This is a genomic window from Propionispora hippei DSM 15287 (assembly GCF_900141835.1).
GTDB classification, from domain to species: domain Bacteria; phylum Bacillota; class Negativicutes; order Propionisporales; family Propionisporaceae; genus Propionispora; species Propionispora hippei.
This window is the reverse complement of the sequence record NZ_FQZD01000015.1, coordinates 1-57,671: the sequence shown is the minus strand read 5'-3', so window position 1 is coordinate 57,671 and position 57,671 is coordinate 1. Positions and strand designations below refer to the sequence as shown.

The 57,671-nt window shown below is 53.4% G+C and carries 47 protein-coding genes and 1 riboswitch; of the genes, 15 read left to right on the top strand and 32 right to left on the bottom strand.

Features of this window, described 5'->3' with window-relative positions:
* Nucleotides 1–110 precede the first annotated feature (110 nt).
* The 4 genes from F3H20_RS10500 to F3H20_RS10485 form a co-directional block, all read right to left on the bottom strand.
* A complete protein-coding gene (locus tag F3H20_RS10500; RefSeq protein WP_149734880.1) occupies nt 111–1,106 on the bottom strand; it encodes an isocitrate/isopropylmalate dehydrogenase family protein in 996 nt (331 codons plus the stop codon).
* Complete coding sequence (locus F3H20_RS10495) at nt 1,099–3,039, bottom strand: aconitate hydratase (RefSeq protein WP_149734879.1); 1,941 nt, start codon at nt 3,037–3,039, stop codon at nt 1,099–1,101. Before F3H20_RS10495 ends, F3H20_RS10500 begins: the two co-directional genes overlap by 8 nt.
* Before the next feature lie 18 nt (nt 3,040–3,057).
* A complete protein-coding gene (locus F3H20_RS10490; protein ID WP_149734878.1) occupies nt 3,058–4,167 on the bottom strand; it encodes a citrate/2-methylcitrate synthase in 1,110 nt (369 codons plus the stop codon).
* Between the two features lie 244 nt (nt 4,168–4,411).
* On the bottom strand, nt 4,412–5,560 hold the full coding sequence (locus F3H20_RS10485; RefSeq protein ID WP_149734877.1) for an NAD(P)/FAD-dependent oxidoreductase: 1,149 nt from the start codon (nt 5,558–5,560) through the stop codon (nt 4,412–4,414).
* Between the two features lie 327 nt (nt 5,561–5,887).
* Between F3H20_RS10485 and F3H20_RS10480 the strand changes: the two genes are divergently transcribed.
* The 3 genes from F3H20_RS10480 to pflA all read left to right on the top strand — a co-directional run bounded on the left by F3H20_RS10480 (nt 5,888) and on the right by pflA (nt 9,999).
* Nucleotides 5,888–6,772 (top strand): hypothetical protein, encoded by an 885-nt coding sequence (locus tag F3H20_RS10480; protein WP_149734876.1) that lies wholly within the window; start codon nt 5,888–5,890, stop codon nt 6,770–6,772.
* 80 nt (nt 6,773–6,852) lie between these two features.
* A riboswitch (ZMP/ZTP riboswitch) is annotated at nt 6,853–6,938 on the top strand.
* A gap of 85 nt (nt 6,939–7,023) precedes the next feature.
* Nucleotides 7,024–9,252: a formate C-acetyltransferase gene (gene pflB, locus F3H20_RS10475; protein WP_149734875.1), complete on the top strand. Its 2,229-nt coding sequence runs from the start codon at nt 7,024–7,026 to the stop codon at nt 9,250–9,252.
* Nucleotides 9,253–9,276: 24 nt separating this feature from the next.
* Nucleotides 9,277–9,999: a pyruvate formate-lyase-activating protein gene (pflA, locus tag F3H20_RS10470; protein WP_149734874.1), complete on the top strand. Its 723-nt coding sequence runs from the start codon at nt 9,277–9,279 to the stop codon at nt 9,997–9,999.
* A 67-nt stretch (nt 10,000–10,066) separates the two neighbouring features.
* Here the strand turns inward: pflA and fliB are convergent, their stop codons facing one another.
* Nucleotides 10,067–11,047: a flagellin lysine-N-methylase gene (fliB, locus tag F3H20_RS10465; protein ID WP_149734873.1), complete on the bottom strand. Its 981-nt coding sequence runs from the start codon at nt 11,045–11,047 to the stop codon at nt 10,067–10,069.
* 184 nt (nt 11,048–11,231) lie between these two features.
* Here fliB and F3H20_RS10460 point away from each other — a divergent pair, with 184 nt between their 5' ends.
* From F3H20_RS10460 to F3H20_RS10450, 3 genes are all read left to right on the top strand, one after another.
* The gene (locus tag F3H20_RS10460; RefSeq protein WP_149734872.1) at nt 11,232–12,209 is read left to right on the top strand and encodes a MurR/RpiR family transcriptional regulator; all 978 of its coding nucleotides are present in this window, start codon (nt 11,232–11,234) and stop codon (nt 12,207–12,209) included.
* A gap of 63 nt (nt 12,210–12,272) precedes the next feature.
* Nucleotides 12,273–13,607: an MFS transporter gene (locus F3H20_RS10455; protein ID WP_149734871.1), complete on the top strand. Its 1,335-nt coding sequence runs from the start codon at nt 12,273–12,275 to the stop codon at nt 13,605–13,607.
* Nucleotides 13,582–14,883: a four-carbon acid sugar kinase family protein gene (locus tag F3H20_RS10450; RefSeq protein ID WP_149734870.1), complete on the top strand. Its 1,302-nt coding sequence runs from the start codon at nt 13,582–13,584 to the stop codon at nt 14,881–14,883. The genes F3H20_RS10455 and F3H20_RS10450 overlap by 26 nt, the downstream gene beginning before the upstream one ends.
* Here the strand turns inward: F3H20_RS10450 and F3H20_RS20165 are convergent.
* Nucleotides 14,880–15,107 carry a hypothetical protein gene (locus F3H20_RS20165; RefSeq protein ID WP_223191730.1) on the bottom strand — a complete coding sequence of 76 codons (228 nt, stop codon included), beginning with the start codon at nt 15,105–15,107 and terminating at the stop codon, nt 14,880–14,882. The two genes, F3H20_RS10450 and F3H20_RS20165, sit on opposite strands and share 4 nt — an antisense overlap.
* Between F3H20_RS20165 and F3H20_RS10445 the strand changes: the two genes are divergently transcribed.
* The 3 genes from F3H20_RS10445 (at nt 15,000) to F3H20_RS10435 (ending at nt 18,002) form a co-directional block, all read left to right on the top strand.
* Complete coding sequence (locus tag F3H20_RS10445; RefSeq protein ID WP_223191727.1) at nt 15,000–15,959, top strand: 4-hydroxythreonine-4-phosphate dehydrogenase PdxA; 960 nt, start codon at nt 15,000–15,002, stop codon at nt 15,957–15,959. The genes F3H20_RS20165 and F3H20_RS10445 overlap by 108 nt on opposite strands.
* Nucleotides 15,956–16,765 (top strand): triose-phosphate isomerase, encoded by an 810-nt coding sequence (tpiA, locus tag F3H20_RS10440; protein WP_149734868.1) that lies wholly within the window; start codon nt 15,956–15,958, stop codon nt 16,763–16,765. Before F3H20_RS10445 ends, tpiA begins: the two co-directional genes overlap by 4 nt.
* Nucleotides 16,766–17,066: 301 nt before the next feature.
* Entirely contained in the window at nt 17,067–18,002 is a 936-nt protein-coding gene (locus tag F3H20_RS10435; RefSeq protein WP_149734867.1) for a hypothetical protein, read from the top strand.
* On the opposite strand, the gene F3H20_RS10430 is transcribed toward F3H20_RS10435, so the two are convergent.
* The 5 genes from F3H20_RS10430 to F3H20_RS10410 all read right to left on the bottom strand — a co-directional run bounded on the left by F3H20_RS10430 (nt 17,986) and on the right by F3H20_RS10410 (nt 24,209).
* Nucleotides 17,986–19,230, bottom strand: a complete 1,245-nt coding sequence (locus F3H20_RS10430; RefSeq protein WP_149734866.1) for an MFS transporter — start codon at nt 19,228–19,230, stop codon at nt 17,986–17,988. The two genes, F3H20_RS10435 and F3H20_RS10430, sit on opposite strands and share 17 nt — an antisense overlap.
* A 192-nt stretch (nt 19,231–19,422) precedes the next feature.
* Nucleotides 19,423–19,680, bottom strand: a complete 258-nt coding sequence (locus F3H20_RS10425) for a (2Fe-2S)-binding protein (RefSeq protein WP_223191724.1) — start codon at nt 19,678–19,680, stop codon at nt 19,423–19,425.
* Nucleotides 19,681–19,716: 36 nt separating this feature from the next.
* Complete coding sequence (locus tag F3H20_RS10420) at nt 19,717–20,571, bottom strand: 2-oxoacid:ferredoxin oxidoreductase subunit beta (protein WP_149734865.1); 855 nt, start codon at nt 20,569–20,571, stop codon at nt 19,717–19,719.
* Nucleotides 20,571–22,334 carry a 2-oxoacid:acceptor oxidoreductase subunit alpha gene (locus F3H20_RS10415; protein ID WP_149734864.1) on the bottom strand — a complete coding sequence of 588 codons (1,764 nt, stop codon included), beginning with the start codon at nt 22,332–22,334 and terminating at the stop codon, nt 20,571–20,573. Before F3H20_RS10415 ends, F3H20_RS10420 begins: the two co-directional genes overlap by 1 nt.
* A 96-nt stretch (nt 22,335–22,430) precedes the next feature.
* Entirely contained in the window at nt 22,431–24,209 is a 1,779-nt protein-coding gene (locus F3H20_RS10410) for a putative bifunctional diguanylate cyclase/phosphodiesterase (RefSeq protein WP_149734863.1), read from the bottom strand.
* Between the two features lie 457 nt (nt 24,210–24,666).
* Here F3H20_RS10410 and F3H20_RS10405 point away from each other — a divergent pair, with 457 nt between their 5' ends.
* Both F3H20_RS10405 and F3H20_RS10400 read left to right on the top strand, forming a co-directional pair.
* Complete coding sequence (locus tag F3H20_RS10405) at nt 24,667–25,866, top strand: Nramp family divalent metal transporter (RefSeq protein WP_223191723.1); 1,200 nt, start codon at nt 24,667–24,669, stop codon at nt 25,864–25,866.
* A gap of 73 nt (nt 25,867–25,939) precedes the next feature.
* A complete protein-coding gene (locus F3H20_RS10400; RefSeq protein ID WP_149734862.1) occupies nt 25,940–28,105 on the top strand; it encodes a diguanylate cyclase in 2,166 nt (721 codons plus the stop codon).
* Between the two features lie 349 nt (nt 28,106–28,454).
* Here F3H20_RS10400 and F3H20_RS10395 read toward each other — a convergent pair whose 3' ends face one another.
* Nucleotides 28,455–30,329, bottom strand: coding sequence for an LTA synthase family protein (locus F3H20_RS10395; RefSeq protein ID WP_149734861.1), 1,875 nt, complete (start codon nt 30,327–30,329; stop codon nt 28,455–28,457).
* A 454-nt stretch (nt 30,330–30,783) separates the two neighbouring features.
* Here F3H20_RS10395 and F3H20_RS10390 point away from each other — a divergent pair, with 454 nt between their 5' ends.
* A complete protein-coding gene (locus tag F3H20_RS10390; RefSeq protein WP_149734860.1) occupies nt 30,784–31,422 on the top strand; it encodes a YigZ family protein in 639 nt (212 codons plus the stop codon).
* A gap of 7 nt (nt 31,423–31,429) precedes the next feature.
* Here F3H20_RS10390 and F3H20_RS10385 read toward each other — a convergent pair whose 3' ends face one another.
* Nucleotides 31,430–32,749 carry an MATE family efflux transporter gene (locus F3H20_RS10385; RefSeq protein ID WP_223191722.1) on the bottom strand — a complete coding sequence of 440 codons (1,320 nt, stop codon included), beginning with the start codon at nt 32,747–32,749 and terminating at the stop codon, nt 31,430–31,432.
* A 376-nt stretch (nt 32,750–33,125) separates the two neighbouring features.
* Between F3H20_RS10385 and F3H20_RS10380 the strand changes: the two genes are divergently transcribed.
* Nucleotides 33,126–33,629, top strand: coding sequence for an acyl-CoA thioesterase (locus tag F3H20_RS10380; RefSeq protein ID WP_149734859.1), 504 nt, complete (start codon nt 33,126–33,128; stop codon nt 33,627–33,629).
* Between the two features lie 114 nt (nt 33,630–33,743).
* On the opposite strand, the gene F3H20_RS10375 is transcribed toward F3H20_RS10380, so the two are convergent.
* Together F3H20_RS10375 and F3H20_RS10370 are read right to left on the bottom strand one after the other, a co-directional pair.
* Entirely contained in the window at nt 33,744–34,367 is a 624-nt protein-coding gene (locus F3H20_RS10375; RefSeq protein WP_149734858.1) for a TVP38/TMEM64 family protein, read from the bottom strand.
* 120 nt (nt 34,368–34,487) lie between these two features.
* Complete coding sequence (locus F3H20_RS10370) at nt 34,488–35,351, bottom strand: DMT family transporter (protein WP_149734857.1); 864 nt, start codon at nt 35,349–35,351, stop codon at nt 34,488–34,490.
* Nucleotides 35,352–35,688: 337 nt separating this feature from the next.
* Between F3H20_RS10370 and F3H20_RS10365 the strand changes: the two genes are divergently transcribed.
* Nucleotides 35,689–36,645 carry an HD-GYP domain-containing protein gene (locus F3H20_RS10365; RefSeq protein WP_149734856.1) on the top strand — a complete coding sequence of 319 codons (957 nt, stop codon included), beginning with the start codon at nt 35,689–35,691 and terminating at the stop codon, nt 36,643–36,645.
* Nucleotides 36,646–36,693: 48 nt separating this feature from the next.
* Here F3H20_RS10365 and F3H20_RS10360 read toward each other — a convergent pair whose 3' ends face one another.
* The 12 genes from F3H20_RS10360 to F3H20_RS10305 all read right to left on the bottom strand — a co-directional run bounded on the left by F3H20_RS10360 (nt 36,694) and on the right by F3H20_RS10305 (nt 48,854).
* A complete protein-coding gene (locus F3H20_RS10360; RefSeq protein ID WP_149734855.1) occupies nt 36,694–37,617 on the bottom strand; it encodes a DUF2156 domain-containing protein in 924 nt (307 codons plus the stop codon).
* 97 nt (nt 37,618–37,714) lie between these two features.
* Nucleotides 37,715–38,470 carry an ABC transporter permease gene (locus F3H20_RS10355; RefSeq protein ID WP_149734854.1) on the bottom strand — a complete coding sequence of 252 codons (756 nt, stop codon included), beginning with the start codon at nt 38,468–38,470 and terminating at the stop codon, nt 37,715–37,717.
* Complete coding sequence (locus F3H20_RS10350) at nt 38,467–39,396, bottom strand: ABC transporter ATP-binding protein (RefSeq protein WP_149734853.1); 930 nt, start codon at nt 39,394–39,396, stop codon at nt 38,467–38,469. The genes F3H20_RS10355 and F3H20_RS10350 overlap by 4 nt, the downstream gene beginning before the upstream one ends.
* 92 nt (nt 39,397–39,488) lie before the next feature.
* A complete protein-coding gene (mqnE, locus tag F3H20_RS10345; RefSeq protein ID WP_149734852.1) occupies nt 39,489–40,571 on the bottom strand; it encodes an aminofutalosine synthase MqnE in 1,083 nt (360 codons plus the stop codon).
* Nucleotides 40,572–40,907: 336 nt separating this feature from the next.
* Nucleotides 40,908–41,846, bottom strand: coding sequence for a ribose ABC transporter substrate-binding protein RbsB (gene rbsB, locus F3H20_RS10340; protein WP_149734851.1), 939 nt, complete (start codon nt 41,844–41,846; stop codon nt 40,908–40,910).
* A 94-nt stretch (nt 41,847–41,940) separates the two neighbouring features.
* Nucleotides 41,941–42,879, bottom strand: coding sequence for an ABC transporter permease (locus tag F3H20_RS10335; RefSeq protein ID WP_149734916.1), 939 nt, complete (start codon nt 42,877–42,879; stop codon nt 41,941–41,943).
* 13 nt (nt 42,880–42,892) lie between these two features.
* Entirely contained in the window at nt 42,893–44,383 is a 1,491-nt protein-coding gene (locus F3H20_RS10330; RefSeq protein ID WP_223191721.1) for a sugar ABC transporter ATP-binding protein, read from the bottom strand.
* 12 nt (nt 44,384–44,395) lie between these two features.
* Entirely contained in the window at nt 44,396–44,791 is a 396-nt protein-coding gene (gene rbsD / locus F3H20_RS10325; RefSeq protein WP_149734850.1) for a D-ribose pyranase, read from the bottom strand.
* On the bottom strand, nt 44,788–45,747 hold the full coding sequence (rbsK, locus tag F3H20_RS10320) for a ribokinase (protein WP_223191720.1): 960 nt from the start codon (nt 45,745–45,747) through the stop codon (nt 44,788–44,790). Before rbsK ends, rbsD begins: the two co-directional genes overlap by 4 nt.
* Before the next feature lie 20 nt (nt 45,748–45,767).
* Nucleotides 45,768–46,802 carry a LacI family DNA-binding transcriptional regulator gene (locus F3H20_RS10315; protein WP_223191719.1) on the bottom strand — a complete coding sequence of 345 codons (1,035 nt, stop codon included), beginning with the start codon at nt 46,800–46,802 and terminating at the stop codon, nt 45,768–45,770.
* 231 nt (nt 46,803–47,033) lie between these two features.
* A complete protein-coding gene (locus tag F3H20_RS10310) occupies nt 47,034–47,393 on the bottom strand; it encodes a P-II family nitrogen regulator (protein ID WP_149734848.1) in 360 nt (119 codons plus the stop codon).
* A 114-nt stretch (nt 47,394–47,507) separates the two neighbouring features.
* A complete protein-coding gene (locus F3H20_RS10305; protein WP_149734847.1) occupies nt 47,508–48,854 on the bottom strand; it encodes an aminotransferase-like domain-containing protein in 1,347 nt (448 codons plus the stop codon).
* Between the two features lie 120 nt (nt 48,855–48,974).
* On the opposite strand from F3H20_RS10305, the gene F3H20_RS10300 reads away from it, so the two are divergent.
* Nucleotides 48,975–50,303, top strand: coding sequence for a 6-phospho-beta-glucosidase (locus F3H20_RS10300; protein WP_149734846.1), 1,329 nt, complete (start codon nt 48,975–48,977; stop codon nt 50,301–50,303).
* A gap of 75 nt (nt 50,304–50,378) precedes the next feature.
* Here the strand turns inward: F3H20_RS10300 and F3H20_RS10295 are convergent, their stop codons facing one another.
* The 5 genes from F3H20_RS10295 to F3H20_RS10275 form a co-directional block, all read right to left on the bottom strand.
* Entirely contained in the window at nt 50,379–51,812 is a 1,434-nt protein-coding gene (locus F3H20_RS10295) for a glycoside hydrolase family 1 protein (protein ID WP_149734845.1), read from the bottom strand.
* Nucleotides 51,813–51,865: 53 nt separating this feature from the next.
* On the bottom strand, nt 51,866–52,174 hold the full coding sequence (locus F3H20_RS10290) for a PTS lactose/cellobiose transporter subunit IIA (protein WP_149734844.1): 309 nt from the start codon (nt 52,172–52,174) through the stop codon (nt 51,866–51,868).
* Nucleotides 52,175–52,203: 29 nt separating this feature from the next.
* On the bottom strand, nt 52,204–52,506 hold the full coding sequence (locus tag F3H20_RS10285) for a PTS sugar transporter subunit IIB (RefSeq protein WP_149734843.1): 303 nt from the start codon (nt 52,504–52,506) through the stop codon (nt 52,204–52,206).
* A 15-nt stretch (nt 52,507–52,521) separates the two neighbouring features.
* Nucleotides 52,522–53,802: a PTS sugar transporter subunit IIC gene (locus F3H20_RS10280; RefSeq protein ID WP_149734842.1), complete on the bottom strand. Its 1,281-nt coding sequence runs from the start codon at nt 53,800–53,802 to the stop codon at nt 52,522–52,524.
* Nucleotides 53,803–54,151: 349 nt separating this feature from the next.
* Nucleotides 54,152–56,863 (bottom strand): sigma-54-dependent transcriptional regulator, encoded by a 2,712-nt coding sequence (locus tag F3H20_RS10275; RefSeq protein WP_149734841.1) that lies wholly within the window; start codon nt 56,861–56,863, stop codon nt 54,152–54,154.
* Between the last annotated feature and the right edge of the window lie 808 nt (nt 56,864–57,671).

Here is a 57,671-nt window from a genome sequence, read left to right as displayed (position 1 = left end):
TACTATTTTTTCATCCTGCGGACCGCCTTTTTCCGTAACGGCCGAACAGGGAACAAACAAGGCTGTTACACCTTTTCTTAGTGAAACAGCCCCTCATTGGTTGCGCAATATTACAGTAATTTGATTATTGCTTCGGTCATTTCCACGGTGGATGCCGTCCCGCCGATATCGGGAGTCACCGTTTTGCCTTCGGCAATAACCCGCTCCACAGCGGCCCGAATCCGGCCGGCAATAGCCGTTTCGCCGATATGCTCCAGCAGCATCAGCCCGGAAAGCAGCATAGCCACCGGATTGACAATATTTTTGCCGGCAATGTCCGGCGCCGTGCCATGAACGGCTTCAAAAATGGCGCATTCCGTACCGATATTGGCCCCGGGCACTACGCCCAGTCCGCCGGCCAAGCCGGCGCACAGGTCGGAGATAATGTCGCCGTAGAGATTAGGCGCCAGCAGCACATCATAGCTTTGCGGGCGAATGACAAGCTGCATGCACATATTGTCTACAATGACCTCTTCGTAGGTGATTTGCGGATACCGGGCGGCCACTTCCCTGGCACACTCCAGGAACAGGCCGTCGGACAGTTTCATAATATTAGCTTTATGCACAGCCGTTACTTTCTTGCGGCTATGTTTTACCGCGTAGGCAAACGCCGCCTCGGCAATGCGCAGCGACGCCTTGCGGGTAATGATTTTAATTGATTCAGCGGCATCGGCTCCCACTTTGTGTTCCACACCGGCATAGAGATCTTCTGTATTTTCGCGGAAAATGACCAAATCGACCCCTTCATAGCGGCTGCCGATACCAGCCAGTGATTTTACCGGGCGTAAATTGCAGTACAGGTCGAAGGTCTGACGCAGCGTCACGTTAATGCTGCGGTAACCCTTGCCGATCTGAGTAGTCAACGGTCCCTTGAGAGCCAAACCGTTGGCGCGAATGCTGGCCAGCGTCGCTTCCGGCAGCGGTTCGCCCGCCTGATCGATACCGGCTTGTCCGGCCTGGCAGATATCCCAGACTACCGGCGCTTTAGCGGCAGCCAAAATTGACTGCACAGCCTGGGCAATTTCCGGTCCGACGCCGTCGCCGGGAATTAAAGTAACTTTACGCACGGCCCACACCTCCTGCCTGTCTGGTGTAGTTTAAGAGCCCGCCAGCCAGAATGATCTGCCGTTCCCGTTCGGTGGCTTCCCACTTGACCGGAATGTCCTTGCCTGTCGTTACATTGCGCACCGTCAGCACGGTAGCCGCACTCAACTGGTCACGAAGGTTTTCAATAACCAGTTCGTCATTCAGGCTGATTCCGGCATAGTCGGCACTGTCGGCAAACAAGAGCGGCACAATACCGAAGTTAACCAGGTTGGCCCGGTGAATACGGGCGAAGGACTGGACCAGTACCGCTTTGATGCCCAAATAGAGCGGAGCGAGAGCCGCATGCTCCCGGCTGGAGCCCTGACCGTAATTATTGCCGCCGACAATAATGCCGCCCTGAGCCTGTAACGCCCGTTCCGGAAAGGAAGAATCCACCCCGCTGAAGCAGTACTTGGCCAGATGGGGAATGTTGGAACGATAAGGCAGCAGGCTGGCATGGGAGGGCATAATATGGTCGGTCGTAATATTGTCGCCCACTTTCAGGAGCACCGGCGCCCGCAGTGATTCAGCCGGCGGCTGCGCTTTGGGGAAGGGCTTGATATTGGGTCCGCGGACCACTTCCACAGCCTGTCCGTCAGCCGGCGGAAAAACAAGCAGGTTGTCGTCGGAAATAAACTTATCCGGCATAACGGCAACAGGCGCTGCCCCAAAGGTGCGCGGATCGGTGATTGTACCGGTAAGGGCGCTCACCGCCGCCACTTCCGGGCTGACCAGATACACCTTGGCGTCAGGCGTACCGCTGCGGCCTTCAAAGTTGCGGTTAAAGGTCCGTAAGGATACCCCGCCTGATTTAGGCGACTGTCCCATACCGATGCAGGGACCACAGGCGCATTCCAGGATACGGGCGCCGGCGCGCAGCAATACGCTGAGAGCGCCGCTGTCGGCCAGCATCCCCAGCACCTGGCGGGAACCGGGGGCAATAACCAGGGACACGTCCGGGTGCACCTGCTTGCCTTCCAGTATTTTCGCCACTTTTATTAAATCCAGATAGGACGAGTTGGTACAGCTGCCAATAGCTACCTGATCGACCTTGCTGCCGGCCAGTTCGGCTACGGGGGCTACATTGTCCGGACTGTGCGGCTTGGCCACCAGCGGCTGCAGCTCGTCCAAATTGATAACCACAGTCTCGTCATATTCGGCCCCTTCGTCAGGCGCCAGCGCAGTCCAGTCGGCTTCGCGGCCCTGAGCCGCCAAAAAGGCGCGGGTCATTTCATCGCTGGCAAACAGCGAGGTGGTGGCCCCCAGTTCGGCCCCCATGTTAGTGATAGTGGCCCGTTCGGGCACCGTCAGACGGGCCGCGCCTTCACCGGTATATTCAAACACCCGGCCGGTGCCGCCTTTTACACTGAGCCGCCGTAAAAGCTCCAGGATGATATCCTTGCCGCTCACCCAGGGCTGCAGCTTGCCGGTCAGTTCCACCCGGCAGACCTTGGGCATTTTTAAGTAGTAGGCACCGCCGGCCATCGCTACCGCCACATCCAGCCCGCCGGCACCAATGGCCAGCATGCCGATGCCGCCGCCGGTCGGCGTATGACTGTCCGAACCTAAGAGTGTCCAGCCCGGCCGGCCGAAACGTTCCACATTCACCTGATGACAGATGCCGTTGCCCGGTTTGGAAAACACGATGCCATGCTTGGCGGCCACAGTCTGAATGAATAAATGATCGTCGGCGTTCTCATAGCCGGTCTGCAGTGTATTGTGATCAATATAGGCAACGGACAGCTTGGTTTTTACCCGGGGAATGTTCATGGCTTCCAGTTGCAGATAGGCCATCGTTCCGGTGGAATCCTGGGTCAGCGTCTGATCAATGCGGATGCCGATTTCCTCGCCGGCCACCATCTTGCCGCTTACCAGATGGCTGCCAATGATTTTGGCGGTCATCGTTTGCTTCATAATATATATCCCTCCAAATTACCGTTCTTCCATCGGCAGCCACTCTTGGTGCTTTTTACCGATATATTTCGCCCGCGGGCGGATAAGCTTATTATTGTCGTGCTGCTCCAAAATATGGGCCATCCAGCCGCTAGTCCGGCTAGTGGCAAAAATGAGCGTAAACAAATCTCTGGGTATACCGAGATAGGTATACACCGAGGCGGAATAAAAGTCGACATTGGGACGCAGCCCTTTGCTTTCATAAACGATCTGCTCAATTTTCTCCGACATGTCATACCAGCGCGTGTCACCGCTGTACTCGCCCAGTTCCTTAGCCAGCGCCTTAAGGTGCTTGGCCCGGGGATCGCCGTTTTTGTAGACCCGGTGTCCAAAGCCCATGATCCGCTCCTGGTTGGCGATTTTAGCCGCGATATACTCTTCCACCCGGCTGATATCACCGATTTCCTCCAGCATATTGGCCACCTGTTCATTGGCGTTGCCATGGAGCGCTCCTTTCAGCGTGCCGATGGCCGATACAATGCCGGAATAAATATCCGACATGGTGGACACCGTGACCCGCGAAGCGAAGGTCGAGGCATTCAGCTCATGCTCGGCATGCAGCACCAGACAGAGGTCCATCGCCTTAACGGCAATCGGCTCCGGTTTCTCTCCTTTTAACAGCCAGAGAAACATTTCCGCCAATGAGGAGAACTTGATGGCGTCCGGCTCAATCGGCTCCAGATCGGTGCGAATTCGCTCAATGGCCGCCACAATAGCCGCCATGCGCGCCATAATGCGGACAGCCTTGCGATGGTCGGCCGCAAAAGAGTGGTCCATGACCTCATCGTCAAAATGGGTAAGAAACGACACACAGGTGCGCAGTTTAGCCATGGCATTGCCCCATGGCGCATACAGCCGCAGCAAATCGTAGATCTTCGGCGGCAACACCGCACTTTCCGTCAAGTCCTGCTTTAACGCGATCAATTCCAGCCGATTTGGCAGACGGCCATACCATAGTAAGTAAATGATTTCTTCAAACGACGCTTTATAGGCCAAATCGTCAATCGTATAGCCGCGATAGCGTAATATGCCCTCTTCTATCGAGCATATCGACGTTTCACAGGCAACAACACCCGTCAATCCAGACATACAGCCAGCCCCTTTACTCTAACCTGCTCGTTTTACTTCTTTACACTTTTGTATACTTGTATACAAAATTACCCTCATTATATGTACTAAAAACTCCCCGGTATAAACAAATGTATATAATTTTTGATTATATGCCCTGTCGTTTAGATAATCAAGCCAAATATCTTATATAATATGCGAAAAAAGTCCCGGTCATGACCGGTGAGAGGCGCTAGGCGCTTTATACGGTCCCTGACGCCCCCTTTTATCCGTCAAGCAGCGGCGTCAGCATATCCCCTGTCAGGTCGGCGATACTCAGGCAGCAGGTAAGGCCGGGCGATTCAATACCGATCAGGTTGACAAACCCCGGCAAATCCCGCTCCGTCTCATGGCAAATGACAAAATCCCGCGGCGGACTGCCGCAGGCAACCAGCAGACGGCAACGCAGCGCCGCGATATCGGCAGACAAATCGTCTTCTTTCAGAAACGGCAGGTAACTGCCGACCACAGCTAAAAACTGCCGGGCATTGGCCGGACTGATCCGGTAGTCGGTCAGGCCGTTGGCGGCGTAATGGGCATCAGGCCCCAGTCGCAGCCGGCCGCCCATATCCTTGATGACCGGAATGCCGCTGCCCTTAAGCTCCCGGATGGAAGCGGGAAAGACCAGATGAGACACCAAGCCGGCCTTCTCATTGGCGACCGAAAAATATTCACCCTTGCAGCGGTAAATCCGGTAGCCCGCCTGGTCAACCGCAATGCCGGCCATAGCGGCGACGGCGTCGGCACCCAGACCGGCGGCATTGACGATACAGCGACAGCCTACCTCATCAGACCGGCCGACCGCATCGGTATAGGTCACACAGTAGCCGTCAGCCCCGCAGGTGATGGCGGTCACCGTCTGCTGATACACCGGCATGGCGCCGTATTTTCGCCCCACCTGCTCCAGGCGGGCCAGCAAGGTCCGGGTATCCACAATCCCGCTGGACGGCGAAAACAACGCGGCCTGGCAGGAAATATTCGGCTCCAGCCGGGCTACTGCCGCCGGCTCCAGTCTCGTTACATCGGCTATCCCATTGGCCAGCGCCTGCTCCTGCAATTGGTCCAGCTTAGCCGCCTCTTCATCATTACGGGCGATGACCAGCTTGCCCAGCCGTTGGTGAGGAACCTGCCAGGCGGTGCAAAAGTCATACAGTTTTTCCTTACCGGACACACACAGCCGGGCCTTGAAGCTGCCCGGCGGATAATACAGGCCCGAATGGATCACCTCGCTGGTACGAGCCGACATATCGAGGCCGAAAGTCCGGTTCTTCTCCAGCAGCAAAATACTTTTTTCCGGCCAGCGCTGTGCCAGACGGCAGGCCACCGCCAGGCCGACCACACCGGCCCCAACTACAATCACATCTACCTGGTCCATTTTTTTATCACCTGTTTTAGTATAATACCTTTTATTGTACCACGGATCGGGCTGTCATACCATCTAAGCCGGTTTATCCTGTTTTGACAAAAAATACCCGGCATGATCCCGTCTGATCGGCAAACACTATTAAGGAACCACTAATTTATTCACACTGCCATCCTGGCGGATCTTTTTCCGTCTGGCTACGTCAGCAAAACCTTGAAATAGGGACCGCTATTCCTGTGATTTTACTTCCTTGCCAGCCGAAAAAATCTCTCGTCAGTCTGGCAAGCTCATTAAATCAGCGGTTCCTTAAGAAAAATAAGCCGATAAAGGAGATTATTTATGAAGCGCATCATTCGTAAATTAGGTAATCAACGGTACAAAAAGCTGCTGGCTGCCGTCGCCGGTGCAGCGGTTATCTCTTCGGCCATGATGCCCGGCCTGCCGGCGGCACAGGCAAAGGCTTCCGACGACACACCCCGCCAGGAGCACAAAAGCGAACGTCACCGGGATGACGACCACGCCATCCGCTTAGGTGATCCGGTGCGAAAGGTAAAAGAAAACGCTGCCACCTTCGGCTTTAATGTCAGCCGTGACCAGTTCTCCCTGCTGTCTATTTCCCGTGACAGCGCTACCGTACAGGTACGCTCCGGCGGGCGGACCTATAAGGTGGATTTAAAGCGGGGCAGACATGACTGGATTATTACTACCATCCGTGGCATCGGCGACTCCAGCCATGCCGCCACCTATGTGCCAGCCAGCATGTTTCCTGGCTATACCCTGTCACCGTCAGCCAGCCAGCTTATTCTGTACCAAAACACCAACTTCGATAACTGGCAGTGGCTGGACAGCACCTATACGCCGGGAACAGCCTTCGGTGTCCTGCTGGTCAATCCCCGCCTGGCCGGCACTACGGCGGAGGTTCCGCCCGCTGTAACAGCCCAGGCGGACTCAGTGGATTTTAACCGTCAGTTTCTGCTGTACGGCAGCCTGCGGGGAGTGTCCGGCGACGGCTATGGAATCGCGCTGAGCAAGGTGGTCCAGACCGGCAACGACTTCACTGTAACTGTCCGGACTAAAAGCCCGCAGAGTGCCGGCACCGCCAGTCAAACTGACAGTTGGGTGCTGCTAGACCGTTCCTTCCTCAATTTCAGCGACCCTGTGGTCATCACCTTTGTCAATCCGGCAGGCGCGGTGCTCAGCACGCTCACCCTGACCGGCCGGTAACCGTCCACTGCAGCAGCACAGATCGACAAATTTTATATTGACTAGTGGACGCCGGCTACTTTATAATGAAATCAAACAGCAAAAAGGTGCGGAACTGGCGGATGATGTGGGTTACCACAGGGGACCGTATCTTGGAGAGAGAAAGCCGACCGCCTGGGCAAGATATCTGTATTTCTTGCACCAGGCGGTTTTATTATTCTTACAAAATGATCGCCTTTGTGCATGATCATTATCTAAAGGAGGGTTTACTTATGGAAGCTTGGCAACACTTTGTGGCGGGGGCCTGGAATGAAACGATTGATGTGCGTGATTTTATCCAGCGCAATTATAAGCCTTATTATGGCGACGACAGCTTTTTATCCGGCCCGACGGCCAAAACGGAAAAGGTCTGGGCTGAATGCCGCCGGTTATTGAAAGCCGAACACGACAATCAGGGTGTACTGGACGTGGACAGCACTGTCGTATCAGGCATTACGTCGCACCGGCCGGGCTATATTGACCGGGAGTCCGAGACAATCGTCGGCCTGCAGACTGACGCGCCGCTAAAGCGCAGCGTCATTGTCAACGGCGGCATCCGAATGGCCGAACAGGCTTGCGAAGCCTACGGCCACAAGCTGGACCCCGTCATCAGTGACATTTATCATAACCATGCCACCACCCATAATACAGCCGTATTTAATGTATATACTAAAGAAATGAAACAGGCCCGCAAGGTGGGCATTATCACCGGGCTGCCCGACGCCTACGGCCGCGGCCGGATCATCGGCGATTACCGGCGAATTGCCCTGTACGGTATTGACCGGCTGGTAGCTGCCAAACAGCAGGATCTGACACATCTGGCTTCTTATCCGATTCTGGAAGACATTATCAAGCTGCGGGAAGAAGTGTCCCTGCAAATCAACGCCTTAAAGGCCATCGCGGTTATGGCGGCAGAACATGGCTTCGACATCAGTCAGCCGGCTAAAACTGCCCGGGAAGCGGTGCAATGGCTTTATTTCGGCTATCTGGCCGGCATTAAAGAACAAAACGGCGCCGCCATGTCCTTAGGCCGGGTATCGACCTTCCTGGATATTTATATCGAACACGACCTGGCAAGCGGCGTGCTGACCGAAGCAGAGGCCCAGGAGCTGATCGATCAACTGGTCATCAAGCTGCGTCTGGCCCGCCACCTGCGCACCCCGGAATACAATGAGTTGTTCGCCGGCGACCCGCTGTGGGTAACGGAAGCGATCGGCGGCACCGGCCTGGACGGAAGAACGCTGGTTACGGCTACTTCCTATCGTATACTGCATACTTTATACAATTTGGGCCCCTCACCGGAACCCAATCTAACCGTGCTCTGGTCAACCAGCCTGCCGGAAAACTTCAAGAAATTCTGCGCCCAGGTATCGATTGATACCAGCGCCATTCAATATGAAAGTGACGATCTGATGCGTCCCGTCTATGGCGACGATTACGCCATCGCCTGCTGCGTATCGGCCATGCAGGTCGGCAAGCAGATGCAGTTCTTCGGCGCCCGGGCTAATCTGGCCAAAGCCCTGTTATTGGCTATCAACGGCGGCCGCGATGAAAAAACCGGCGAACAAGTCGGTCCGGTCCTTCCTATTGCGGACGGCGAATACCTGGATTACGAGACGGTGCGTCAAAACTATTCCACTGTGCTCACCTGGCTGGCCGGACTGTATGTCAACACCATGAACGTCATTCACTACATGCATGATAAGTATGCCTATGAAAGCGCCCAGATGGCCCTGCACGACACCCAGGTCGAGCGGCTGATGGCCTTTGGCGTAGCCGGACTGTCGGTAGCAGCCGATTCGCTGAGCGCCATCCGTTATGCCAAGGTGCGGCCGATCCGGGATGAACGGGGCATTGCCGTTGATTTTGCGGTAGAAGGCGAATTCCCTTGCTTCGGCAACGACGACGATCGGGTCGACAGCATCGCCAAGGAACTGCCTGCCGAGTTCTCCCGCCTGTTAAAGCAGCACCCCACCTATCGCAAGGCTACACATACCCTGTCCATCCTCACCATCACCTCCAACGTCATGTACGGCAAGAAGACCGGCGCCACCCCCGACGGACGTAAAGCCGGCCAGGCTTTCGCCCCCGGCGCCAACCCTATGCATGGACGGGAAAAACGCGGCGCCCTGGCCGCCATCAATTCGGCCGCCAAAATATCCTATGAAGACTGCCGTGACGGCATTTCCTACACCTTTTCCATCGTCCCGAAGGCGCTGGGTAAAACCCCGGCTGCCCGGGCTGCCAACCTGACGGCATTGTTGGATGCCCACGCGATGCACGGCGGCCACCACATCAACGTTAATGTGCTTAACCGCGAGCTGTTGGAGGACGCCATGGCTCATCCCGAGCAGTACCCGCAGCTCACCATCCGCGTGTCGGGCTATGCAGTTCATTTTGTCAAACTGAGCAAGGCCCATCAGCAGGAAGTTATCAGCCGCACCTTTTATCAGGCCGTATAATAAATACCTTACGGAGGCTATGCCATGCAAGGGTATTACCATTCCATTGAAACTTTCGGCACCGTCGACGGGCCGGGCATACGGTATGTGCTGTTTTTAAGCGGCTGCACCCTGGGCTGCTCTTTCTGCCACAACCCGGATACCTGGCAACGGGGCGAAAAAACTATCACTGTCGGCGAGGTGCTGGCCGATATCGACCGCTACCGGTCCTATTACCAATCGTCCGGCGGGGGTCTTACGGTCAGCGGCGGTGAACCGCTGCTGCAGCCCGGCTTTGTCGCCGCCTTGTTTAAGGCAGCTCAAGCCGCCGGCTTGCATACCCTGCTGGATACCTCCGGCCATTGTCCGCCGGAAAATCTGGCAGCCGTCCTCACCCACACCAATATGGTGCAGTTCGGCCTGAAAGCGGCCAGCCCACGGCTGCACCACCGGTTAACCGGCACTGACCACCGCTTCATTCTGGCTAATCTCCACTACACCTCGCTGCAGTCCAGCCGCCTGGTGGTCCGCTACGTGCTGATCCCCCGCCTGACCGATACTCCGGAGGAACTGGGCCTGCTGACCGGCATCATCACGGCGCTGCCCAACCAGCCAACAGTCGAGCTGCTGCCCTACCATACGATGGGCTGTGAAAAATGGGAACAACTTAACCGCCCTTATGCGCTGACTGGTATTCCGTCAGCCACCGACCAGGAGACAGAACGGGCTACCGGCTATTTGCAATCAAGAGGCCTTACCGTATTGTAATTTCCCAGCTTACAAACAAGGAGCAGAACGCGCTATAAGCGTGTTCTGCTCCCTTTTGTTTTTCTTCTTAAGGGCGGGCCAGCAGTTGGTACAGCGCCTGCCGGTTGTGACAGTAGCTGCTTTCTATGGCCATAACCTGTTCCCGCACCTCCGCCAGTTGGTCCGCCGCCGTGGCGCGCGTCCGTTCGAGTTTATCCTCTATTAGCCTGAGCAGTTTCAGGCTTTCCTGCCAGCCATACAAATAAAAGGGCTTCTTAAATACCAGATTGACCAGGAAGTGTTCACATAGCCGTTCTGCCGGGCCATAGTCAGTCCCGCTGCTGTCACCGGCGGCATCCATATAGTCGTAATTGCGGTACAGCAGCCGGGTAAGCTGCTCACCCAGCGCTTCGGCGCCTGCCAGGCGCTGCAGCGCCGTAACGGTATCAGCCAGCAGCCGCAGGCGATGGCTAAGCGGGGCACCGCGCCACTGCAAAATGTCCAGCAGGTGCTGCTCGATCTCGAAGTAATAATGAAGCGGATCGCTGGCCGGCCGCTGCTGCGGGTGCACGGTCAGCACCACGGCGTCGGGCGCGACGGTAAAGGGCGGGCTGTCGCGGCGCAGCACCTCCAGCCGGTCGGTCTGGCAGGCCAGCTCCACCACCCGGGAACAGCTAAAACTGAGCGTCAGTTCCAGCCCCCGGGCGGTGCTCATCGGATAACGGGGAAAGGTCTGGCATACGGTATCCAAAAAGCCATGACCGGCTTCACGCTGCAAACGGCAAAGATTTTCCCCGCCCAAAAACCAGCAGGCTCCACCATCCCGTTTGGCAATATAGGCGTACTCGCCGGCTTGCCTTGTTCCGGTCAGCGGCACAAAGGCCTGCTCAAATTCCGCCTGCCGCCCTGTTTGACAAAATAGCGTCCGGCTGCGGACATAGGTAGCTTCATCGACACTCACCAGCCAGTCGTTACGGCAGCAGCGGCCGCACATGCCACAGGCAAAGGATTGGCAAAGACTTGTATAGAGGTACAAACACATCACCTGTTTCCTAAGCGTTTCTTCCATTATTAAAGCTGCTATTAAATTCTCTCCGTTAAGCGCCGTCTCCTGCCGCCCGGCTGGGCTTTTTTCCTGCACCGATGTCTATTTTTATAATATTATATAATATAAATTATTATATTGACTTATATAATATTATATAATATAATCAAAATTGTTAGATAATTCTACCAAAAAAGGAGCGGTTACGATGACTCATCCACGTTCGCAGGAGAGCGACGCTTTCAACCTTACTAACGCATCGTGTCCGGCCAAAGAATCCGTTAGCGAGGCAGCAACCAGCACGGATGGAGCCGACCAGCACGATTCCCATACAGAGGCGGCAACCAACCAGGTCCTGGCTCAACTAACGGAAAGGTACCATGCTTTAGGCCGACAGACTAAACTGGTGGCGGATTACGTGCTCAAGAATCCGAAAAGCGTAGTCCTGTTAAGTATCGCCGAACTGGCCGACCAATGTCAGGTAAGCCAGTTTACGGTAACCCATCTCTGCAAAACCATTGGCCTGTCCGGTTATCAGGAGCTAAAGCTGGCTTTATCCCGGACCTTTATTAAACCGTTGGAGAACATTCATGAAGAAATCGGCGAAACCGACCAAATTCCCGACATAGCGACCAAACTGGCGGAATCTCATATCGCTTCCATTCATTTTACCCGCCAGAATGTCGACATGCAGCAAGTCAAACGGGTGGTCGACGCCCTGGCCGTTACCGGCCGGGTAGACATTTATGGCATGGGCAATGCCGGTGTAGCGGCGCAAAGCGCGCTCAACAAATTTTTCCGTCTGGGGCTGGATGTCCGGGTTCCCCAGGACAGTCACCTGCAGTCCATGTACGCCTCGCTGCTCAAGCCGGGCGATGTGGCTATCGGTATCAGCACCGCCGGCAGCAGCAAGGATGTCCTTGATGCCATGCGCCAGGCCAAACAGGCCGGCGCCACCACCGTGGCCCTGACCAGCCGGGCCGGCTCGCCCTTGGCCAAGACCTGCGAGCTTAAGCTGATTACCACTTCCCAGGAATCCATGTACCGCAGCGAGTCCATGGAAAACCTGATTGCCCAGATTTATCTCCTGGATGTGCTCTATGTCAGTGTCGCCATGCTGAAAAAAGACATGTTCCTCAACAACCTGCAGAAAACCAGAAAAGCCCTGCTGGTCAAAAAAGTATAACCGTCCGGACAGCAAGAACAGCATAGCTCCCCCTGTCAACCTATATTGTGAGGAGGAGTTTAGATGAGTCGATTCCGTTGGGTTGTTCTAGCCATTATCTTTGTTACCTATGCGATCAATTTTGCCGACCGCAGCAATATCGGCGTAGCCTTGCCTTTTATCCAGAAAGAATTTCACTTTAACAATTTTGAGGCCGGTTCCATTGCCAGTTTCTTTTTCCTGGGCTATGCCATCAGCCAAATACCGGCAGGCTTCTGGCTCAGTAAATTCGGCGCCCGCGGCATAGTGCCGGCTTCGATTTTGGGCTTTTCCCTGTTTACCTATTTGATCGGCACTGCCCAGTCGGTGGCCGCCATCAAATGGTTCCGCCTGGGGCTGGGCATTTTTGAAGGCCCCACGCCAGTCGGTCTGACCTCTACTATCAACAACTGGTTTCCGCCGAAGGAAAAGGCCACCGGTGTCGGTTTCTACATCGCTTCCACCATGTTTGCCCCCATTGTCATTCCGCCGCTGTGCGTCTGGATCGCCACCGAATTCGGCTGGCGCACCATCTTCTACACCTTCTCGCTGCCGGGCTTTGCTATGGCGGTCATCTGGTATCTGCTGGTGCGCAACAAGCCGGCCGAAAGCCCCTATGTGAACGAACAGGAGGCCCGCTATATTCAGGGAGCCGGCGAGACTGCCACGGTCAAGCAGGCAGAGGCCGTGTCACTGGGCTGGCTGGATAAGCTGATTCGGGCTAAGAATATTGCAAAAATTGAAAATAGAAAGAATATTTTCACCTCCTGGAATATCTGGGGCAACTGCCTGGCCTACTTTATGATGGTCAGCGTGCTCTATGGCTTAATGACCTGGATTCCTTCCTATCTGGTCAACGCCAAGCATTACTCTTTCCTCAAGATGGGCTTTGTCGCCGCCGCGCCGTGGGTGGGCGGGCTGATCGGTTCCATCCTGGGCGGCTGGATTTCCGACAAGCTGCTGCACAAACGCCGCAAACCGACCATGCTGCTGACAGCGCTGTCCACCTGCCTGATGATGGCGGTTATGGTCAATCTGCCAGAAAGCTCCACCGCCGTTTCGGCCGCCCTGTTTATGACCGGGTTCCTGCTTAATGTAGGCTGGCCGGCCTTTACCGCCTACCCGATGGGCCTTACCACAGGCAGCACCTATCCAATAGCTATCGCCTTGGTCAATAGCGGCGGCAATCTGGGCGGCTTCTTTTCTCCCATGATCGCCGGCGCCCTGCTGGACAAATTCCAAACCTACGACTTTGTCTTTACCTATTTCGGTTTGGCGGCGATTATCGGCTTCCTAATCATTCTGACTCTGGATGAACCGGTAGAAATTAAGAAAACGCAAGGAGAGATACAACATGGCCGAGTGGGCAGTCATTGCTGATGATTTAACCGGCGCCAATACGGCAGGCGTCCTGCTGACCAATAGCTATTTCCGTACATTGACCACTATCGAGCATGGCACCATTGGAAAATTCCCCCTCCAGGACTATGACGCCATTGTTGTCAACGCCTCCAGCCGCACCCTGGACCCTGCTGAAGCATACGAGCGCATCCGGGAATGCACCGGACAATTGCTGCAACGCGGGATTACCCGCTTTTCCAAACGGATCGACAGCACCATCCGGGGCAATCTGGGTGCCGAAATCGAGGGCATGATGGACGCCCTGCCGGACAACGCCATTGCCTGTGTCGTGGCCGTCTATCCGGCTTCGGGACGCATGGTCGTCGGCGGCTACCAATTGGTCAACGGCATACCGGTCCATAAAACCCCGGCCGGCAGCGATCCGGTCAAGCCGGTACACAGCAGCGCGCTGAGTGAGGAAATCAGCACCCAGACAGCCTTGCCACAAGGCCTTATCCCCCTGTCGGTCACGCTGCAGGGCAGCGAGGCCATTACCGCGGCAGCCCGCCGGCAAATCGAACAGGGCGCACGCATCCTGCTGTTTGACGCCATCACTTTTGCCGATATCGGCGCGATTGCTGAGGGCATTAACCGCCTGCAGGTTCCCTGGTTTGCCGTAGACCCCGGCCCGTTCACTCAAAAGGCCTGCGAACTGGCCTACCTGGGCAAACAGCGGGTCACCCGGAAAAAAGCCGGCAAGGTGTTTATCGTCGCCGCCAGTGCCTCCGACCTGACCCGCAGCCAATTAGCCTATTTGCAGAATGAATGTCAGGCCCACATTATCGACGTGGATATCCGTCACTTCCTCGATTCCGACGGGGAGCAGCCGGTGGAAGAAGTCATCGCCCGCGAAATATGGGAAATCAGCCAGTGTAATGATGTGTTCGGACTGCGGGCCGCCGGCAATAAGGAGTTTTTAATCGACATTAAGGCCGAAGCCCATAAACGGGGCATCACCCAGGACGACATTGCCCGGCGCATCACCTATGGCCTGGCCCGCATCGCCCGCAAAGCCCTGCAGCCGGGAATGAATTACTTAAAAGGCATCTATCTGACCGGCGGCGATATGACAGTAGCCTTCTGCCGCGAAAGCCAGGTCGAAGCCATTGAACTGATCGATGAGGTCCAGCCGCACATTTCCTTCGGCACCCTGGTCGGCGGCCCGCTGCACGGCATCGCCCTCATTACCAAGGGCGGCCTGATCGGCGAAACCAACACCGTGATGGTCTGCACCAAATATCTGTTAAACTATTAAACCGCAAGCGGCCGCCAGCCTGTCCGGCGGCGCTTGTCTGACAATAAAGGAGTGTTTTCCCCATGCGTCCACTTATCGGCATCACCATCGGCGATCCGGCGGGTATCGGCCCGGAAATCGTCGTCCGCTCGCTGGCCAACCCGGACATCTACCAGCAGGTTCGCCCGCTCATTATCGGCAGCAAAAAAATCGTTGAACGGGCCTTGCTCGTCACCAACAGCCAACTGACCATGCAGGCTGTCGCCGCTCCGGCGAACGGTATCTACCGCTCCGGCACTCTTGACGTGCTGGATATCGACAATGTACAGCCCGACGCGGTGCCCTTCGGCGTCATCAGCGCCACCGCCGGTCAGGCTGCCTACGACTATATCAAAACAGCCATTGCCCTGGCGCTGGACAAAAAAATTGACGGTGTTGCCACTGCCCCGATCCAGAAGGAGGCTATCCACCAGGCTGGCATACCTTATATCGGCCACACCGAAATGTTTACCGGTCTGACCGACTCACCCAAGGCGGTCACCATGTTTCATGTCAATAAAATGCGGATTTTCTTCCTCAGCCGCCATCTGTCCCTCTTAAAAGCCTGCCAGTATGTCACCTATGAAAATGTGCTGCCCTTTATCGAAAATTGTGCGGTCGCCATGAAACGGCTGGGCCTGCCCAATGCCCGCCTGGCAGTGGCTGCGCTCAACCCCCACGGCGGCGAGCAGGGCCTGTGCGGCGACGAGGAAATGACGGCACTGGCCCCGGCGGTTAAAACCGCTCAGGAAAAGGGCATCCGGGCCATGGGCCCCATTCCGGCCGATTCGATTTTCCGCCTCTTTGACATCGACCAGTGCGATGCCGTCCTGTCGCTCTACCATGATCAGGGCCATATTGCCGCCAAGGTGCACGATCTGGCCCGGACGGTCAGCGTAACCGTCGGACTGCCTTTCGTCCGCACCTCGGTCGACCACGGCACGGCCTTCGACATTGCCGGCAAGGGTCTGGCCAGTTCCAAAAGCATGGAAGAGTCGATCCGGGTGACCGGACTGTATGTCAACCTAATCCAAGCCAACGGGAGTGATCCGGTATGACCAGCAACAACAGGCCCTACGGCAAACCCCTTATCGGCACAAGCTGGAAAATGAACAAAACCAACCAGGAAGCGCTGACTTACCTGCAGCGCCTGCAGGAACGGCTCAAGGACCGCTCCGGTGCTTCTGTCTTTATCCTGCCGCCGTTCAGCGCCCTATCGGAAACGCAGCGGTTTCTGCAAGAGAGCGACAGCCCTATCCTGTTCGGTTCCCAAAATGTCCATTGGGACGACGCCGGCGCCTTTACCGGTGAGGTCTCAGCACCGATGCTGAAAGAAATCGGCTGCCAGTTTGTTGAAATCAATCACCAAGAACGGCGGCGCTGGTTCAGTGAAACCAACGAAACCGCCAATTGGAAAATTCACGCCGTGCTGCGTAATAATATGTCGCCAATTATCTGCCTGGGCGAAGAAAAACGGGAAACCTGGGATTTGACCGAAGCCTTTCTGCGCTATCAGCTGCTGCAGCTGCTGGCCGGTCTCGAGCCGGCGGCGGCAGCCAACATCATCCTGGCCTATGAGCCGCTCTGGGCCATCGGCGCCGCCGAGGCCGCCTCGCCTGCCCATGTGGCCCAGGTTCACGCCTTGCTCCGCCGGCTGCTAACCGAAAAATATGGTATTACGGTAGCTCAAGCCATCCCGCTGCTCTACGGCGGCAGCGTCAACCGGCAAAACGCCGCGGAACTGTCCTTACTGCCCGAGGTGGACGGTCTCTTTGTCGGCCGCGCCGCTCTCGAACCCGACGGCCTGGCCGATCTGGTCGAACTGGCCCTTCAGGCGCCGTCCGCCGCTTCCTCTATCGCTTAACAATCACCTCAATTCCACCCTAGGGCATGTTTTCAGACTATCCAAAACGCTCCCTGGCGGCGCTTTTTGTGCCATACTTCACTAAATCTTTTTGAAATAGGGGCCTCTATTCCTGCAAAAATTTATTTCGTCTGGCGCAAAAATCACTCGCCATGGATCATTCCGTTAGTTTGAAAACACGCCCTAAAGGCCTGACAGCATACCTCCTGTCAGGCCTTCTTTATATGCTATAATAAGGATACATGACAGGTTGGTACCTCGTGACACAAGGTACTGCCGCCTGCTTTAAGGAGTTGATTGCATGCGCCGTTTTATGCCGTTTCTCGTCCTGCTTTGCCTCTGGCTGCCTTGGGTTCCCGTGGCTGCCGCCCAGACAGCAGCCGAAGACCTGACCTATGAAGTCCAGTCCTACAGCCGGGCCGACACAGGCGAGCTGTATAAAGACCTGCCCTTAACCTGGTACCCGGTCTATGCCTTGCGGGAATTTGATGCCTTCGCTCCAGCGCCAGGGGTCGACTGGCCGACCGGGCCGGTCAATAAAAAAACGCCGCCGGTCCTCAAAGACTGGCTGGCGGCAGCACAAAAACAGCAATGGCTTACAACCAAAATATTAACGGCGGCCGAGATCGGCGCTCTGCTGATACTCAGCGACAGCTACGGTACTTATCTCGGCGTGATCACCGAACTGCATCCGTCCTATCTATGCTACAAAATGCCCAATGTGGAAGGCCTGCCTTCCCGCTTTCGGCTGGATTTCGCCGATAAAGACACTGGCGGTTACCGCCTGGAGGGCTTGATTCTGCCCCGCAAAGCCGGTTCTGCGGCGCCTTCCTTCGCGCCGTCTCAGGCTTCGGCCGGCACTGAAGCCTACAAAGGACTGCCCGGCAGTTCGCCGCTCATCCCCTTGCTCAAGGCCTTTGACAGCCACAGCAAAGCCCCGGTTGCCTGGTCGGCCGATCCGGAGGAATGGATTACACTGGCGGAGGCGCAAGGTCTCACCGTATCCTTTGACCCTCGGGCAGCAAAAACTAACGCCCTGCTGCTCACTTATCAGGACGGCAAGATAGCCGCCTTGAGTCTGGTCCGTGCCGTCTATCCCGATAAACTGATTGTGGAAAAAAGTATCGCCGGCGAACAATATCTCGAGCAACTGCCGCTGGATCGGCTTACCGACTTTGCCGCCTATATTTATCCGGAGCAGGCTAACCAGAGCACCGCTACTACGGCTGTCCTTTGACGCTGCTTTCCAGGCGCTGAATGTTTTTCAGCGAGGGAAATAATCTCATCCAAATAAGCGCGACCAGGATGGTTGCCACACCGCCTAAAATCACCGACGGCACCAAACCCAGCCAGGTAGCAGCCATGCCTGATTCAAATTCGCCCAACTGATTGGACGTACCTACGAACAAAGCATTGACCGAACTGACCCGTCCGCGCATTTCATCGGGTGTATTCAACTGAACTAAAGCACCGCGTACGACCACACTGATTGTATCTGCCGTTCCCAACACAATCAGTGCGCCAATCGACAGGACAAACGAGGTGGACAGAGCAAAAGCAATGGTCGCCAGGCCAAACACAATGACGGCCAGAAACATCTTCCGGCCCACCTGGTTTTTCAGTGGCCGGTGAGCTAAGAACAAGGCCATCAGCACCGACCCTACCGCCGGCGCGGAGCGCAACAGTCCCAAACCCGCCGGACCGGCGAGCAAGATTTTTCTGGCAAAGACCGGCAACAGGGCTGTGGCGCCGCCCAATAGAACCGCAAACAAATCCAGTGAAATGGCGCCTAAAATGACCGGCCTGCTGCGGATAAACGAAAGTCCCACCAGAGCTGACCGCAAATCCGGTTTCTCGCCTTTTACTGCTTCCTGTTTTTTTCTGATTCTTCCCAGGAAGAAAATTGACAGGAAATATAATCCGCTCACACAGGCAAACACGGCTCCCGGACCATAGACATACAGCAGGCCGCCCAGCGCCGGCCCGGCAATGACCGCCGTCTGGGACGACGAAGCGGCAAGAGCGAGCGCCTGGGGCAAAACCTCCCGTTCCACAACCCCTGTCAGCAGTACTTGCATGCACGGCATCTCAAACGTACGGGCCGCCCCGATAAGAAAGACCAGCGACAAAATCGTTTCCTTATTGAGCCACCCGGTCAAACTGCCCATGGCCAGCAGAAAAACACCAAGACCCTCACTCAATTGGCACAACCGGATAATAAGCGTCCGGTTGTAGCGGTCAATCACATGGCCAGCAGGCAGCATCAGCAGAACCATCGGCAGAAATTGCAACAACCCGGCGATCCCCAAATAGAACGTGCTATTTGTCAGATCATAGATCTGCCAGCCGACGGCCACGCTCAGCATTTGATAAGCCAGGACACTGGCTACCCTGGACAGCCAAAAACATCGAAAATCATGCATTTGCAAAAGAGAAACTCCTTTTGCCTCCCCAGAAACTTGCATCGTATAACTCCTTTATTTCAAAAGCGACTGTTTTCGCCAAATTAAACTATTTACCACTATAAAGAAAATCCGGTTGTTCGTCAATTCGAGCTTGCTCAGATATTTGGCCGGCAATCAGCACTAAACGCCAAAATACCGCCATAAAGGGAAAAAATCCTGCAACCAGCCTTAAGGGCTGAATTGCAGGATTTTTTATTGCTCGCTGCTTGTCGTCGCGGCCAGCAGTTCCTCAATCTTCGGCGTACAGCGCCGTCCGCCACAGGAACCCGAGCCGGCGCCGGTCGCTTTTCGCACCTTTTCCACCGTATCGGCACCGCCGGCAATGGCCTTCTTCATGGTAGCCCGGCTAATGCCCTTGCACAGGCATACCTTGGTCAGCTTATCCAGTATCTCCTGGTTGAGTTCGTTTTCTATCGAAATCACCACCTTTAGACTAGAGCAAATCTTCAAAACAGCATACCGCTAGTATGTGGCAAGTGAAAAGAATCATGCCAGTTCATCCATTAAAGGCTGAATATTAATAGCCTCAAGGGACTGTTTAACCAAGGGCTCCCCGGCCAGTTGCGGCAGTGAATCTTCAAAGACAGGCCGTTCGGTCTGATAAAATACACCGATAGGGATCCTTTCACCCCACTGGGTCGCTAGCTCAGCGGCCTTTGCAAAATCTGCGGCATCGTAGTCCGGCAGGTTCTGCAGCGGATAAACCCTGTCCATATACCATTGGTAGCTGTTGACCTTGTTAAAGGATACACAAGGCTGCAGGATGTCGACCACAGCAAAGCCCTTGTGCTGAACAGCCTGGACCAGAATATCGGCCAGCTTCGCATCGGCCGAGAAAGAGCGGGCGACAAAAGTAGCGCCGGCGTGCAGGGCCATATGGACGATATTGATCGAATGCTCCACATTCCCTTTGGGCGGCGGGGTAAATTTAGTTGTCATGCCCAGTTCGCTGGTCGGCGAGGTCTGCCCCTTGGTCAGGCCATAGACCTGATTGTTGTGAATAAAGTAGGCAATATCCAGATTGCGCCGGGCCGTATGAATAAAATGCCCCATACCCAGGCCCATCCCGTCGCCGTCGCCGCCTTCGGCAATGACGGTCAGATTCCGGTTGGCCAGCTTTAGACCTGTAGCTACCGGCAGTGTGCGGCCGTGCAGCGTTTCAATCCGGTAGGTGTTGACATACTGAGCGATCTTGGGCGCACAGCCGATGCCGCTGACCAAAGCGATATTCTCCGGTCCCTCCGGCAGCGACGCCAAGGCTTTTTTCAGTCCGTTCAAAATCCCATAGTCACCGCAGCCGGGACACCAGGTAGGAGTATAGGGTGTTTTTAATTCTTCCATTAGCCGATCACCTCCTTGATTCGGGCGGCAATTTGCGACGGTACCATGGTCCGCGAATCATATTTCAGATAGACCGCATCAGGCGCATAACCGGTATGAGCCCTGAGCAGGGCTCCCATCTGCGCCGTTTTATTGCATTCGATCAACAGTGTCTTGTTGCATCCTTTCAGCACCTCGTTCACTGCGTCGACCGGGAAAGGGGACGGATAAAGGATTTGCAGGAAATTAACGCTATGCCCCGCTTCGGCCAATTCCGCCATGGCTTCGAGAATAGCCCCTTTCGTCGAACCCCAGCTAATCACCGTCAATTCAGCCTCAGCCGGTCCATGCAGCTTAATACCGGGGATTTCCGCCAGCAGGGCCGGCACCTTGTTAAACAGCTTATCCAGGCCGGCTGCCGTAACCTCCGGCTCCCGTGCCGCATATTCCCGGTTGCCCGAGCTATAAAAGCCGTCTTCGCCATGAGTATAGCTTGTGGCAATATGCCGGCCGCCCTTCTGTCCGGGAACGGCCCGCGGCGATACGCCGTCCTCCGTCAGCCGATAGCGCAGGTAGGGCTGATTGCCGGCCAGCCATTCCTCATCGACCAGCTTGCCTCGCTCCACCCTTACCTTGACATCGTCAAAATAGTCATGGGTCAGGGCCGAATCGGCCAGATATTTATCGGTGAGAATAATGCCGGGCAACTGGTATTTTTCCGCCAGATTGAACACCCGGACAGTTTCAAAGAAGCACTCCTCCACATCACCGGGAGCCATAACAATACGGGGAAATTCCCCCTGTGAGGCATGGACCACAAAAGAGAGATCAGCCTGGGCCGTGCGAGTCGGCAAGCCGGTGCTCGGACCGCCCCGCTGGGCATTTACAATAACAATCGGCACTTCCGCCTGGGCGGCAAAGCCCAGCGCTTCCACCATCAGTGAAAATCCGCCGCCGCTGGTGGCGGCTATCGCCCTGGCACCGGCAAAGCCGGCGCCGATCAGCATATTGACCGCCGCGATTTCATCCTCGGCCTGTTTAAAAACAAGGCCGAATTTTTCGGCATGATCCGCCAGATAGGTCAGTACGCTAGAGCCGGGGGTCATGGGATAGCCGGCGGCAAATTTAACCCCCGCCTTGATGGCTCCCATGGAAATGGCGTCGTTACCGTTAATCAGCATTTTCTTCCGGTTACCGGGAGCAAGGGAAAATGCAAAGGCCTTTTGCCGTTCCTCGCCGTATTCCTCGTCAACCGCCGCAAAGGTCGTCTCCAGAAGCTGAAGGTTTTGCTCCTGGATGGCAGGCTTCTTAAACTCCGACCGCATAGCCGCGGCAATCGCTGCCAGAGGATAGCCGGTAATGGCGCAAAAGGCACCCAGCATGGCGCTGTTGGCCATAACCTTGGCCGCATCACCGGGCAACAGGCCGATCAGTTTAACCGGATACAGCCGGACACCGGCCGGTATATTAGCCGCATCGGCTTTAACCACATCTTTATCATAAATGACCAGGGCTCCCGGCCGCAGCCGGTTACAGTTTTGGTCCAGCGCCTCCTGTGACAGCGCCCCCAGACAGTCCAGGGCTTCCTCATAAGCCTGCAGCGGCTGGTCGCTCAACCGCACCAGACAGGTATTTAAACCGCCCTTGATCAGCGAAGGATATTCATTGACCTGAAAAGCCCATAGCCCATTCCGTCCCCCGGCCTTTGCCACCAGATTTCCCGCACTCATAATGCCATAACCTGCCTGACCGCCAAACAGTACCGTAAACGTCTTTCGACTCATTCCATTCCCTCCCATTGCTGATTATGATAATCCGAATCACAGTTCCCCCGGCAGCCTCTCGCCAATAGCTGCAGCTTGTTACTTAAAAGATAGCCACTATGTACTACTATTGTCTTGCCGCGGCTTATATTCCTTTAAAAAGGGCAGCACCTGTTCTTCCGGCATCGGCCGGCTGATCAGATAACCCTGAATCCGGTCACAGCCAAAACAGGCAAGCCGGCTGTGCTGCAGCCCGGTTTCCACCCCTTCAGCCACCGTCTGCAGCCCTAGCCGGTGAACCAGTGCAATGATGGAATCAACCAACGGAACCGTATGTTCATTGCCTTCCAGTTCATCAATAAACGACTTGTCGATCTTAACCAAATCGACCGGTAAATTCTGCAGATACTTTAAGGAGCTATAGCCTGTGCCAAAATCGTCCAGGTGGATTTTCATCCCCCGCTGCCGCAGCAGCCGCAGCTTCTCACTATTGGCCTCAAAGGTTTCCATCAGCAGCCCTTCGGTAATCTCGAAGGCGATGTGTTCCGGCGGTATGCCGGCATCTCTGACTATGGCCCACATACTTTCGACAAAATCACTTTGTAAAAGCTGAATGATCGAGACATTAACCGACAACAGCATGTCTACATAACCGGCCCGGTACAGCCGGGCCAAAAAAGCACAGCCCTCCTGCAGCACCCAGAGGCCAATGGGAATAATCAGTCCTGTCTCCTCAGCCAGCCGAATAAACTGGAGCGGCGAAACCATGCCAAGCTGCGGACTGTTCCATCGCAGCAAAGCCTCAAAACCGCTTACCCTGCCGGTCACACAATCGACAATCGGCTGATAGTAAAGCAGCAGCTCGTCATTGTTTAAAGCGTGACGCAAATCCTCTTCCAGCACCAGCTTGCGGTAAGCTTCATCCGCCATTGACTGTTCAAAAAAGGCAATACGGTTGTCAGGCTGCCCTTTAGCCCGGCTAAGGGCCAGCTCGGCATGCTTGATCAGCGTCTCCATCGTTGTCCCGTCCTCCGGCAGCAGCGCAATACCGACACTGATTGCAATCCGAATTGACCGGTTACCCACTTTCAACGGTTCGGCAAAACAGGCAAGAATATGTTTGGCATAGTTCTGGACAGACGGCCGGTCACTGATGTCATGGAGCAGAATGACAAATTCATCGTCGCCCACTTTCGCCAAAAAATGCCGTGATCCCATCCGCTCCCGCAGCATCTCAGCCACCATGTAAAGAATATTATCGCCCAAAGAAACACCCAGCGTATCATTGATCGCCTTAAACTTGTCCACATCAAAATACAGAATCGCGCCGCGGTCCCGCTTCTCCCGTAAAACCAGATGAAGCGTTTCCTGCAGGGAAATCCGGTTCGGCAGGCCTGTCACTACATCAAAATAGGTCAAATAGCGGATAGCCTCTTCCTGCATCTTGCCATGAGTCATATCGGTGACCGTTCCGGCCAGCCACAAGGGCTTACCGCCGCTGGCAAAGACCGCCTTACCCCGCATAGTCACCCATTTCAAGCCCTGAGAGGTCATAATCCGGCACTCGAAAGTAAGCATCCCGCTTTGGCGGGCCAAACATTCCGACAGCGCTGACCGAACCAGCTCCTGATCCTCCTGTGGAATCAGTGCGGCAAACTCCTCGAAACCGTCGTACTCGTTCCTAATATGCAGTCCCTCCCGGCAACGTTCCCCAAACAGCAGCCGGTTGTTAGCCATATCCCATTCCCAGACAATATCATTGGCCACCTCCAGAAACACCCGCCCGATTTCACGTTTCTCCCCTGTAGCAACATCAGGCGCCAGGCCACGCCTGATATGCTGACGGTATCTTCCTCCCACCTTATCCTTGTAACTACGGCATCCGTATTTCTTCACCAGCGTCCCCTCCAACCGGCACGACCCTTTCACGTCTGACCGTCCTAAAAAAATATTAAATTCACCAAGTTATACCGCTAGGTACCGGCAGCCACGGGACCGGACTATCTGCCGTCTTTACCGGCTGCCTCTTGCATGATGTACCGCCTAACCGTCATATACTATAGCATTCCCTGGCATCGCCCGGCTGCCGCCAGCCGGACTTTCCTGCCCGCCGACTCCTAGATGAACTAAATCCCGCAACAAATTATCCAATAATATCTATTTTAGTCATATTTTCGCTAGATTCTTTCATTTTCCTGCCCACTATCCCTCTCTTTCCGGCAAAATGCCGGGCAGGAGTTAGCCCCTTGTTAGCGAATAGACTGATTAATTGTATTTGGAGGTGTTTCTGCTGAATTGGTCCCGTATTTTCCCCAAATCCATCCATGTGCCGGATGTAAGAGCCCGAGAACTATTGCGTTATCTTGGCCCCGGCATTTTGGTTACCGTCGGCTTTATCGACCCTGGCAACTGGGCCGCCAATATCGCGGCTGGTGCCGATTATGGCTATCTTTTACTCTGGATGGTTACCCTGTCCACGGTCATGCTCATCGTTCTGCAACATAACGTGGCTCACTTAGGCATTGCCACAGGCTACTGCCTGTCCGAAGCCGCGACAATATTTTTACCGAAATGGCTGTCCCGTTTGGTCCTGCTTTCGGCGGTTGGCGCCGCTATTGCCACTGCCGTAGCGGAAATTCTGGGCGCGGCCATTGCGCTTCGCATCCTGTTCGACCTGCCGCTTCTGATCGGCACGGTAGCGGCGGCGCTTACTTCGGCGCTGCTGCTCTTAACCAGCTCCTATCAGCGGTTGGAAAAGTGGATTGTCGGCTTTGTCTCCCTCATCGGCTTTTCCTTTCTGCTGGAGCTCAGCCTGGCTAACATTGACTGGCTGCAGGCTGCCCGCGGCTGGGTCACGCCTGACATTCCGCCCGGCGCCATGCCAATAGTCATGAGTGTGCTGGGCGCCGTAGTCATGCCGCATAACCTGTTCTTGCATTCAGAAATCATTCAAAGCCGTCAATGGAATTTGGAAGACGAAGCGATGATTCAAAAACAACTGAAATATGAATTTTTCGATACCCTCTTTTCCATGCTGCTTGGCTGGGCAATTAACAGCGCCATGATCCTCGTGGCCGCCGCCACCTTCTATCAGGCAGGACTTCATGTCGACACCCTGGAACAGGCCGAACAGATGCTGCGACCGCTCTTAGGCGGCACCGCCTCGGTTATATTTGCTCTGGCGCTTCTTTTTGCCGGTTTTTCCTCCACCAGTACGGCCGGAATGGCGGCAGGCAGCATTTTCGCCGGCATCTTCCGTGAGCCGTACAATATCAAGGACGTCCATACCCGCTGGGGCGTGGCTCTTACTTACCTTTTCGCCGTGCTGGTTATTTACTTTATCGCCGATCCTTTTACCGGTTTGGTATACTCGCAGATCATCCTCAGCATCCAGTTGCCTATTACCATCTTTTTGCAGATCTACCTGACCTCTTCGCACCGCGTCATGGGCAAATATGCCAATAAGCTGGGCCTAAAAGTGATCCTTGCCTTAATCGGAATCATTGTCAGTCTGCTAAATATCGGACTTCTCATCGACGCGCTTACTTCCTAACGTCTCCCTATTTCACCTTCAAAATTACGGAATAACGACTATCCTGCCGGGCCTTTCCGTCTAAGGAGGATTTATGAACCGCTTATATTCGGTGCTACTGTCAGCTATCAAAAACCATTCCTTAAGGTCCCGCCTGATTGTCTGGAATCTTGGTATTGTATTGCTGTTAACTGTAGTACTGTCCGCCATTTATTGCTGGAACGAAAGGGAACGGACTTACGAAACAGCCGAACGGCTGCTGCTGCAGGCCATGAGTATGCAGCTTCAGTCGGTGCAGAACTGGTACCGGGAGCGGGCCGCTGATGTAACGGTGCTGTCCCGGCTAGATTCGGTCCGTTCCCACGACAAAGCAAGGATACTCGCCGATTTTCACTCCAGCCTGAACAGCATTCCTGATTTCTCCAGCTATGCCTACGCTAACAAAGACGGTATCACCGAGCTGGACACCTTGTTCCCACCCGGCATCAACGTACAGGATCGTGATTACTTCCGGGCTTCGTTGGAGGGAAAACCCTTTGTCAGCGACATATTGGCCGGCAAGATGACTGGCCGCAACCTTTTGGTCTTCTCCAATCCGGTCTTCGATTACAACAATCAACTGAATGGCTCGATATTCGCCTCTGTTTCGGTCGATACACTGAGCATCATTATGCAGGGTTTCCATCCCAGCGAAAGCAGTAAAGGCTATCTGTTGGACGATAAAGGCTCCATTATTGCCGCCTCCCGGCTGGACGCCACCGATAAAGATACAATCAAGAACAACCAGGGCTTCCTGCGGGCCAAAAGCAAACTGTCCGGCATTGGTGTCTATCAGGATCACCGTGGAAGGCAGGTCATCGGCTCTTACCAGTGGATTCCGGAATACAACGTGATTATCCTTTGTGAAATCGACGAGGCGGAAGCTCTTGCCCCCTACTACCAGCAAATCGAGCATCTCCTGTGGGGCGCCGTGCTGGTGCTCTTCGTCACCCTGCTCTTAACCTGGCTGCTGGCGTTAAATCTGGGACAACCCATTGTTCACCTCTCAGCGGCCGCCCAACGGGTGCAAAACCATGACTACTCACAGCCCATCCCGGAATACAGCTATCTAACGTCGCCCAGCGAACTGCGCCGCTTCTGCATCGCCTTCAACAGCATGATGGGCACCATCCGGGAGCATGTTGCACTGCTGCATAGCAGCAACCAGGCACTGTCCCAGGCCGAATCCAAATACCGCCTGCTCAGTACCCGTGATCAGCTCACCGGGCTGTATAACCGGACCTACTTTGAAACGCAGTGGGATTACCTGACCGCAGCCCAGCAAGTCCCGCTCAGTCTGGTTGTCTGTGATGTGGACGGTTTGAAATTAATTAACGACACTCTGGGGCACCAGGCCGGCGATGAACTGATCCGCACCTTTGCCCGTCTGCTGGCCGATAGCTTCCGTCTGGAAGACATCATTGCCCGGGTCGGCGGCGATGAGTTCATCGTATTGCTGCCCGGCGCCACCGAGATAACCGTCCGCAGCTGCCTGGACAAGCTGGGAACCTCCCTGAGTATGTACAATACCCTGCGTCCCGAGCTGCCAATCGCCGCCTCCAGCGGCAGCGCCACTGCCACGCAGGCGTCAGAGTTGAACCAACTCCTCAACCAAGCCGATGACATGATGTATCAAAACAAGGAAAAAAGCCGCAAGAAAACACGGCAAATTTTACTATCCACCCTCATCCAGACAGCCGAGCTGTGGGATCATCATCATACGGCCCATGCCAAAGCCATCCAGCAATGGTCTTCCCTGATCGGCGAAAAACTGCAGCTTACCAGGCGGGAATTGCAGCAACTGTCCCTGGCCGCCCAGTACCATGATGTGGGAAAAGTCGGCATTGCCAGAGATATCCTGGTAAAACCCGGGCCGCTGACAGAGCGTGAATGGCTGGAAATCAAGCGGCATCCGGAAATCGGCAGCCGGATTGCCAAAGCCATACCCGAACTGTTCAATGTGTCTGACTTTATCGCCTCCCACCATGAGCGCTGGGACGGCACCGGCTATCCCTGCGGTATTGAGGGGCCCAAAATCCCGCTGTTCAGCCGCATTATCGCCATCACCGACGCCTATGACGCCATGCAGCGCACCACACCGTACCGGCAGGCCAAAACTACCGAAGAGGCGCAGACCGAACTCCGGCGCTGCGCCGGCAGCCAGTTCGACCCCGAACTGGTCCAGGTCTTTTTAGAAACCTTGCAGCCAACAGCCTCCTAAAAAAAGGTTGTTTGCCACTTTCCCTTTCATGCCCACATTAAAAATGGCTGCTACAAAATTATTGTTGTAGCAGCCATTGGGGGTCCCCGTTCGGCCTTTTCCGGAAACATACGTTCCGCAGGATGAAAAATTGCCGGCTTCCGTTAAGAAATCCATTTGTTTGAGCAAAGCGAGTTTATGGATTTTAGGAAGCCGGCAATTTTTCAAGTATGTTGGAGGACAGGCCTAGATTTTTTGGTACTTTTGCATCATGGCAAAAGTACCAAGTAAAACGGTCTAAGAGAAACTTGACAATCAATACGATTTATCGCCGTGGTAAACGGACCATGCTTAGAACGGAACCAGGAGATCAACGCTTACCAAAATAACTGCTCCGAATAATCTTATCAGCCACTTCCAATCCCCGTACGGCATGGTCTTTGTCCGCCGGATTTCCGGCTTCCCCGACAACCTGCCCGTCCACCAGCACGGCAAAATCCTTGTTGGTATTTAAGAGATTGCGGCCCATGGCCGTCCGGGCGTATTCTGCCTCATCAATTCCCATGATGTAGGCAATTGTCGGCAGAATATCAATATGCCCGCCGCGGGTCCAGACTTCCTCACCGGCCAGGTTTTTCTGATAAATAAGGAAAGGCACCCGGTGATTGTTGGAAAACCACCAGTCGTCGGCTGGCTTAATAGTGGGAATCTCCTCACTGTAGAATTTATGTACGCCGTTATGATCGCCATAAATGACAACCACCGTGTTATCCAACAAGCCATCGGCATCCAGCTTGTCCAGAAATTTACCGATCTGTTCATCAGTATACCGTACAGTATGAAAGCTGGCGCCCATTTTGGTTCCGGCAAACTTTTTGTCTACCGAAAGCACCTTGTATTTGTCCGGCAATTCAAAGGGACCGTGATTGGTCAGCGTAATCAGGAAGGTAAAAAACGGCTGCTGCTGCTCTTTGATAAACGGCTCAAGCTGGCGTAGGAAGGAAGCGTCGCTTAGACCCAGGCCGATAATCTCATCGGCCACAAAATAGTTGGAGTCAATACAATTGTCGTAGCCGATGGAATGCATGGCATGCATCCAGTTCCAATAGCCCCGGTTATCGGGATGGGCGGCCATGACCGAGTAGCCGCGCCGGTCAAACAGCTTGGGCAACGAATTGTAAGTATTGTCAGGATAGCGAAAATAGGTAGCGCCCATGCGGACCGGGTACACCGACGTATTGGCCATAAATTCGGCGTCGGAGGTCGTTCCCACATTGACCTGTTCGAAAAACTCGGGGAAGAAAATGCTGTGCTTAAGCAGACGGTTTAAATTTGGTGTAAGCTCCTGTCCATCCAGTTCGTTCTTCAGATAGAAGGTTTCCAGTGATTCCACCTGAATGACAATCAGATTTTTGCCTTTAAACATGCCTTTATACAAATTGCCCGGCAGATTTTCCTGCTTCTGCGTGTACCAGCCTTCAATTTCCTGCCGGTCGGCATCACTTAGCACAAGCTGCTGGCATTCGGTCAGATAATTGTACGCCTCAAACAAATGATAGCCCAGCGGCGAAAGATCGGTAATCGTCTGGGTCGGCGCCCAGCACATCTCAAACAGATATTGCCTTTTGCCCCGCTCATCCGAAAGATCATATACATAATGAGCATAAGACAGATAGGCGCTGGATACGGCAATCAGGGCGAGGCAGACCGGCACAGCCCGTTTGGCCTGGAGGTACAAGCTCGGACGTTTCATAACCCAGTACACCAAAAAAGGCAGGTCGATAAATAAGGCGATATCCTCCCGGCTGATAATCGACAAAATACTGCCGGAAAGATTGGGTAAATTGACGTACTGTTTGACAATATGGATCGAAATAAAGGTGCCAAAGGCTCTGAAATACCATAAATCAAACAGCAGCATCAGCGAGCAGGCTATATCAAAAGCGACAATATACCAAAGCCGCTTTCTGTCGCGCAACAAAAAAGCGAAGGAAAGAAAAATGAACATAAACGAAAAATAAACCGAATAGGTCGGAACCACATAAGCTACCTGAATCCAGGAATGAATCAGAAAATTTGTCTGATTGACAATACCGACAACAATCACGGACTTAATCAAAACGGATAATACCGCGTACAGCAGCACATAATGTTCGGCCATTTGCCGCGTCTTCAGCCTTTCTCTAAGCTGGCTGAAAAACGCCGAAACCTTACTACCGTCTGCCGTCCTTGTCTGTAATTCCATGTAACTGACTGCCTCCACCCTTATAAAAAATAAGCACTTAGTATAGTGACAGGTTCATATTTTGATCAAAGGACGCAGAATAAATTTTCACCTGCAAGGCGGAGAAATGAGGCGTAGTAGTTCCTACGCCGATTGACGACAACCCAGCAGATGGAAATTCCGACAAGCGATTTGATTGAAATATGGGTTTGTTACCACACTACACTATCTATACCGTTAAAATAATATCAAATCCTGTAAACCTATGTAAATGGATATCCTAAAAAATCTTAAAATTCCCTAATATTTTATTAAATTCCTCCGTCACCAGCTTGGCAGCAGTCAGTGAGTGTCCTCTAGCCTTCTTCCTGTTGCAGAGCAGAGAGCCATCAACAACCTGCCGGTAAGCACCGCAGGGAATATGGCTTGGTCTGGCAAAACCGTTATGGTATGCTAAGAGGGAGGTGTTCATTACATGCAGACAAATTATCGTACCGTAGCCGGTTCCGGCGAAGCTTCCTATGAGATCAGCAAATCACGGTTTCTGACTTATGTCAGCCGGGCTGAAACCGAGACGGAGGCGGCCCAGTTCATTGTAGCTATCAAAAAGAAGCATTGGGACGCTACTCATAACTGCTCGGCCTATATCATCGGCGACAACGAGCAGTATCAAAAGGCTGACGATGACGGCGAACCAAGCGGCACGGCCGGCCGCCCCATCCTGGAGGTTCTGAAAAAAGCGGTCCTGACCAATACGGTAATCGTCGTCACCCGCTATTTCGGCGGCATCAAGCTGGGTGCCGGCGGACTAATCCGCGCCTATGGCAAAGCTGCTGCCGTCGGGCTGGCCGCCGTCGGGCTTGTGGAGCGCCGGCTGCATACCACGATGGCTATCGAAGCCGATTATACGCTGCAGGGCGTCCTGGAAAACAACCTGCGCCTAAACGGCTATCCGATTATCGCCAAGGAATACTACGAAAAAGTCAAGATTCTCACCCTGGAAAGCTGCGGCAATGAGACGGTCCTGGAGGAAAAGGTGACCGATTGGACGGCCGCCACCGCCCGGGTAACCCGCCTGCAGCCGCAATATGTGGACATGCCCTGCACGCCGTAATGACCGCTTACTCTCCAGTTAGCCGTCTAGTCCGGCGCTGTACATAGGACAGCCGCATGGCTAAACCGACCGCACCGGCAGCCAGGCCGACAATAAAACCAATCCAGTAACCATAGGCGCCATAGCTGCTGTCCCCAGCCAGCCAATAGCCGATTGGCAGGCCGATAACCCAGTAAGAAACCAGCGCCATTACAAAAGTAACCGTCACATCCTTGTAGCCCCGCAATATGCCCTGGATGGGCGCCGCCACCGCGTCGGACAACTGAAAAAAGGCGGCGTACACCAAAAAGGACTGAATCAGCAGCTTTACGGCAGGATCATCCGAATACAGAGCGGCCACAGGCTCGTTATATAAAACCAACACACCGGCTGAAAGGAGAGCCAAAAAGATAGCCGTGCCGATGCCGAGAAAACCGTACTGTCTGGCATCGCTTAACCGCCGGGCGCCTGTCTCAAACCCGACGACAATGGTCAAGGCCATGGAAATACTTAAAGGCAGCATATAAATTAAAGAAACAAAGTTAATGGCCGCCTGATGGGCGGCGATGGTCAGCGTCCCGAAATGGGACATAAACAAAGCGACTACACCAAAAATACTGGTCTCACAAAAAATAGCAATGCCGATGGGCAAACCAATTCCCAGTTGTTCCTTTAACGCCGGCCAGGACGGCCGGGGCCAGTTGGCCAATACCCGGTAATTCCGGAATGGCGCCACCTTTTGCACCACCAGCACACTCATAATCGTGATGCACCAATAAGTCAGGGCCGAGGCATAGCCGGAGCCGACGCCGCCCAGCCGTGGAAAGCCAAACTTGCCGAAGACCAGAATATAATTTAAACAAATATTGATCGGCAGCGCACACAGCGCAATCAGCATAGTCACCCGTGTGTAGCCCAGGGCATCAATAAAATTACGCAGCACCATGTTGACAAAAAAAGGCGCCACCCCGAGCGCGATAGCTCCCAGAAAACGCTGGGCAATGGAAAATACGGCCGGTTCCAGGTGTAGCTGCCCAAGCAACGCCGTAACGGTTACCACTCCCAGGCCAATGGTCGCGGCTGCCAGCAGCAACGACAGATAAATTCCCTGAGCGACTACGGCGGGAACCTCGGCCGAACGCTTGGCACCATGAAGCTGGGCCATGATCGGAGTCACGGCCAGCAGTACACCTCCGGCGGCGGTAAAGACAGGCATCCACAGATTGCTGCCAATGGCCACCCCGGCCAGATCATCCGGGCTGGCGTGGCCGGACATGGTCGTATCAAAGAAATTAATGGCGCAATAGGCAAGCTGCGTAACAAAAATCGGAGATAAAATAGACAGCAACGTAGTCGCCTTTTGCCGCCAGGAATATGTCTGTTCGATAAGTAACACCCCGTTATTGATAAGATCTGCCGGGCCATTTCTCCCAACTTTGCAACGGCAAAATTAAATATGCAGAGAAAGACCCGTAAAGATATGGTAGTTTCAAAGTTGCCCATATAAATGCATATTTCATTATACACGCATTTACGGAGGTAAGGTATGCCGGCAGTCACGCCGGCCCTGCTCTTGCAAGGTACCCCGTCCGGTGCTATAGTGGACATAACCGGTGCCTTATCAGCTCTAAAATGGCAGGCTTAAAACTGATAAGCTACTAATCTATATTATTAGCTTGCGGCTGCCGGGTTTCTGCCCGGTTACCGCTGACGGAGGAAAGCAAATGAGTACAAAAACAGTCGGCCAGTCCAAGGTGATCATGTCCTCGGTCATGCTGCCGGAACACGCCAATCCCGCCGGTCATGTCCATGGCGGCGAAATCATGAAACTGATGGACACGGCGGCCGCCGTGGTCGCCCGGCGGCATGCCCGCACCAATGTCGTCACCGCCCGGGTTGATGAGCTGGAATTCCATCACCCCATCTTTATCGGCAATGTGGTTACCTGCCATGGACAGTTAACCTTTGTCGGCAAAAGCTCGATGGAAATATCCATTACCGTGACGATGGAGGATTTATCGAAAGAGGAACCGGCCAAAACAGCGCTGACCGCCTTTTTTACCTTTGTGGCCCTGGATGAAAACGGCAGACCGTACCCGGTTCCCACTCTGGAAATCACCAGCGAGGAAGAAGCCTGCCTGTTTGAACAGGGAAAGCAGCGCTACCTGGCCTACAAGCAGAAAAAATCCCGACCGGCCGCCTGTCAGGTAACCCTGGAACAGCAATAATTGGAAAACAACTGACTGGCCGCCAAAGCCAGTCAGTTGTTTTTCCCAAACTACAGTTGCCGGTTGCAAAACCTCTAGGTAAGCACTGATTAAATTAATCAGTGCTTACCTAGCTTATTCCGGGTCTTTGTGCTCAAAGACCTTTTTATAGTGCAAAAACACGAAATAGGCTGCTATTGATAACGCCGCCAAAATAAGCAGCCGGGACGAATGCTGCCGGTACAAAAGCAAATCATGCCCCATAGTTACCTCAATAGCCGCCGAAGGCAGCTTCCCGATCAGCGTAGCCACTGCATAGTCCCTAATCCGGATACTGCTCACGGCGCCTAAGGCGGTAATCAGTCCGGAAGGAATATAGGGAATACAGCGGGCAAACAGCATAATCACAAACCCCCGCCGACCGCTGAACTCGTCCATCTTTTTTAAGCCTTCGCTTCGTTCGATAATGGCATGAGCCCAGTCATGGAACAGATATCGCATCAGCAAGAAGCTAATGATCACGCCCAGCGACTCACCCAGCCAGGAAATGACGGTTCCCCAGGTCACCCCAAATAATATACCGTTGGCAGCCAACAGAAAAATATTCGGCAATACGGCTACTATATTGACCAGAACTACCAAAACAAAGGCAACCAGAATCGCATAGGGTCCGTAAGACTGAATAAAAGCAATACTGCCTCGGACATCACCATGCACAACGTAGCGCATCAGCCGGTGAATGAATTCAGGCTGTGCCACATAAACGGCCGCCGCCAGAATTGCTATGGCGGCCAGAATGATGATGCGAAGGGTTTGCTGATTTATGCCGGTGTGCTTAATCGTTCTGCCTCCTTTATCAACGAACTACTAAACCGCGTCCTATTCCCGGATGACCAGCAGAACCCCGCCAAGAATGCCGCCCGCTCCCAGCCAGAAAGTCCAGCCCACCTGTTCCCCGAGAAACAGCCAACCCAGCAGAGTTCCTACTAGGGGCTGAAAGAAAAAATACAACCCGCCCCGGGTGGCATCCACCAACTGCAACCCCTTATTCCAAAAATAAAAGGCACCCGCTGTGGATACAATGCCTAAATACAAAAGCCCCGGCCAAACTGTCAGACTGTCTGATGCCAACCGTACCAGCTCGTTCCGGCCCAAAACAAAGGGAGTCATAACCAAGGCGGCCGTCAAAATGCCATAGGTAGTGACTACCAGTGCCGAATAGCCGGACGGCACCCGCTTGACCAGCACCGACATCAAGGCCCAGGTCAACGCTGCCACCACCAGTACCGCACCACCCAGTTGAAACGAACCGCTCCCGTCGCCGCCACCGACGATCAACAGCACACCGGCGGTTGCCAGCGCAACGGCCGCGGCTTTTCGTACCGTAATCCGCTCGTTAAGCAGCCAGCGGGCAAATACCACCATAAAGGCCGGTGTCGCCGAGGTAATAACCGCCCCCATCTGGGCGGAAGAAAGCTGCGTTCCGGCAAACTGGGCCCAAATCGAAATGCAGTAGCCAATCAGGCCGATCAGCAAAATCAGCGGCACATCCCGGCGGTGAACCTTCCAGGACTGGCCGGTTGTCACCCCCATAACCGTTAGCGCCGCCAGCGCCACAACATAGCGCAGCCAAACCAGTTCTAACGGTTCAATGACAGCCAGTACCTGTTTGCTGACCACATACATGCCGCCCCAAATGCTGGCAGCGGCTATTAAATATAACGATCCAAGATATTCTTTCAATGTTCCGTCCTCCCTTTTTCCCTGTCCGGGGGAGGGCTTGCTGCACGCTCCCCGTTAGCTAAGCGCGTACAGCCGGAACATCATTTTCAAATAAAGGCTGCCTGTACATGGGCGCTACCTCCTGTTAAAGCAACGTAATAACCCTATTATATCATATTGTTCCGCTGTCGCCTGCCTATTTTTCACCTAACCGCAAAATTAGCGGGACAGCTCAAAAAGGGGAAGGTAATCGCTACTTTGCAAAGAAATATTATATAAGATTATATAATATTATGTAACGCAATAACCTATTCAGTACGGTATAAGATTACTATTAATTACGACATCAGGAGTGTATATGGTTACCCACTATCTGTTTCCGCTGCGAACGAAGTTTTTTTATGCCTGTATGTTTTGCTGCCTATTTTCACTGTTTATGATTGTCAGCCTTGTCCTCCATTCGCCGGAGAGCATCCTGCCTCAGCAAAGTCCGGTGAGCGGCACTCCCCTTTCCGGCGAATACCTGATCATCGCCTTTGCCTTGGCCGGCATCGGCTCCGCCCTGTGCTGCTGCCTGTTAGCCCGCTACTTTTCCCGCCGGCTCAGCCTGGTCCAACGAGCCATACAGCAGCTAGCCAGCGGCAAACTGGACATTGATCTGGAAATCGACGGCCGCGACGAATTGTCACTCCTGGCCTCACAAATCAATCAACTGGCCTGCCGATTAAGCAATGAGCGGGAAAATATGCTGCTTTCAGTCATCGAATCACTGATCAATGCCCTGGAGGCCAAGGACACTTACACCTACAGCCATTCCTCGGAAGTGGCCGACATCGCCTTACATATCGGACAGGCGCTGCATCTGCCTGACGATCAGTTATTTCAGATCAATTTTGCCGCCATTTTACATGACATCGGCAAGATCGGCATTCCCACACCGGTTCTAAATAAACCTGAACCACTGACCGACGAAGAATGGGATATGATCAAGCAGCATCCGGTCATCGGAGCACGGATTATCGCCGGCATTCCTTTTCTCAGCCAAGTGTCGGATATCATTTTGCACCATCACGCCCGCTGGGACGGCACCGGTTATCCCAGTTCCTTAGCCGGCACCGACATCCCGCTGGGATCCCGGATTATCGCAGTGGCTGACAGCTATCAGGCCATGACCTCTACCCGGCCGTACCGGGAAAGCATATCCCATCAGGAGGCCATCCGCCAGTTGACGCGAAACGCTGCCACTCAGTTTGATCCGGATATTATAGCTATCTTCGTAAAACTTTATGCCAATAAATACGGCAGCCCCGCTTGAGGCTGCCTGAAAAAGCGGACAGGATGTATTCCTGCCCGCTTCTTTTATTTATTTCTGCAAAGTGCCTACATATTTCTTGATCATTGTCACCGGATGATACGACTGCTTCGCCTTACGCAAGCCGGGAATCCCCATATCCTCTTCCCGGTTAATATAAGGAATATGCTCCCAGGTGTTGCGGCAGTATTCCTGATTGATGACAGTAAATACGCCGCGGATTTCCGGATTACCCTTTTCCACGTGGACAACCGCCGTATCCTCATTCAATCGCTCGCCGAAAGTAAAGGCGGCAACCTGACCGGAAAGCAGGATAGCCCCGCCGTTTAAGCCCAAATACTCCATATTGCCCAGCGCGTCGGCAATAGCCTGCTGCTCCAGCTTCAGGCTGACATCCTCGCTGTCTGGCTGCTGCAGCCACCAGTTTTGGGCCACCTCCAGGCAGGCCGGAACAAGGTCGGGCGTCAACGGCACATAGGAATAGTCACTATAGGACCGTTTAAAACTGTTTAGATGATTTTTCTTGGAATGATACTTGCGGCCCGACAGATCAATCAGATCCTGGGTGTTGTAAACATAGTCAAAATTATCCTCATCTGCTTCCCATCGCAGCAGGCCCGGCCGCAGCGCATTTAGCTCTTCGATCATAAAGGCCTCGGCCCCGCGAATGACCAGCGGCCAGCCCTGAGCGGCAAAATGCTCCGCCAAACGGTCTAAGGCATCGCCCATGCCTTGATCGGGCGCACCAAAGGGCGGCAAAATGTAATGCTCGCCATCCCAGGCTGCCCGGATGCAGAGCTGTTCGCCAAGCAGCGCCCACTCCACCTGGAATCCGCTGCGCCACATAAACAGATTAGTAAAGCTAAAATGAGCGTTTTCATAACGCCGTTTACGAAGAAAACTGTCAAATAGCGGCTTATCCGCTAAACGAATCGGCTGAAAATTAATAATAAACCCTCCCTGAAATTGTCTCACGGCAGTCTGTCTCCGATTGGGCGAGGGCACGGCGACAGGCGCTGCCAGTTTATAGTTTTTCTGTATATTGTATCATATTATGGCCATCAGCATAACGTTAACTGATCAACTGTCGGCTGATCAATCGGACCGGCAGCCTGGCCAGCAAGACGGTCAGCATCAGCAGCACGCCGACATGACTCCACAGTCCCGGCGCCAATTGCCCTAACGCCAAAGCCCGGCAGACCTCCACCGTGTGAAACAACGGATTGGCCCATAGGAGCGCCTGTGCCCAGCCGGGCAGCGAAGAAGCCGGAAAGAACACGCCGGAAAACAAAAAAAGCGGCGTAATAAAGAGTGTAATATAGTAATTCAAATAATCAATATGTTTTATACTTCCTGTATAAATCAGTGCCAGTATGGCAAAAACCAAGCCCGGCAGCACCAGGAACAGCGGGATCAGCAAGGCCCAAAGTGAATGCACCTGCCCCAGCGCGGCAACAACGGCCAGCACGACCGAGCCAAACACAATATTTTTAATCGCGGCAAACAGAATTTCACCGGCTACCACATCGCCTACCGAAACAGGCGCTGCCAGCATGGCGTGAAAGGTCTTTTCAAAATGAAGCCGCATAAAACTGCCGTAGGTGCATTCAAAGGTGGAGGCCCACATAGCCGACGAAGCCACCATGCCCGGCGCAATGAACTGCATGTAGCTCATGCCGTCCATCGCCTCCACGTAGCTGCCTACGCCGAAGCCCATGGCGGAAAGATAAAGCAGCGGTTCAATCAGACTATAGGTTACATTGGTAATCAACGTCCGGCGGAAGACTGTCAGATGCCGTTTCAGGACAGACAAAACCTGCAGTGTCATGCTTCGCCTCTCCTTCCTGTCAGCTTCAAAAATACATCCTCCAGATGGGAGCTGCGCAGATAACAGGCATGCTGCGGCACGCCCAGGCTGGCCAGTTCCCGCCAAAGCCGGTCCCCATCCTCACAAAAGACAAACAGGTCATCGGCCAAATAAACGGCCTCGCCGCCCAGCCGGGCCACCTGCCCGGCAAAATCAGCCGGAACCTGATCGGATGGCACCCGCACCTCAATCACATAGGGCCGGACGTACCGTTTCACCAGCTCCTCCGGACTGCCCTCGGCCAGTATCAGCCCCTCGTTCATCACCAGCAGCCGGTCGCAAAGCTGGGCCGCCTCCTCCATATAATGAGTGGTCAACACCAAGGTAGCGCCCTCGGCCTTAAGCTGTCTCAGCTTTTGCCACACCTGCCGGCGAGCCTGCGGGTCCAGACCGGTAGTCGGTTCATCCAGAATGATCATTTTCGGCCGGTTGAGGAGTGCTCTGGCAATAACCAGCTTTCGTTTCGAGCCGCCGGACAACGCCTCAACGGTAGCCTTCATTTTATCCTCCAGCCCCATGAACCGCAGCAGCTCCAGACCCCGTTGGCGGGCCTCCTGGCGGCTGAGTCCAAAATAGCCGCCGTAAATCTCTAAATTCTCCAGCACGGTCAGCTCCACGTCCAGATTATCCTCCTGCGGTACAATGCCCAGCAGCGCTTTCAGAGCCGGCGGCGTCAACGGCGCCACCGGCTGGCCGAACAGGCGCAGTGAACCCTCCTCCACGGTGGACAAGCCGTACAGCATGCGCATGGTGGTCGATTTACCGGCGCCGTTATGACCGAGAAAACCGACACATTGCCGTTCTTCAATCGTAAAGGATATCCCCTTCAAGGCTTTAAAGCCGCTATAGGTCTTACCCAAATTTTCCGCTTGCACAATACATGACATAACCGGGTTCCTTTCCGTCAATAAGGACAAAAAACTGCAATAAAAGAAAAACAGCCGCCCTAATCTTACAGCTGTTTCGTCTATCTTCTATATTATAACACTTTTAAAATATTATACATAGAATCACGTTGCACCGGAATACGGCCGACTTGCCTGATCGTTTCAATTATTGTTGTCTTTTCTAAGCTTTTCGCTGATTTGGCCCCTGCGGCGTGCATAATCTTTTCCTCGCTCACCGTACCGTCCATATCGTTAGCGCCAAAGCCCAGGGCCAATTGTGCCAGGGGGAGGGTCAGCATAATCCAGTAAGCCTTGATATTTTTAAAATTATCCAGCAACAGCCGGGAAATCGCCATGGTTTTTAGATCGTCCCATTGGCTGGTGCGCGCCAAATGCTCCAATTCGGTATTCTTCGAGTGAAACGGGAAGCAGATAAACGTCTGAAAGCCGCCGGTTTCATCCTGGAGCGCCCTGAGCGCCAACAGATGGTCCACCCGCTCCTCCAGCGTCTCCACATGACCATAAAGCATGCTGGCATTGCTCTTTAGCCCCAGGCGGTGCGCCTCGTAACTGGCTTGCAGCCACTCGGCCGCCGTAGCTTTATTGGGACAAAGCGCCTGCCGTACCCGGTCGGAGAGAATCTCCGCGCCGCCGCCGGGCAGTGAATTCACCCCGGCCGCCTGGAGAATTTGCAAAACCTCCCGCACCGGTTTTCCCGACACCTTGGCAAAATGGCAAATCTCTACTGCTGTAAAGGCCTTCAAATGGATAGCAGGTAAAGCCTGTTTCAGGCTGGCTATCACATCCACATAATAGTCGAACGGCCATTCGGGATGCAGACCGCTGACAATATGCAGTTCCTTTAAGTCCGGATCAGTCGCGGCCTGCCGCGCGATTTCCAGCACCCGTTCCTTGCTCATTTGGTAAGCCTGGCGGCTGTCGGCATCGCAGCCGAAGGCGCAAAATTTGCACCGCGAGGTGCAGATATTAGTCAGATTAATATGTCTGTTTACATTAAAGTAAACATAATCACCGCTGATGCGCTGACGGACCTGATCGGCCAGATAACCCAGCCAGCTAAGATCCTGGCAGGCGAACAGGGCCAGACCGTCCTCCTTGCTCAACCTTACTCCGTCTCTTACTTTCGTTTCAATTGCGTGTAAATGTGCATTCATGACAGACTTCCTTTCTAGTAGTCCACCAAGCCTAAGATCGCAGGCTGAATTGCACGAGATTTTCCGTCCAGCCAGGCGAAGGAGCCGCACATATCGGACATATGTAAGGCGACGCCAACGAAGCTGGGCGAAAAATCTCGCGATAAGAACGCTATGAACTTAGGCTTAGTGGACTATTTTATTATATTCAGCATACACCTCCTATCTTCCTGCTTTTTTCATCCCATAATCACCGCCGACAAGCGGCCCGCTCCACGCCGCAGCTATGCCCAAAAACAAACTACAGGCTACCCTTAGGCAGCCTGTAGTTTGTTTTTACAGTCCAGTCAAATCAGCTTATTTTTTAACCACCAGTTCCAACGCAACCGGAATGGCCGGCTGAACAGTTTCTCCCTTAATAACCTTCAGGGAAGTTTCAATGGCGATTTTACCCATGTCTTTCGGTTTTTGAGCTACCGTCGCCGCCAGCGTTCCTTCATTAACCGCCTTCACGGCATCGGCATTGGCGTCAAAGCCGACTACCATCACGCCGGTACGGTTAGCTGCTTTAATGGCTTCCAGTGCGCCCAGCGCCATTTCGTCGTTATGGGCAAATACAGCCTGAATTTCCGGATTGGCCTGCAGGATGTTTTCCATAACCTTCATTCCTTTGGCCCGGTCGAAATCAGCCGGCTGTTTGGCAACTACGCTGATGCCTGCAGCCGCTTTAATAGCTTCGTTAAAGCCTTTACCGCGGTCATTGGCGGCTGAAGTTCCCGGTACGCCTTCCAGTTCCACTACTTTGCCCTTGCCGCCCAGCTTGTCAACAATATACTGTCCGGCCATCTTGCCGCCAGCCACGTTATCCGAGGCAATAGCGCTGACAATCTTGCCGCCCTCAGCGCCTCTGTCCACGGTAATCACCGGAATATTAGCCTTGTTGGCTGCTTCCACCGCCGAAACAATGGCTTTGGAGTCTACCGGATTGACAATAATCACATTAACTTTTTTCTCAATCAGATTTTCAATATTGGCCATTTGCTTGGAGGCGTCATTTTGCGCATCCATTACGACCAGTTCAATATTGGCCGCTTTAGCCGCCGCTTCGGCCCCTTCTTTCAAGTCAACAAAAAACGGGTTATTCAGGGTTGAAATCGAAAGACCTACCACCTGCTTTTTCTCCGGCTGAGCCTGTTGGCCGCCCGAACCGCCGCCGCACCCGGCAAGCAAAAACATACTGGCCAGCATAGCCGTCAGGATAGTCCAAACCTTTTTCGTACGCAAATTTGTAAACATACGTCTCCCCCTTTTTCTGATAAAAATTTCTGAGCAAGGTACCCGATAGTTCCAGGCATCGCCTCCTCTTTCCAACGTGTCAGTCCTCTTTTCCTTATTTGCTTCTTTTGCGGTCAAGCAGCACTGCCAAAAGAATTACAATCCCTTTGGCAACCTGTTGATAAAAAGAGGAAACATTCAGTAAATTAAGGCCATTATCCAGTACCCCGATAATCATGGCCCCGATCAGTGTACCGCCAATCGTCCCCACGCCGCCCGACAGGCTGGTGCCACCCAGCACGACCGCGGCAATGGCATCCATTTCAAAGCCCATGCCGGCCGTCGGCTGCGCCGAATTCAGCCGGGAAGTCAGGATAATGCCGCTCACGGCGGACAGCAGCCCGGCGACACCATACACGCCGGCCAGGATATATTTGGTCTGAATGCCCGACAGACGGGCAGCCTCCTCATTGCCGCCAATGGCATAGATGTACCGGCCAAACCGATTATGCTTCAAAAATATATAGGCACCGGCAAAAATTAGCGCCATGATGATGACCGGCACCGGAATGCCGCCCAGATAGCCGCCGCCCAGCCAGCGAAATTCCTCGCTCAGGCCGGTAATCGGCCGTCCGTCGGTATATACCAGCGTATAACCCCGGACGATAGTCATCATCCCCATGGTGGCAATAAAAGCCGGTATTTTTCCCTTGGTAATTAAAAGTCCGTTCAGCAAACCCAAAGCCGTTCCCAGGATAAGGCCTGCCACTATTGCAGTGCCGGCGTTCCAGCCGCTCAGCATTAGTCCGGCAGTCAGGCTGCCGGCCATGGCCACGATGGACCCGACCGACAAATCAATGCCGCCGGTCAGAATAACCAACGTCATGCCCACACTGATGATGGCGTTGAGTGAAATCTGCCGGGCCACGTTCAGCAGGTTGCTGACGGTCAGAAACCGGTCGGATATTATGGAAAGAATCGCGCACAACGCGATAAACCCCAGTAACGGTCCCAGTTTTCGGAGCACAGCTCCCTTTTCCCGTATGCTTGTCATATGTGCCACCGTCTTACCCTCCTGCCGCAAAGGCCATAATCTCTTCCTGCGTCGCTTCGACTGCCGCCAGTTCTCCGGCAATCCGCCCCCGGTGCATGACCAGAATGCGGTCACTCATCCCCAGAATTTCGGGCAGCTCAGAGGATATCATTAAAATCCCCACTCCGGCAGCGGTCAGCATATTCATGATCTGGTAAATCTCTGTCTTGGCCCCCACATCGACACCGCGGGTCGGCTCATCCATAATCAGCACCTTCGGTTTGGTCAGCAGCCATTTGCCAATAACCACCTTTTGCTGATTGCCGCCGCTTAAATTCTTTACCAGTTGATCCTCGCTGGGTGTTTTGATTTTCAACGTTGCAATCTGTTCCTGTACCGCCCCGGTTTCGGCGGTGCCACTGATAAAGCTGCGGCGGCAAACCTCCTTGAGTGCGGCTAGCGACAGGTTGTCGCCTACCGACATAGAGAGCACCAGCCCCTGCTGCTTGCGGTCTTCCGTAATCAGTCCGATGCCGGCAGCGATAGCGTCACGGGGTGAACGAATTGCCCGGTCCTGACCGTCAACGACGATCCGGCCGCTGTCAATAGGATCGGCACCAAACAGCGCCCGGGCCAGCTCCGTCCGCCCGGCTCCCATCAAGCCGGCCACACCGACGATTTCCCCGGCGTGAACGGTGAGAGAAACATCACGGAGTACTTCCTGCCGTGTCAAATGGTTCACCTGCAGAACTGCCCGGCCAATTGCCGCCGGTTGCTTGGGAAAGCGGTCGGTTAACTCCCGGCCGACCATCATTCTGACCAGTTGATCAAAACTGATTTCCCCGGTTGGTACAGTGCCAATATAGCTGCCGTCCCGCATCACGGTAATCCTCTGACTGACGGCGAACAGCTCCTCCATGCGGTGAGAAATGTATACAATACCGACTCCCTCCGCTGCCAACTGACGGATGATAGCGAACAGTCGCTCCGTTTCCCGCTCGGTCAGCGCAGCCGTCGGCTCATCCATAATAAGAATGCGGGTTCTGCCGGCCAGCGCCTTAGCGATTTCCACCATTTGCTGAGCACCGATACTCAGTTCGGACACTACGGTGCCGGGCCGGATGTCCGTTCCCAGCTTGGCCAGTACGGCGGCCGTTTCCCGCTCCATGGTCCGCTTATCGACAAAGCCCAATGAATGGCGCGGCTCCCGGCCAAGGAAAATATTTTCCATTACCGTAAGCTCCGGCACCAAGTTAAGCTCCTGATGGATAATGCCGATGCCCAGCGCCTGAGCCTCCCGCGGCCCGTTAAACCGCACCTGCCGGCCATCCAGCCAGATTTCACCGGCATCCTGGCTGTATACGCCGCTGAGCACCTTCATGAGCGTCGATTTTCCCGCACCGTTTTCCCCTAGCAGCGCATGAATTTCACCGGGCTGCAGGGAAAAATCCACTGCCTTAAGCGCCTTGACCCCCGGAAATTCTTTAACAATCCCCTTCATGGCAAGCAACGGTTTATCCTCCACAGCTCTCCCTCCTTAAAAAACCACGCCGGATTTCAAAATGATGTTGGCGTAAGGCGTAAATTCCCCGGTCCGCACGACTGCCACAGCCTGGCGGGTCAGTTTTTTAAATTCTTCATGGCTTACCGTATCGACCGGAATTCCTGTCAGCAAGCCGTCAATCCTTTCCCGCAAAGCGGGACTGCTGGTTTCCATTTCTCCGGCAATTACCGCACTTTCCACCTGCAGCTCCGACAAAATAACCGCCAGTGTCTGCACAAAGCCGGGCACCCCGGCTGTCAGTGCCAAATCGATTCGCCGTACCCCCGGCGGAATGGGCAGCCCGGCATCGGCAATGACCAGCATATCGTAATGGCCCATACCGGCCAGCACTTCACTTAACCCCTGATTGAGCGTACCAATTTTTTTCATACCGATGTTCTCTCCTTATCCTCCAGATAACGGTTGACTTCGTCACGCCAGGGCAGCGCTGCCTGTGCCCCTTGCCGCGTCACGGCCAGCCCCGCTGCCACCGCGGCAAAGCGCAAAGCTTCCGGCATCGCCTGGTCTTCCGCCAGGGCGGCGGCCAGTGCGCCGGTATAAGCGTCCCCGGCCGCTGTTGTATCGACAGCCGTCACCGCAATCGGCGGTATAACAGCCTCGCTTGCCGGTGTCATATAGAAGGCCCCCTGGGCTCCCATGGTAATAATCACCTGCTTAACGCCTTGCTTCAGCAGCCGTCCGGCAGCCAGTTTAGCGTCGGCCGGATTGGTAACCGGCAGACCGGTCAGCGCCGTGGCCTCCGTCTCATTGGGGGTGATAATATCCACCAGGGACAGCAATTCAGACGGCAGTGACCGGGCCGGCGCCGGATTGAGGATAACCGTCCAGCCGCTCTGTTTAGCGGTCCGAACGGCATATTCCACCGTAGCAGGCGGCACCTCATGCTGCACCAGCAGGATGCCTGGTTCCGGCAGCACAGCCAAAGCGGCATCCACATCCTGCGGCGCACAGCACTCGTTGGCACCGGACACCACCACGATCATATTATCGCCGCTCTCAGCCACCGTGATTAGGGCCGTCCCCGTCGCTCCCGCCACCTGCCGCACACAGGAGCTTGTCACGCCGCTCTCAGTCAGGCTGCTGAGCAGCGCCTCGCCAAACACATCACTGCCTACACAACCGGCCATGATCACTCTTGCCCCCAGTTTGCCGGCAGCTATCGCCTGGTTAGCCCCCTTGCCGCCCGGAAAGGTTGCAAAACTTTGCCCGAACACTGTTTCACCGCTTTGCGGCAGACGCTTGGCCGTCGCTACCAAATCCATGTTCAGGCTGCCAACTACCAGGATAGGCCGGGTCTGCACCGACCCTCTCATTCTGCCAGTCATTGCTTCGCTCTCCTCCTTTTTTATTCGTCCCCTCCGGTCGACTGCCGCACAATCAACTCGGGACGAAACCGTTTCTCCACCATCTCCTGCGCCGAACTGCCCAGCAAATGAAGCAGCATTCTGACCGCCTCCTGCCCCATTTCATAGACAGGCTGCCGTACGGTGGTCAGCGCAGGCTTATACCAGCCAGCCAGGCGAATATCATCGTAACCGGCTACCCGGACATCCTGGGGAACGCGGATTCCTCTGGCCGCCAGGCATTCAATAACCCCAATGGCAATCATGTCATTGGCGGCAAATACCGCGTCAAACTCGCGCTCTTTCTCCAGCAACAGCCAGGCATTCTGGTAACCGCTGTCATAGGTAAAATCGCCGTGCAAAATCAATCCTTCGTCTAGGGGCAATCCGTACTCAGCCAGCACCTGCCCATAACCCTTAAACCGTTCGGCGGCGACCGATAATTGCGGCGACCCGCCGATAAAGGCAATCCGCCGGCCGCCTAATTCCACCAAATGGCGTACGGCCAGCGCAGCCCCGTAGACATTGTCCACTACGACCGAACTCATATGCACCCGCTTGGACTGACGGTCCAGGCTGACAGCCGGAATCGGCAGCGAGGCCAAAAGTTCCATGCTGGAATCGCTGTTGGCGCCGCCGGTGAAAATCACGCCGTCCACCTGTTTGCCGTGCAGCAACCGGATGTAACGCTCCTCCTCGCTTCCCACGCCATCGGAGTTGCATAAAATCACCGCATAATCATGGCTGCGCGCCATATCCTCCACACCTCTGACCAGTGCCGGAAAGAAGGGATTTTCAATATCCGGTATAATCAGACCGATACTGTGGGACTCCTTCACCTTCAAGGCCCGGGCCACCGCATTGGGCTGATAGCCCAATGCATCGACGGCCTGCTGCACCCGTTCAGTCAAAGCGGGCGACACACCGGCACTGCCGTTCAGGATGCGGGAAACAGTGGCTATTGATACACCGGCCTGACGAGCCACATCTTTAATCGTTGCTGCATTACCATTGGCAGAATCTGCTGTCTTCAACACAATGCTCCTCTTTCCTTGCATCCGCTTCTGTAAACGTTTACAAGAAATATATTTCGACTTGCGCCGAAAAATTCCTGCTTGTTTATCTGATATTTCAAAAAATTTATTAAATTCAATTTTTCCTGCATCCCTTCACTTGTCTGCTGCCTAAAAACTTCGTATCCCAGCTTCCTGATGGCAAAAAAACAGAGCCAGGTTGCCCCAGCTCTGACTTGTTCATCGATTTGCCGCTTATTCCGGATCGATAATAGCGATATCCCCCTCTTCGCCGGTACGGATTCTGACCGCATTCTCCAGCGAATACACAAAAATCTTTCCGTCGCCGATCTGCCCCGTGAAACAGGCCCGTTTGGCGGCCTCCAGCACCTTTTCCACCGGAACCTCGCAAACCACCGTTTCCACCTTGACTTTTGGCACCAGATTGATGGTTACTTCCCGTCCGCGATATACTTCCTTATGCCCTTTGGAGAGACCGCAGCCATAGACCTGGGTCACCGTCATACCGGCTACCCCAATGGCATTCAAGGCATCTTTCAACTCCTCCAGCTTTTCCGGACGGGTGATAATGTCTATCTTGGTCAGTTTCCGCATCGCTTTCCTCTCCTCATTTGAACAAATTGATTACAATATGGTAAGACTATTATAAAGCATCCGGCCGGTCTTTGCACCCAAATTAACAGGCATTCCGCCTAATTTCTCTGCTGTTTAGCCCAGAAACCTTCTCACCTCCCGCCGGATAAGCTCCAGGCCCCGGTGAATGTCGTCCGGCGCGGTGCGGGCCAGGCTGATCCGGATGCCCGGTTCATAGAAGGTCCGGTTGCTGTAGTAATAGTAGCCCGGTGTAACCAGTACGCCCTGGCCGCGCAAGGCATTGATCAGCCGGGTCTCCGGCACCCGCGCCGGTAATGTGAGATACAAGTAAAAGCAGCCCGAGTGAGGCACAAAATGCACCGCGCATTCCTCCAGCGCCCTTCTGTGCTCCTCCACTGCCCGTAGACGGCCGGCCAGTTCTTTTTCGATCGCCCGGACATGCTTATGCAATAGCTTGCTGCGGATATAAACGTCCAAGGTGGCCTGCGATACCAGGGAAGCCGAAAAATAAGACCGGTAATAGGAGTGCCACATCCAGGTTTCAAATCCTTTGAGCAGCGGCGTGGGCAGCACCGTAATTCCGATGCGGAACCAGGGAATGATTTTCGAAAAGCTTCGCAGGAAAATATGATGGTGATGATCACCGTAGGCATAGATCGGATCATAGCGAGCCTCCGGCGCCACATCGCCAAAATAGTCATCCTCGACGATATACACATCATACTTGGCCGCCAGTTCGGCGATCTTTTTGCGCTGCTCCGCCGGATAAATGCCGCCGGTAGGATTATGATGGCGGGGCACGGTATAAAAAAACTTTATTTTTTCCGTTTTAAAAATATGTTCGAGCCGGTTCAGGTCAATGCCATTTTCTCTCCGGTTAATACCGGCAACCGGGGCGGCGGATTGTTTTAAAAACTCCATAAAATAGCGATAGGTAGGCTGTTCAATCAGGACGGTGTCCTTCCGGTTGGGAAACGGCATGGCCGTCAACAGGCTTAAGGTCTGCTGTATTCCCTGCATAACAAAAATATGGCCGGGGTCGGTAAACACCTGAGAATCGCTTAAATACCCCGGCAACAGTTCCCGCAAGGGCGAGGTCCCCCGCAAATCCCGCCGAAGCGAATAATTCCTGCTGATATCTACGGCGCGGTCCAGGCAGTGTTTAAGATCGGGGATATGTACCGCCCCAATCAGCGGATTGCCTGTGGAAAAGTCAATCACCGTATGGTCCATATCTTCGCTGGTCAGCATATGCTCGACCACATAATAGCCGCTTTGGGGCACCGAATAGATAACATGCCTGTTTTTCAAAGTATCATACGCCTTGATGGCCGTAGCTTTGGAACAACCGTACCGGTCCGCCACCTCACGGATGGAAGGCAGCCGCCGGCCCCGGGGATAAGCCCCCGCGGCAATCTGTTTTTCTATATCCAAAGCAATATACGTATATAATTCTGGCATAGCTTATCCTCCCAACTGTACCGGTACAATCTCATTATAGCATGATTGTAGGTCCCGCTTCCCGCTTATATAATCAAAGTAACACGGAAACTACAATTCTTATTGTGAGGTGGCTTTACTATGAAAGGACTGAAAATTGTAACCATTGGCGGCGGTTCCAGCTATACGCCGGAAATCGTCGAAGGCTTTATCAAACGGTATGACGAACTGCCTGTGCGGGAACTGTGGCTGGTGGATATTCCGGAAGGGAAAGACAAACTTGCTACGGTTGCCGGACTGGCCCGGCGCATGGTGAGGGAAGCCGGCGCTCCCATCGAAATACATACTACCCTGGACCGCCGCGAGGCCCTGCCGGGCGCTGACTTTGTCACGACCCAGCTCCGAGTAGGCCTGCTGGAAGCCCGCATCCGGGACGAACGAATTCCGCTGAGTCACGGCTATATCGGCCAGGAAACCAATGGGGCCGGCGGCTTTTTAAAGGCCCTGCGGACCATTCCGGTCATTCTGGATATCGACCGGGATATGGCCGAGCTCTGTCCTCAGGCCTGGCTGATCAATTTCACCAACCCTTCGGGTATGGTAACCGAGGCGGTAGCCCGCTATGGCAGGAACAAAAAGGTCATCGGCTTATGCAACGTGCCTATCGGTATGGAAATGGCCATCGCCAAGCTGCTGGAAATTGACCAAAGCCGGCTGCGGATTGATTTTGCCGGCCTTAACCACATGGTATTCGGTCTCCATGTCTACGCCGACGGAGTTGATGTAACCAGGAAAGTAATTGAACGCATTGCCTCCGGGGAACTGGGCGAAGTAGTCAAAAACATCATCAACATCAAATGGATTCCTGAATTTATCACCGGTCTGGACATCATTCCCTGCCCTTATCACCGCTACTATTTCAAAAAGGACGAAATGCTGGCTACCGAGCTGGAAGAGTTCGCCAAGGGCGAAACCCGGGCCGAACTGGTCAAACAGTTGGAAAATGAATTGTTCGAACTGTATAAGGACCCGGAGCTAAAAATTAAACCGCCGCAACTGGAAAAACGGGGCGGCGCTTACTACAGCGATGCCGCCTGCCGTCTGATCAGCTCCATTTACAATGACAAGCACGACATCCAGCCTATCGACACGGTAAACCGCGGCGCCATCAGCGGCATCGCGCCAGACTCGATTGTCGAAGTCAGCTCGGTCATCACCAAAAGCGGCCCCAAACCGCTGACCATGGGCGAGCTGCCTGTGCAGGTCAACGGTCTGGTCCAGCAGATCAAGTCTTTTGAACGCGTCACTATTGACGCCGCCGTCAGCGGTGACTACAATACCGCCCTGCTGGCGCTGACTATCAATCCGCTGATCGCGTCCGACAAAGCGGCCAAGCTGCTGCTGGATGAAATGCTGGAGGCCAATAAGGACTACCTGCCCCAGTTTAAAGCCTATTTTAACGGCAAATAATTCAAATTCCAGGACATAGGAAAAAGAAACGGCATCCAACCGTAATCGGACGCCGTTTCTTTTTACAATTTACGCTTACTTATACTGCGGTTCAAATCCGTCGTACTCAAAATAGCCCTGCCGCACTACCTGCCGGAACCAATAGGCGGATTTCTTCGGCCGCCGCTGGCGCTGATTGTCCAGATCAATTTCCACGTAGCCGTACCGGTTCTTAAAGGCATTGTAGGGCGAAACATTGTCGGTAAAGTTCCACATTAAATACCCCAGGCAGTTGCTGCCTTCCGCTACGGCCTTTAGCAGCCACCGCAAATGATCGGCCACAAAATCAATGCGGTAGTCGTCCTGAATGACACCGTCCGGGTTCTTATATTTCCATTCCTCGGCTACCCCCATGCCGTTTTCCGTAACCAGCCAGGGAAGATTGTTATATTCTTCTTTTAACAGCATGGCAAAGTCATACAAACCCTTGGCATAAATCTCCCAGCCGCGGTGGGGATTCATCTTCTTGCCCTGCAATTCATGGTTTTCAAAATAATACTGGGGATGGAAAGCCACCGCCGGATTCCAGGCTGAGCTTCTGGCTTTCACCCGGTGCGGCGTGTAGTAATTAAGCCCCATCACATCAATGGTATTGTCCCGGATTACCGCTAGATCCGCCTCGTCATAGACAAGCCGGCAATCATGCCGTTCCAGCAGGGAAAAATACTCCGCTGGGAATTCTCCCTTAATGCAAGGATCAGTATACGGCCGGTTGTAAAACAAATCGCACATAGCAGCCGCCTGGCGGTCATCGGCTGACTGCGAGCGGGGATACACCGGAGCGGCATTCAGAATGATACCGATCCGCCCGCCTTCCCGGTAGCCGTAATCACCGCCGTGATACAGCTTCACGGTCAGAGCGTTGGCCAGCACCTTATGGTAGTTCCACTGCATGGCTTCCCTTGTATTACAGGTATAAGGGTACCACGCGCCATCCATGATGCCCAACCAGGGAAAGACAATCGGTTCATTGAAAGTAAACCAGTATTTTACTCTAGCTCCGAGCAGCCGGAACGCCGCTTCCGCATAGCGGATATAGCAGTCAACCACCGTTCTTGACCGCCAGCCGCCATACTTCTCAAATAAAGGATAGGGTAGTTCCCAGTGCTCCAGGCAAATCATAGGTTCTATTCCGTTACGGATTAATTCGTCAACCACATTACTATAGTACGTGGCAGCTTCCGGATTCACTTCCCCGGTTTCGTAGTTCAGGATAAACCGCGACCAGTCGATGGAAGTCCGGTAAGTTGTCATTCCCAGTTCCTTCATCAGCGCGCAGTCTTCGGCATACCGATGATAAAAATCAGTTGCCACCGCCGGACCATAGCCTTCATGCCAGCGGTCAGGAAACTGTTTGTACGCTATATCAATCAGCGAATCCTGCCCTGGCTGTTTGCCGTCCCAGCCTTCTGTTTGCCAGGCGGCAGCCGAGGCCCCCATCTTAAAATTGTCCGGTAACCTGTATTTCATTACAGCCACTTCCTCTCTCAGAATAACCGGCCCGTTTCTTGCACCGGCCATTACTATTTCTGCCGGGCCTGCATTTCCAGCAGCACGATCAGCTCTTCAATCAAGTCTTTTGCCAGCATGGCTGTCATCAGATGATCCTGTGCATGGACCAGCAGCAGGCTGAACTCCTGCTTTTTCCCGGCCGCTTCCCGCTGCAGCAGATGCGTCTGAATATGATGAGCATCAATCAGCTTATTCTTAGCCTGAGCCATACTCTCTGCCGCCGCTTCAAAGTTTTGCTCGCGGGCGTATCGCAGCGCCTCAAAGGCATGACTGCGGGCGTCTCCGGCATGCAGGATAATATTAAATACCACTTCTTCCATATCGGCGCATCTCCTTATCGGCTAAATTGCTACTCTTTTAGGCTATAAGCCTGTTCCAGCACCTTTGCGCCGTCCACCCGGCCGTAGCTCATCGAGTCAATAACGGCAAAGGCTTTCCCTTTTTCTTCTGCCAGCACGCCAACCGCTTTGGCTTTATAGCGAATTTGCGGTCCCAGCAAAACAACCTCGTAACGGTCAATATATTCCGTCAGTTCGTCAATCGAGCAGGCAAATATCTCATCCTGCCGGCCTCTTGCCTGACTTTCCTTTTGCATTTTGGTAACCAGCAGGCTGGTCGACATACCGGCATTGCAGACAAGTAAAATATTCATGACCCATTCTCCCCCTTATTTGGCGATTTGCTTTTCCTCATAAACGACTTCTTCAATTCCTTCTTCCCGGCAATTAGCCATATCAGCCATCCGTAAGAACGGGTAATAAATAACCCCTGTCACTAGAAAACAACCGAACTGCAAGATCGAAGCCCTGATATCGCCGGTATCCAAAAAGACGTTGATAAACGGCGGTGTTGTCCAGGGTGCCAACGCAAAAGCCCGGTCTACCAAACCCCAGGAGGTAACAAAGTAGGCGATAGTAATGGAGACCACCGGCGCCAGGATAAAGGGTATCATCATAATTGGATTCATAACGATCGGTAAGCCAAAAATAATCGGTTCATTAATATTGAACAGCCCCGGCCAAATAGCCGATTTGCCGATCGCCTTTAGCTGCTTTGACCGGACAATGGTCAATAACATGATCGCCAGCGCCAGAGTAGAGCCTGACCCGCCAATCGTACAAAACAAATCCCAAAACTGCTGACAGATGATGTTGGGCGGCATCTCCCCGGCCGCCTTGGCAACGGCATTTTGCTGGGAAAGCGAGTACCATACGGGACTCATAATCCCGGTGACCAGACTGGCACCGTGAATCCCAACTGTCCATAACAACTGGGCAAATACGGCCGCCAGCAAAAAAGCCGGCAAAGAACCGCCAAGACTCAGTAACGGCGCAGCCAGAATCTTATAAATAATGTCCTGCACATTGCTGCCAATGGAGAATAACACCATATTTAGTAGCAAAATCAGAGCTAACGCAATAAAACCGGGAATCAGGGCGACAAACGAACGGGCCACGGTTGGCGGTACACCGTCAGGCATCCGGATAACGATATTCCGTTTAATCATAAATCTCTGCAGTTCCACAATAAATATCGCCGACAACATAGCCACAAAAAGCCCCTTGCTTCCCATCCAGGCCGCTGCAATATTGCCATCCTTAGTGAACGGCGTCGCCAGCATGAAAGCTGCCACACTAAACATGGAGCTGCTCAATGTATCCATTTTATAGGAACCTGCCAACGAGTAGGCTACGGCAAAAGCGGCCATTAAGCCCATTAGGCCCATCGTTGTATTGTTGACCGAAACCAGCAGCGGAACATAAGGCTCCACCAGCTTGGCCAGTGAACTAATCGGTGGAAAAGCAATAATCAGAAAGAAGGAACCGATTAACAACAGGGGTATTAAGGATACCACGCCGTCACGGATAGCTTTTAAATGACGTTGATCACCGATCCGTGCCGCAAAGGGCGCATAATATTCATCAAGCCATTTAATCAATGCTTCCATAAAATCACTCCTTTGTGTTTTTATGTTTCTATAATTTTGCAAAGAACATGCCAATACACAATAAAGCCCGGAAAACTGCTTTGAATAACAAGCTTTCCGGGTTTTTCATTCTATGTGTATTGTTCTGTATTGCAATGTGTATTGTTTTATTGTCTTAAAACAGCAGGAGAACGGCGAGACTATGTTTCGCAGTACGAGATGAAGGAAAGAGTCATACCGTTAGTATGCTGACTGACGACAACGAAGCGGTGCGGAAAATAGACCGCCCGTATTCACTGAATTAAGGCAGACAAGGCACGAGCCACCATACAGAGAAAACTCCAAGTGGACATAATGTAATACCTTTCTGCTAAATCAGATAAATTAGTTTAACAATATTTCGGCATTCCTGGACAGGCAGTTTCACAGCAAAAGCCTCTTCCATTACGCCCAACGCCTGCTCAACCACCCTCAGGCTCTCGCCATAGGCCGCCATATCCAGCCCGCTGTGCTTTCCTCCGTCAAGCACTCCCCCGCGCAACAAGCGCTCAATCGTACAAGCTAAATGTAAGATTAACCCGATATCGGCATCCTCAGGCAGAAGCAAAGCATTCTCCGCCAGCCTTCTTACAAAAAACTCATAGGCCTGAATAAAAGCCGCTCCGTCAATACTAAGATGTTCGTTGATTACTTCCACCATAAATTGTATGTTATCCAGCACCGGTACGGTAACCGCAGACGGCTTCATACCCCGGAAGATAGTACCGATTTTCCCCTCCAGCAGTTCCTTGGTCGACAAGTAGGGTATCGACGCATTTTGCGGCCTGATGCTGCTTACCACAGCCAACAGGTTTTTCTCCTGACTGATTTTAGTTAACTTGCGTAAATAATCCTCCATACTTCCGATTTCGATGGGTAGAATGTCGACGGGCCGGTCATACTCAGCCAGACTCTTTTTTAATATATTTTTCAACTTAATAGCCGTTCCCCGTCCGGTAATGCAGGCCGTAACAATCACGTCCTCATTAAGCCGGTGAGGAAATTCCACGCTGTTCCAGTACATCCGCCCCAAATAGGGACTGATATTGGTCAGGGAATAATATATCTCTTCCAGTGAAGTCATCAGCAGCGCCTTGCGTGCCGCTTCCAGTACCAGCGGCGTCGTTACCATTTCTACCGTCTTAATGACAATGCCTGTCCGTTCGTAAATGATATCACCAAACATAACCAGCGAGCCCATATCGACCAGGAGCAGGACCCCTTGGCCCTTGTCCTGTTCCTTAACCAGGCAGATAATCTCCTCTAAGGCCATCTCCGTTTTCTGCTCCAGAGGCATGTCATAGCCCACCGCGTGCTTCTCGCCCAATAGTCGGTTGACCACCTCCGCCATCGAGGTAGCCGTGCTGTTGCCATGCATAGCGACAATAACGCCCACCCTGCCCGGCGCAGCCTGCCGCAGAGGATCATCCAACACCAAGAACATAGTAATAAAGCCGAGTTCATCGTTAGGTATAATTACGGAAAATTCCCGTTCCGCCAGTTTGGCAAAATGTTGTGCCAAGGCGAATTCTTTCGGATAAGAGCGCTCGATTTCTCTTACATGAGGATTGACGATCTCCTTGCCGTCTCTGATGCGCTCCAGAGCATTGGCAATATGAATTGACATGCCGAAAAGCACTTTTTCCTCAAGCGGCTTACCCGTTTCGGCTTGCACATACTGCAGAAATTCCTGAGTCATGCCAACCACCTTGCGGTCAACTATTTTATATAATTCCTCCAGATTATTTTTCCGGAATTTGCTCATGTACTGCTTAACGTAGACATCAATCTCCAGACTCATAATCAGTTGAATGTCCTGCTCGCTTAAGCCCTTTGCCTTGAGTGTATTGAATTTCTGCTCCAACACCTCATAGATACCTGTCGGCTCGTTCCGGACAGTCTGATTTTCCCCAGCCCCCGGAAAAAAGATCAGGCTATCGGTAATTCCAATCTGTTCAATATCCTGGCGATGGACCTTATAATTCACAAAGCCCCGCCGGATATATTCGGATAAGTCCTCACTGCACACTGTCAGTGTCTTTTCCCGGCTGCCCACATACTCCAGAAAAGCACGGGCACAGCTTAATTTTATATCACTTTTTAACTGCCCGATATTGTTGGGGCATTCATACAATAAAAAAGCAATTAGCGTGTTTTTGGAAACACTAACAGGAAGCTGCAAAGCCTGTGCTTCATTCTTAAAGAAACTCTGGATCAACCTCCAGCGTTCCTCCATGGTTCTTTCCCTGATAGAAGGAAGTGTAATCAGCATAGGAATACGTCGCATAAACGTTCTTAACAGCGACGACTCAGCGTTTTCCGTTGTGGCACAAATAATTAATACTTTAACCCGCCGTTCTTCCACCGCTTCCCCCAGCGCCCGATAGGCCCCTTTATCAATCAGATAAAACAGCATTTCCTGCCCTTCCGGCGGGAGACGGTGCACCTCATCTAGAAATAAAATTCCCGTATCCGCCTTTTCCACTAATCCAGCCGTATCCCGTTCCGCTCCGGTATAGCTGCCCTTTTTTACGCCAAATAGCTGGGATAGCAGCAATTGAGGATTGTGGGCATAATCGGCGCAGTTAAAGATCACGAAAGGAGCGTGAGACGACAGCCTGCCCGTATCCTGGGCATATTGAAAAATGGCCCCGGCAAACATGGATTTGCCCACACCGGTTTCGCCCAACAACAGCATATGCAAACCAAAAGGCGGGTACATGACGGCGGCCTTTGCCTGCTGCAAAGGCTTTTTCAGGCTTTGCTCCGCCCCAATAATTTGATCCAATACCGTACCCGTCACCTCTGCAGCATGCTCCTGGTGCAACGCTTCCCTTGTTTTATAGAGCACCGGCTTGCCTTCCACCTTTTCCAGTTTATTCAGCTTTACCAACGCATTCAAATCACTGGACGCATTGGAACGCTGAATCGCCAGCGTTTGGGCAACCACCTCTGTAGCCACTCCCGCAACCGTTCCCTTTTGGCGGCATTGTTCATCACATTGTTCTACCACAAACTGATAGACTGTATCTAATCGTTTCATCAAGAGCCTCCACAGCTAGTGCCTTACCAACCGGCTTTCATGTATGCTGACATTCTGTGTTCCGAGCACTGGCATCGGTCCGGCCTATGTCAATATGCCTTCTGCTGATATCTCATACTTTCGCCAGCCATCCACTATATTAAAGCAATAAAACAACACTAGTAAATATTGTAAAAATTCTCTTTGAGTTGGATGAATTCCTTCAAAAATGGTAAGTAAAAGAGTAATAAGTCAGGCAATAAAAAAGACTGCAGAAAGGGTTTCTGCAGTTCTCTGTTTATTGCCTAATGGACCTATAGTATCCGGTTCTGCCGCTCCACCTTGATAAGTTAAGTCATCTTCAATCATCATCCCCCTTTTTGTCATGATACAAAAAGGGGCAAAAAAATCTAGGCCTACACTCCAAAAGACTTGTCAAAAGCGACACCTTCCTAAAATCCAAAACTCGCTTTACTCAAACAATACCCAAAGGGCACAGGCGGATTTCTTAACGTAAGTTGCCCCTTCCGGCATCCTGCGGACCGTCTTTTTCCGCAAAGGCCACGGGTAAATGACTCAAGAGGATTGGTTTTCAGCTAAATAAATAAAACCATTCTACAAAGCGCTAAAAAGTTTTGATCAAACTTACTGCCACCCGGAGAGGTCACCTTGAATGCGTTAACCTATCTCAAAGCATAAAAAATATCGACGTATGTGGCCTCAACCACGACATATCTACATTAAAACAATTTAGCACAACAAAAAACACCCACGTTCGTGAGTGTTTTTCTCTTAACCAGCAACTATCTATCCTCCCGGGCCGTTTCCA

What these genes read in the sequence shown, in the direction of transcription:
- F3H20_RS10495 (WP_149734879.1), bottom strand. Translation starts at nt 3,039, where the DNA reads ATGAAGCAAACGATGACCGCCAAAATCATTGGCAGCCATCTGGTAAGC.
- F3H20_RS10490 (WP_149734878.1), bottom strand. Translation starts at nt 4,167, where the DNA reads ATGTCTGGATTGACGGGTGTTGTTGCCTGTGAAACGTCGATATGCTCG.
- F3H20_RS10485 (WP_149734877.1), bottom strand. Translation starts at nt 5,560, where the DNA reads ATGGACCAGGTAGATGTGATTGTAGTTGGGGCCGGTGTGGTCGGCCTG.
- F3H20_RS10480 (WP_149734876.1), top strand. Translation starts at nt 5,888, where the DNA reads ATGAAGCGCATCATTCGTAAATTAGGTAATCAACGGTACAAAAAGCTG.
- pflB (WP_149734875.1), top strand. Translation starts at nt 7,024, where the DNA reads ATGGAAGCTTGGCAACACTTTGTGGCGGGGGCCTGGAATGAAACGATT.
- pflA (WP_149734874.1), top strand. Translation starts at nt 9,277, where the DNA reads ATGCAAGGGTATTACCATTCCATTGAAACTTTCGGCACCGTCGACGGG.
- fliB (WP_149734873.1), bottom strand. Translation starts at nt 11,047, where the DNA reads ATGGAAGAAACGCTTAGGAAACAGGTGATGTGTTTGTACCTCTATACA.
- F3H20_RS10460 (WP_149734872.1), top strand. Translation starts at nt 11,232, where the DNA reads ATGACTCATCCACGTTCGCAGGAGAGCGACGCTTTCAACCTTACTAAC.
- F3H20_RS10455 (WP_149734871.1), top strand. Translation starts at nt 12,273, where the DNA reads ATGAGTCGATTCCGTTGGGTTGTTCTAGCCATTATCTTTGTTACCTAT.
- F3H20_RS10450 (WP_149734870.1), top strand. Translation starts at nt 13,582, where the DNA reads ATGGCCGAGTGGGCAGTCATTGCTGATGATTTAACCGGCGCCAATACG.
- tpiA (WP_149734868.1), top strand. Translation starts at nt 15,956, where the DNA reads ATGACCAGCAACAACAGGCCCTACGGCAAACCCCTTATCGGCACAAGC.
- F3H20_RS10435 (WP_149734867.1), top strand. Translation starts at nt 17,067, where the DNA reads ATGCGCCGTTTTATGCCGTTTCTCGTCCTGCTTTGCCTCTGGCTGCCT.
- F3H20_RS10430 (WP_149734866.1), bottom strand. Translation starts at nt 19,230, where the DNA reads ATGCAAGTTTCTGGGGAGGCAAAAGGAGTTTCTCTTTTGCAAATGCAT.
- F3H20_RS10420 (WP_149734865.1), bottom strand. Translation starts at nt 20,571, where the DNA reads ATGGAAGAATTAAAAACACCCTATACTCCTACCTGGTGTCCCGGCTGC.
- F3H20_RS10415 (WP_149734864.1), bottom strand. Translation starts at nt 22,334, where the DNA reads ATGAGTCGAAAGACGTTTACGGTACTGTTTGGCGGTCAGGCAGGTTAT.
- F3H20_RS10400 (WP_149734862.1), top strand. Translation starts at nt 25,940, where the DNA reads ATGAACCGCTTATATTCGGTGCTACTGTCAGCTATCAAAAACCATTCC.
- F3H20_RS10395 (WP_149734861.1), bottom strand. Translation starts at nt 30,329, where the DNA reads ATGGAATTACAGACAAGGACGGCAGACGGTAGTAAGGTTTCGGCGTTT.
- F3H20_RS10390 (WP_149734860.1), top strand. Translation starts at nt 30,784, where the DNA reads ATGCAGACAAATTATCGTACCGTAGCCGGTTCCGGCGAAGCTTCCTAT.
- F3H20_RS10380 (WP_149734859.1), top strand. Translation starts at nt 33,126, where the DNA reads ATGAGTACAAAAACAGTCGGCCAGTCCAAGGTGATCATGTCCTCGGTC.
- F3H20_RS10365 (WP_149734856.1), top strand. Translation starts at nt 35,689, where the DNA reads ATGGTTACCCACTATCTGTTTCCGCTGCGAACGAAGTTTTTTTATGCC.
- F3H20_RS10355 (WP_149734854.1), bottom strand. Translation starts at nt 38,470, where the DNA reads ATGACACTGCAGGTTTTGTCTGTCCTGAAACGGCATCTGACAGTCTTC.
- F3H20_RS10350 (WP_149734853.1), bottom strand. Translation starts at nt 39,396, where the DNA reads ATGTCATGTATTGTGCAAGCGGAAAATTTGGGTAAGACCTATAGCGGC.
- mqnE (WP_149734852.1), bottom strand. Translation starts at nt 40,571, where the DNA reads ATGAATGCACATTTACACGCAATTGAAACGAAAGTAAGAGACGGAGTA.
- rbsB (WP_149734851.1), bottom strand. Translation starts at nt 41,846, where the DNA reads ATGTTTACAAATTTGCGTACGAAAAAGGTTTGGACTATCCTGACGGCT.
- F3H20_RS10335 (WP_149734916.1), bottom strand. Translation starts at nt 42,879, where the DNA reads ATGACAAGCATACGGGAAAAGGGAGCTGTGCTCCGAAAACTGGGACCG.
- rbsD (WP_149734850.1), bottom strand. Translation starts at nt 44,791, where the DNA reads ATGAAAAAAATTGGTACGCTCAATCAGGGGTTAAGTGAAGTGCTGGCC.
- rbsK (WP_223191720.1), bottom strand. Translation starts at nt 45,747, where the DNA reads ATGACTGGCAGAATGAGAGGGTCGGTGCAGACCCGGCCTATCCTGGTA.
- F3H20_RS10310 (WP_149734848.1), bottom strand. Translation starts at nt 47,393, where the DNA reads ATGCGGAAACTGACCAAGATAGACATTATCACCCGTCCGGAAAAGCTG.
- F3H20_RS10305 (WP_149734847.1), bottom strand. Translation starts at nt 48,854, where the DNA reads ATGCCAGAATTATATACGTATATTGCTTTGGATATAGAAAAACAGATT.
- F3H20_RS10300 (WP_149734846.1), top strand. Translation starts at nt 48,975, where the DNA reads ATGAAAGGACTGAAAATTGTAACCATTGGCGGCGGTTCCAGCTATACG.
- F3H20_RS10295 (WP_149734845.1), bottom strand. Translation starts at nt 51,812, where the DNA reads ATGAAATACAGGTTACCGGACAATTTTAAGATGGGGGCCTCGGCTGCC.
- F3H20_RS10290 (WP_149734844.1), bottom strand. Translation starts at nt 52,174, where the DNA reads ATGGAAGAAGTGGTATTTAATATTATCCTGCATGCCGGAGACGCCCGC.
- F3H20_RS10285 (WP_149734843.1), bottom strand. Translation starts at nt 52,506, where the DNA reads ATGAATATTTTACTTGTCTGCAATGCCGGTATGTCGACCAGCCTGCTG.
- F3H20_RS10280 (WP_149734842.1), bottom strand. Translation starts at nt 53,802, where the DNA reads ATGGAAGCATTGATTAAATGGCTTGATGAATATTATGCGCCCTTTGCG.
- F3H20_RS10275 (WP_149734841.1), bottom strand. Translation starts at nt 56,863, where the DNA reads ATGAAACGATTAGATACAGTCTATCAGTTTGTGGTAGAACAATGTGAT.